Below are 56595 nucleotides of genomic sequence, written 5' to 3' on the forward strand. Positions count from 1 at the left end.
CAGCCGGCGGGAATCGGATACGGCTTGCCGCCCGCGGCGCGCACGCTGTCGAGCGCCTCTTCCCAGCTCCTGCGAATGCCGATGTCGAAGCCGTCGGGCACGAGCCGCACGTCGGCGCCCATGATGCGCGACATCTGGATATTGCCGACGCGGTCATACACGGCGTCGTAGTAGTTGACCCAGTTCTCCTGCACGAGCACGCACTTCATGCCGAGATGCGCGGCGACGGCAGCGACCTGGCGCGTCTGGTTCGACTGGATGCCGCCGATCGACACGAGCGTATCGCAGCCTTGCGCAAGCGCGTCGGGGATCAGGTATTCGAGCTTGCGCGTCTTGTTGCCGCCGAACGCAAGGCCGCTGTTGCAGTCCTCGCGTTTCGCGTAAAGCTCGACCTTGCCGCCGAGATGCTCCGAGAGCCGCTTGAGCGGCTGGATCGGCGTCGGCCCGAAGGTCAGAGGGTAGCGGGGGAAGCGTTGCAGGTTCATGGTCGAAGGTCCGTTGGTCTGGGAAGGGCGCGCATCGGCGTCCGATGCTTGCACGCAAACGAAGCGGCAAACGATGCCGCGCGTTGACAGACATGATAGAAAAGACCCGGCGAAATGAGCTTGCTAAATAAAGCGGTCAGCGATAATTTTGCAATGCAGCGATGAATATCGACATTTTTTTATTTTCCATAACGCCCTATGTGCGCAACGAAATTACGCAGACCGAGTACAGGTGCGAGTCGAACCGAACCGGCGCCGCTTTCGCAGCACGATCGTATCGACCGCGCGATCCTCAAGCAGCTCCAGCAGGACGCATCGATTTCGAACGTCGCGCTCGCGGCGAAGGTGAAGCTGAGCGCGCCTGCCTGCTTGCGGCGCGTCGAACGGCTCAAGGAGATGGGGCTGATCCGCGCGACGGTCGCGCTGCTCGATCCGAAAGCGGTCGGCGCGGGCATGCTGGTGGTGATCGGCGTCGTGCTCGACCGCTCGACGCCCGAGACGTTCGCCGCGTTCGAAAAGGCCGCGCAAAAGGTGTCGGGCTGCATGGAATGCCACGTCGTCACGGGCGAGTTCGACTATTTCATGCTCGTGCGAACGCGCGATAGCGAGAGCTTCAACCGGCTGCACGCGGAGCAATTGCTGTACCTGCCCGGCGTGCGGCAAATTCGCAGCTTCATGGTGCTCAAGGAAATCCTCTCCACGACTAGGTTTCCGCTTTGATCCGCAGAAAGTGCCGTGGCGTCAGGGTTTGAACGGCATGCCCACGGCGCGCGCGTGCTTATACAATAGCCGCGCGGACCAGGCCAGATAAGGCAAGGCCAGGCCATGTCTGGCCAGAAGCGACGATCGGACATCGGACATCGGGCGATGAGCGACGACAGCAACCTCGCCGGCAATGCTGCCGGAACGGGCGCGGAACAACACACGCCGCACGCGACGCAGTGCGCCGAGGCGAGCGGCATGGATGCGCGCGCCACGAATCTCAGCACCGAATGGCTGCACCTGTGGGCTGAGTCCACCACCGACTACGCGATCTTTGCACTCTCGCCGGATGGCACGATCATCAGCTGGAACCGCGGCGGCGAGAGCATTCACGGCTACAAGGCGGACGAAATTCTCGGCCAGCATGTACGCGCGCTGTACATCGAAGAAGACCGTCGCGCCGGCGTGCCGGAGACGGACCTGCGGCGAGCGCGGGACGAGGGCCGCCATGAATTCGACGGCTGGCGCGTGCGCAAGGACGGCAGCCTTTTCTGGGCGAACGTCATCATGACGGCGCTGTATTCGCCCGACGGCGAACTGCTCGGCTACGGCCGCGTCGTGCGCGATATCAGCGACAAGAAGAACGCACAGGATGCCGCGATGGAAAGCGACCGGCGCTTTCGCCTGCTCGTGCAGGGCGTGAACGACTACGCGATCTTCATGCTATCGCCGGAAGGCTACGTGACCAACTGGAATCCGGGCGCGCGGCGCATCAAGGGCTACACCGACGAGCAGATCATCGGCTCGCATTTCTCGTGCTTCTACACGCCGGAAGATGCCGCTGCGGGCCTGCCGCAACGCGGGCTCGCGACGGCCGCGCGCGAAGGACGCTTCGAGGCGGAAGGCTGGCGCGTGCGGCGCGACGGCAGCCGCTTTTGGGCGCACGTCGTGATCGATGCAATCCGCGACGATCACGGCGCACTGGTCGGCTTCGCGAAGATCACGCGCGACGTCACCGAGCGCCGCCAGGCAGAGGAACTCCTCGACCAGACACGCCGCGCGCTGTTCCAGTCGCAGAAGATGGAAGCGCTCGGCCAGTTGACGGGCGGCGTCGCGCACGACTTCAACAACGTGCTGCAAGTGCTGCGCGGCAACCTCGAACTGCTCGGCGCGCGACAGGACGATGCGTGGAGCAGGGCGCGCATCGGCCGCGCGATCGAGGCCGTCGAGCGCGGATCGAAGCTCGCGTCGCAACTGCTTGCATTCGGGCGCCGCCAGACGCTGCTGCCCGTCGTCGCGAATCTGCGCGACATGCTGCGCGGCATGGAAGACCTGTTGCGCCGCGCGCTCGGCGAACGCGTGCACGTGAAGATCCACAACACGCCTTCGGACGGCGAGCTGTGGAACGTGCTCGTCGATACGCATCAGCTCGAAAACGTCGTGCTCAATCTGGCGATCAACTCGCGCGATGCAATGCCCGCAGGCGGCGTGCTTACGCTCGAACTCTCGAATGCCGTGCTCGACAGGTACGCCACGGCCGCATCGCATATCGAGCCCGGCGAGTACGTGAAGCTGAGCGTCGCCGATACGGGCACGGGCATGAGCGCCGAAGTCGTCGAGCGTGCGTTCGATCCGTTCTATACGACGAAGCCCGCGGGACAGGGCACGGGCCTTGGCCTGAGCATGGCATACGGCTTCGTGCTCCAAAGCGGCGGGCATATCGAACTGTCGAGCACGCCGGACGTGGGCACGACGGTGACGATCTATCTGCCGCGCTCGCTCGAAGCGGTTGTCACGCGGCCCGTCGAGTCAGCAGGGGCGCAGACGGAGGAGGACTTGCGCGGACACGAAACGGTGCTCGTCGTCGAGGACGACCGGCGCGTGCAGCTGACCGTGGTCGACATGCTGTCGCAGCTCGGCTATAGCGTGCTGACGGCCAACGACGCATCGGAAGCGCTGACCGTATTGCGCAGCGGCGCGAAAGTCGACGTGCTGTTCAGCGACATCGTGATGCCGGGGCCGCTGTTGAGCCCGGAGATGGCACGCCAGGCACTGCTGATGCGGCCCGCGTTGAAGGTGCTCTTCACGTCGGGCCATACGCGCGACACGACGGGGCTCGACACGCAGATCCGTCACGGCGCCGATCTGCTGCGAAAGCCGTACAGCCGTTTGCAACTGGCGCGCAAGCTGCGCGACATGCTCGACGGCACGGCGCTCGCGACGCGTGCCGACGAGCCGGCCACGACTCGCGTGTTGAGCATACTCGTGGTGGAAGACGAGCCGGATGCGCGTGAGGCGCTATGTGAGTTGCTCGGCATGCTGGGTCACCGATACGAGGCAGTGAGCGACGCGAAAGAGGCGCTGGCGTGGCTGCAACGTCAGCCGTTCGATGTGCTGTTCACCGATCTCACGTTGCCCGGCATGTCGGGTGTCGATCTCGCGCGCGAGGCGATCGGCATGAAGTCGGCGGAGAGAGTGGTATTCGCTTCGGGCGCCGAAGCGCCATTGCACGACGCGTCGCTGACGTTCGAATGGGTGTCGTTGCGCAAGCCCTATTCGTTCGATCAACTGAAGGACGCGCTCGATTCGCGCGAGTAGTGCGCGGCGTTTATCGCTTGCCATTCGACGGCTTCGGCGTCTTGCCGTCGTCTGCTTCTTTCTTGCCGCTCTCTCGCGCTGCTTCCCGATGTGCGACGGTTCCCGCTTCGTGCAACGCCGCGACGATCGCCGCGTACGCGCGATCACGCGTCGCTTCATCCGGCGCGCGCAACGCAAACGACGGGTGATAGGTCGGCACGACATGCCGGCCGCCGTGCTCGAGCACCTTGCCGACGACTGCCTGAAGCCGCGCGTCGCGATCATCGAGGATTGCCTTCAACGCGGTTGCGCCGAGCGCGACGATCACACGCGGCCCGACTGAACTCAGCTCGCGCTCCAGCCAGTAGTGACATGCATCGATCTCGCGCTGCGCGGGCGTCTTGTGCATCCTGCGCTTGCCGCGCGGCTCCCACTTGAAATGCTTGACGGCATTCGTCACGTAGACATCGTGGCGGGCCACGCCCGCTTCTTCGAGCGCATTGTCGAGCAACTGGCCGGCGGGGCCGACGAACGGCTTGCCCTGCTGGTCCTCCTTGTCGCCCGGCTGCTCGCCGACGAGCATGATCGGCGCGCGCTTCGGACCCATGCCGCCGACGGCTTGCGTCGCCTTCGACCACAACGCGCAACGCCGGCAATCGTCGAGGCGCCCCGGCTGCTGATCGGGTTCGACGTCCGCATCGTTGCGCGCCGCGCGTTTCGATGGAGCCGTTTCGTCGGAAGGCGGAGTGGTTTTGCGAGTGCTCATGACGTCGTTCGAAGGTGTGCGTGCTGCATGTATGGTCGAGGAGAGCAATTGACGTACCTCAGCGGGTCAAATGCCGGGCCGAATGCCGGGTCGCGTTTCGATCCTCATTGCGACACTGAGCCGATCAAAGCGGCGGAATGCTTTTTGCGGCACGACAGGGCGAGGCAGTACCCGGATCATGACCACTCTGGAGGCCGATATGAGCACACTGAATCCCGACGATGAAGGACGTCCCGTGGTGCGGCAGACGGGGCACGACAACGCATCGCTTGGTCCGAGCGATTCTTCCGATAGCGGCAGCGACGTGACGGGCGCGAAGCGTCACGACTTCGACAAGGAAAACGAACTCGACAATCACGCGCTCGAAACAGGCGAAACCGAACTTTCGAGCGATTCGGACCGCTCAGGCACGGGCGAACGCGCATCCGCGGATGGCGATTCGACGCTCGAACAGAACGAAGACATCGATGTCGATCGGGTGATCAGCGCGACGGGAGAAGAAGAGCCAGAAGAAGGCGTCAAGGATGAACTGGCCGAAGGCTCCGTCGAAGACGCGCAGACCGATGACGAGCAGGATGAACGGGACGAGCGAAAGACGTGATGCGTGACGGTGCGCAGGGCAGTGCGCGCGGGCGCATGCCTTGCTCATTCAATGCGTAGCGGGACGGCAAATAAGCTGCCGTCCTTGATCGAATGAAGTCTGGAAGAAGGGAGGCATCATGTCGCTTATCGTTGCCGCACGATTCACCACTTTTCCGGCAGCCGAAGATGCAGCAGAACGGCTCTTTGCGGCCGGTTTCGTCGAAGAAGACGTGTCGCTGTTTTTCGTCAATCCGCGCGGGCAGCACGCGCGCTATCCGATCGGCGGAGACCAGAACAAGGACGCCGCTTCCGTCGATGTGCCGAAAGGCGCGGGCATGGGCGTGACGGTGGGCGCGGTCATCGGCGCGATCGTCGGTGTCGGCATTTTTACGGCGTTTTCGGCGCCCGTGCTGGTGTCCGCGATCGCGGCCGGGGTCGGCGCATATATCGGCTCGCTGATCGGCGCGATGTACAGGACGCGCGACAACGACACGAATATGCGGCCCGAGCGTGTCCACTACGAGCAGCGCGACTCAGGCGTGCTGCTTGCCGTCCACGTGACGCCGGACACGCAGCAGCAGGCGGCCCAAGTGTTGCGCGACGCGGGGGGCGCGTCGATCGAGCGCGCGACGGGACGCTGGCAGCAGGGACGCTGGGCGGATTTCGATCCGACGCGGCCGCCGCAGCCCGTGCAAGCCGACCGATCTGCCGGGGACAGGCCGCGCGAACGGCATGCGTGACAGGCAGACAATCGAAACGTCAAATACGGCGATATAGACAAAACGAACGCAGCGCGCGGCATCGATGCCGTGCGCTGCGTTCTTTCATTGGGCTTTCGCCGCGTTCGTTGCCCCTGTTAGGTGTTCAGGGCAAGCGCGATGCGTTACAGGTCAATGAGGAGTCAATGAGCCGGATTGTTGACGCGTTTAGCGATGCAATGCCGGGCTATTCTCCTCGTCGGCTCGCGCGATCAGCGGCCTTCGTCCTCGTCTTCTTCATCATCCAGGTCGTCCTCGATTTCGTCTTCGTCTTCGAGCAGGATCCGGCCCATGCCGACGCCCACATCCTTGTCTGCGTAAGGTTGGCGCGGGGCGTTTTCGTCCGGGGCGTAATTCTTTCTGACCATTGGCAGCTCCATGAAGAAAGTTGAACGGACCGGCAGAGGATCGGGCAGCGCGCCCGCATCTCCCGGCTGGCTATACATGATGCTCTCGTGCGATCCGCGCGACCAGTGGTAAGTGATCCGATGCAACACGCGCGAGCATGCTGCGATGCACATGGACGTCGAGCAGGCGGCTTGCGGGATGCATCCAGATACGATCGAGCGCAAATACGGGGAAGCGCGACGGAAACGTGCGCGGCGCGGGTGCGGCGCGAAAATGCGTGACGAGCATGCGCAGCGCGTGACCCCAGACGAACCATTCGTTGATGTCGCCCATCAGGATCACGGGCATGCGCGGCGTGTCGAACGCGGCGATCAGCGCGCGGATCTGTGCACGGCGTTCGCGCGCCGACAGCCCAAGGTGCGTCGCGACGACCCGCAGCGCGCCCGCCACGCCGCTCGCGTGTTCGGTATCGACATCGACATCGAGCGCACCGCGCGCTTCGCGCCGGCCGAACGACAGATCGAGCGCGCGTGTCGCGCGGATGGGGAGGCGGCTCAGGATCGCGTTGCCATAGCGGCGCTCGGGCGTATCGAGCGTCGGACCTGCGATGGCCTCCATACCCGTCGTTTCGCGCAAGATCGGCAGCGCATTTGGCGCGAAGCTGCCGCCCAGCGGGACTTCCTGCAATGCAACGACGTCCGCGTCGAGTTCGCCGATCACGGCGGCGATCCGTTCGGCCGAACGCACGCCGTCCGTGCCGATTGCGCCGTGGATGTTGTACGTGGCAAGACGCAGCGCCTGCGCGTCGACATGGGTTTTTGCGGAGGGCGCCAAGGCGCGCTGGGTCAGTTGCGTGTCGTTCATGTGCGGCGCGCAAAGAGACGTTGCAGAGCAATCGACAGCCCGATCAGCGCCGCGCCGATCAACGCGACGAGCCCGAGCCCGGCCGCGGTCGGATGCCGGACGGCGGCGACCAGTTGATGCGCGAAGGTCGTCGCGAGCACGATGCCGGGTGCCATGCCGAGCGCCGTGCCCGCGAGAAAATCGCGCAGGCCGATATGCGACGCGCCCGCCGCGAGATTGATCACGGTGAACGGTGCGATGGGAACGACGCGCAGCACGATCATAGCGATGAGCCCTCTTTTGCCGAGCTTTTCGCTGATGCGGTTGAGGCGGCTGCCCGCGAGCCTTCGCACGGCATCGTGACCGAGCGACGCGCCCGCGTAATACGTGATGAACGCCGAGATCATGGTGCCCGTGAACGCGTAGGCGCTGCCCGCGAGCGCGCCGAACACGAAGCCGCTGACGGCGATCAGCAGCGTGACGGGCACCGACACGCTCGCGGCGATCGCGTACACCGCGACGATCGCGAGCGGGCCGAGACGCGACGCATGCAATTGCTGCGCGCCGTGCACGAGCGCGGAAAAGCTGATCGCGTCGCGAAGCGGCGTGAAGCGCCACAGCGCGGCGAGCACGACGACGATCAACGCAAGCGCGCCCAACGCGAGCAGCTTGCCCGTCAGCGGACGGCTGCGCTCTTCGGGCAGAAAGTGCTGCACGAGCTCATGCGGCGCGACGGGCGCTTCCGCATCGAGCACGGACACGCGGGCTGCCAGATCTTCGAGATCGCCGGACACGACGGGATCGAGCGGCATCAGCGTGCGCTTGCCGTGGCGCAGTGTGGCGATGGCCTCGTTGAGCCGTTGCGTGTCGAGCGCGCGTTGCACGTCGTCGGGCGAAACGTCGAGATGCTCGGCAAGCAGGCGGTCGCGCACCGATGCGATGGCTGCCTGCACGCGCGGCTCGCCACGCGCATCGAGCGCGATGTTGCATTCGGTATCGAGCACCATCGAGCGATTGTTGAGGTTCGCGCTGCCGATGATCAGCAGCTCGTCGTCGACGATCATCAGTTTGCTGTGCACGTTGATGATCTGTCCGCCAATGCCGCCGATGGTCGGCGCGTACATCGCGTAACGTCCGTGGCCGTCGGAACGCTTCAGCGATTCGTGCAGCTTCGCACGCAGCACGCCCATCGTCGCTTCCTGAAGCCAGCCGCTTTGCCGCTCGGGCCCGACCACGGCGACATCGGGGCCGCCGCTGTCGGCAAGACGCTCAGCGAGGCTCGCGCCGACACGGCTCGCAGTGAAGTACTGGTTCTCGATGTAGATGCTGTGCTTCGCGGCTGCGATCGCATCGAGATACAGCTGCTGGATCTGCGCGACGACGGGACGTCCTTCGTACGCGGGCTCCGTCAACGAGATGCCGAGCTCGACGTCTTCGATATCGGGGACCACATCGGCGGGCCAGATGCCCGCGCGATCTCGCGGGTCATGTGCTTCATGCGCTTCATGCGCTGCCTGTACTTCATGCACTTCGTGCGTCGGCGTGTGCGAGAAGTCGAGCGGCTTGCCCGTCGCGCGCTGCCACCGTTCGCGCACGAGCACGCCGATCGCGCGCGCGGCATCGCCGTCGAACATCGCCTGCACGTCGTGCATCGGCTGATAGGGCGCATCGTCGGCGTTGCGGCGCAGCGGCGCGTCGGGGTCGTGCGCAGGCGTGTCCCAGCGCGAACGCGTGAGGTCGATGCCGCCTGCGAACGCGAGCGCGTCGTCGATGACGACGATCTTCTGGTGATGTGACGCGCCCAGCGGATGCCGTCCGTCCTGGCGAAAGCGGATGCGCCGATGCGTGCGCCAGCCCATCTTGTACACAGGGAGCCATTCGCGTTCGAACGCGTAGAGCATCGCGAAGTCCCACGCGAGAATATGGATGCGCAAATGGCGGTTCTTTTCCGCGAGCGCACAGAGGAAGTCCGCGAACCCTGCGGGCAGATCATCCTGCGGTTCGCCAGGGACGAGCTTCAGGCGGCTGTCGATATCCCAACCGACGATGTAGATCGATTGGGTCGCGCGCATCATCGCGGCCCGCAGCGTTGAGAAGTATTCGGCGGCGTCGATCAGGATGCGGAAGTGGTCGGCTTTTTCACGCTGCTGGCAGTTGCGCGTGGGACGGAGCAGCGCGCTTGCGCCGTGTCGAGAGGGCAATCGCGATGTGACGTTGAGGGCCTGATTCATCGGTGCGCTGTGCGTTCTGTTAAAACCCTCGCTTTGTATGCGGGTCATGAAACGTCATCGGATCGAGCAAATCTCATTCCTCCGTCACGTTGCACTGCGACGACGTGCGTGAGGCGCACATGACAGGAACACCGCTTGCCGCAATCAACGAGGCACTTCGCAGCAACCAACGAAAGGAGGTCGCAAGTGAATCAGAAGTCGACACAGAACCAGCCAGCGAATCCCCGTCAACCGAATCGCGATGGCGGTCAGCAGCAGCAAAATCAGAAGCCGCCTCCCCATCAGGGCGGGCAGCGTCAACCGTGACGCAATAGCGTGCGAACAGCGGCGCCACGAGCAAGCCGCAAGCAAGCGATGAGCAAGCCGACGAGCAACCTGGCGCCGCATGCAAAGCTTTCAGCCGAGCATGTAGATCTTCCAGTAGCAGCGCAAGCAGCAGAAGGAGTACCAACATGGACCCCACTCAAAAAACCCAAAATGCGAAACGGGACGATCAATCGAAGACAGGCACGACGACTGAGCCCGGCGAGCCGACGGAAACGATGAAATCCACGACGCCGCAGCGTTCCAATCCTCATCCGAAGCAAACGGCCGAGGTGCCGCTCGGCACGGAAGATCATCCGGAGCCGCCGGGCGGCGGCGGACGTCCCTCGCATCGCGCAGCGTCGACGAACAGGCGCGACGAGTAACTTCACTACATCGCTCCACCTTCATCTATTGCATTACGCTTCGCATCATGATGCGGAGCGCAATGCGCACGCGTGCCTATTCCGACTCCGCAAGCCTGATCGCGTCCGCGATGTCCAACGGCTTGCGCATCGCTTCGCCCAACGCTCCGATCTGCCGATCGCGATTGCAGCCCACCGCGGCAACGAGCTTTCCTTTTTCGACGAGCAACGCGATGAATTCGAACGTATCGGGCGTTCCCGTGAAGATCGTGTCGTCCCAGTGCCGCGCGTGGCCGAGATAGTTGAAGTTCTTGCCGAAGTGATAAGTCCAGAAGAACGGCACGAGCGGCTCGCCCAAGGGCAGACCGAGCATCGCGCGCGCGGCGCGGCGCGCATGTTGTTGCGCGACGCGCCAGTGTTCGATGCGCACGCGTTCGCCGACAGGCGCCCGCAATTCGAAGCGCGCGACGTCGCCTGCTGCGTAGAGACCGTCCGCCACGCGCATCGACGCATCGGCATCGAGGCTTCCGTCGTCATTGCGCGTCACGCCTTCGATGAAACCCGTCGCGGGCGTGACGCCCATGCCGACGACGATGAAATCGCACGACAGCGTATCGCGGTTATCGAGCGTCACGCGCAAGACGCCATCGTCGGCGTCGCTGCGCTCGACGGTTTGCGCGCGGCGTCCCATGCGCAAGCGCACGCCATGTGCGTCGTGCAGCCGCATGAAAAGCCTGCCGAGATCGGGACCGAACTGCTTCTCGAAGGGCACGTTGCCGGGTGAAACGATCGTCACGCGCAGCTTGCGCTCGCGCAGCGCCGACGCCACTTCGAGTCCGATGAAGCTCGCGCCCAATATGACGGCATGCTCGCTTTGTGCAGCCGTTTCGACGAGTCTGCGTGCATCGTCGCGATTGCGCAGCAGACGGATACGCTCCGCTACGCCTTCGTCTCCGATGCCTTGCAACGAGGGACGCTTCGGCACGCCGCCTGTTGCGACGAGTGCCGCGTCGTAGCGAATCGACGGCGCGCTGCCGATATCGATGCGCCGCGCGCGCGCATCGAGTGCCGTGACGTTGGCCTGAACGACGTCGATCGAATGCGTCGCGAAGAAATCGTCGGGCAGGAGGGACGGAATGTCGTCGGGCAGCATCTCGCCGGACGGCACGAATTTGCTCAGCACCGTGCGATCGTAGGGCGTGCGCGGCTCGCGATCGATCAGCACGATGCGTCCCGCGAAGCCGAATTCGCGCAGCGCAGCGCATGCAGCAGCGCCCGCCGCGCCCGCGCCGATAATCGCGAAGGTGCGTGTGTCGGCAGAGACGGATGCGGAGCCAGTGGCCGCGCGTTCGTTGGACCGAGTCTCAGGCGTGCTGCTCACGAGCACATCGTCGCGTGTGAGCTGCACGGGATAGCGCGTCAGCGGCAGCAGCGCAGGCGGCTCGATGATCGCGCCGCTTGCGATGTCGAACGTCGCCTTGTGCCACGGACACACCAGCCGGCCATCGCACAGTGCGCCCTCTTCGAGCGGCGCGCCTGCATGCGGACATTTCGCGCCGTAAGCATGGACGGCTTTGCCTGAGCGGATCAGCAGAATGGGCGTGCCATTTGCATCGACGCGCTTCATGCCGTCAGCGAGATCCGAGAGCCGGGCCACCTTCTGCATGTCGCTGGTGTGGGTCATCGTTTTCCTCATTCGAATCCGCGGCGCAGCGATGCGGTGCGTCGATCCACTTGCTTCACGCAAGCGCCATGCCGTACAAGGTTCGAATGCGCAGCACGCATGCGTGTGCGAGCGCAGCACGACGCGATGCGATCGCGCGGATGCGATTGCGCGGATGTGATCGCGAGCCTCACGTACGCGCAATATGGGCATATCGCTTGCATGCAGGTTCGCACGCGCCGGCTTCTGTCGGGTGAGCGCCAACACCACCGCGATGCCGTCGCCAGGTTTTGCCACGGAGGAACAGATGAAGGACATCGGCCATGATCCGTTGCGGCGCGCCGCGCCCGCTGCGTGGTACATCAACAGCGAACTGCGCCTGAACGACGACGAAGCGGATGCCGAGTCCGGGCCGCCGATGCGATATGCGCTCGTGCCCGCGCTGGAGCGCTATCTCGCGACCGTGCGCTACGCCGATGAGGATTCCGCGAGCCGCGCCGCGACGCTCGATGCGCTGCGCGCTCGCGGCATGGACTGGCTGCCCCTTCCGGGAGGCGGCGAAACGGCGACGCGCTGGCGCGGCCTCGCGGCCGTCGCCGCGTGCGACCTGTCGCTCGTGAAGCTCTATGAAGGCCACACCGATGCGCTCGCGATTCTCGCGGAGCTGCAACGCGCCGACCTCGCCGATGACGGCAACTGGGCCGTATGGGCCGCCGAGCCGCCCAACCGCAAGCTGATCGCGCGCGATGCAGGCGGCGACGCGTTGACGCTCGAAGGCATCAAGCCGTGGTGCTCGGGCGCGCAGCACGTCACACATGCGCTGGTGACGGCGTGGCGCAGTGGCGAGCCGGTGTTGGCCGCCGTCGAACTGTCGCAACCCGCGATCTCCGTCAATGTCAGCGACTGGCAAGCCGTCGGCATGCGCGCAACGGGTACGGGCGCGGTGCGCTTCGACGGCGCGCGCGCCATCAAGGTCGGCGAGGCGGGCGCGTATCTCGCGCGTCCCGGTTTCTGGCACGGCGGCGCGGGCATCGCCGCGTGCTGGTATGGCTGTGCAGCGGCGCTTGCATCGGTGCTGCGCGACAGCGTCAGGCGCCATGCCGATCCGCATGCGTGCGCGCACCTGGGCGCCGCCGATGCCGAACTGTCCGCCGTCGCCGCGCTGTTGCGCGAGTCGGCGGCGTGGATCGACGAACATCCGCGCGATGACGCGCAGCACTGTGCGTTGCGCGTGCGTGTCGCCGTCGAACAGGCGGCCGGACAGGTGATGGAGCACGTGTCGCGCGCACTCGGCGCGGTGCCGTTCTGCACGAACGGATGGTTCGCGCACGCGATCGCCGATCTGCCCGTTTTCCTGCGGCAAAGCCACGCGGAACGCGATGAATGCGCATTGGGGAAGACGCTGCTCGATGAGCATGACGCGGGCGAGCACTGGAAGCTCACTCACGAATGAAGGCGCACATTTCCCACGACACAGACGATACGAAGAACGGCACAAGGACGACACAGGACTCCGCATGTCATTGCCCGCCGCCTATTTCGACGAGCTGTATCGACAGGACGACGATCCCTGGCGCTATCGCAGCAGCTGGTACGAACGCCGCAAGCGTCTGCTGACAGCCGCCGCGCTGCCGCGCGAGCGTTACCGGCGCGGCTTCGAGCCCGCGTGTTCGAATGCGGAGATGTCGCGGTTGCTCGCGCAGCGCTGCGAGCGTCTGTGTGTTTGCGACATCAGCGCACACGCAGTGAGTCTTGCGCGCGAACGTCTCGCCGATACGCGCAACGTGACGATCGAATTGCGCGCGATGCCGCAAGACTGGCCCGACGAGCGCTTCGATCTGATCGTGATCAGTGAACTCGGCTACTACCTGTCGCGCGCGGACACCGTGAAGCTCGCGCAACGCGCGTACGCGTCGTTGACGGATGACGGCACGCTCGTCGCGTGCCATTGGCGTCATCCGTTCGAAGACAGGCAGCAATCGGCCGACGACGTTCACGCGGCTTTCGGCGCGCTGCTCGCGTTGACGCATCTCGTCGAGCATGCGGAGCACGATCTGCTGATCGACGTATGGTCGAAGGACTGTCGCTCGGTCGCGCAATGCGAGGGGCTTGCATGATCGGCATCGTGATCCCCGCGCACAACGAGGAAGAACTGCTCGCCGATTGCCTGCAAGCCGCGCGCGTGGCGGCCGCGCATCCGGCGTTGCGCGGCGAGACGGTTCGGATCGTCGTCGCGCTCGATAGCTGCACGGACGGCTCGGCGGCGATTGCGCGCTGCTTCGACACGCATGCGTTGACGCTCGATGTGCGCAACGTCGGCAAAGCGAGGGCGGCAGGCGCGACGGCGCTGCTCGTACTCGGCGTGCGCTGGCTCGCGTTCACCGATGCGGACAGCCGTGTCGAGCCCGACTGGCTCGTCGCTCAGCTGGCGCTCGGCGCGGAAGCGGTGTGCGGTCCCGTCACGATCGACGACTGGCGCGCGCACGATGCAATGACGCGCGCGGCGTTCTATCGCGCGTACGTGAACGCCGATGGTCATCGGCATGTTCATGGCGCGAATCTGGGCGTGTCGGCGCTCGCCTATTGCCGCGTGGGCGGATTTCCGCCGCTTGCGTGCAGCGAGGATGTGGCACTCGTCGGACTGCTTGTCGCGACGGGCGCGCGCATCGCGTGGAGCGCGGCGCCGCGCGTGGTAACCAGCGCGCGGATTGCGTCGAGAGTGAAAGGCGGGTTCGGCGATACGCTGACTGCGCTTGCCGCGCCGTGAGCGTGCGCGTTGCGTTGCCTGGCTCCGGCGTTATCGACGGGAGCCGACCGGCGCAGCCGCCGTATAGCGCGCGAGAAACATATCCGCCGACGTTTCCGCAATCGCCTTCTGCTCGGCGGCCGTCAGCGGCGGCTGTCCCATCGTCACCTGAGGCCAGAACGCGAAGCCCTTCACGAGGCTTTGAAGCTGCTGCGCGGCGAACGCGGGATCGTGCACCGCGAGGCGGCCATCGGCGGCCGCTGCGCGTATCCAGACGGTCAGTCCTTCTTCGCGCTCGCCGATGCGCGCGACCATGTCCCGCGCGCGCTCCGGCGAATGAATGCCCGCCGCGATCGCGACGCGCGCAAGCGACATGAATGCCTCGTCGCTCAGCAGCCGCATCTTCTGCGCAAGCAATTCGAGCAGCTGCGGACGCAGCGGCGCGTCCGCGCGATAGCCGGGCGATTCGCCCGCCGCGCTCGCGTCCCATAGCTGTTGAAGAATCGCCGCGAAGAGCGCTTCCTTGCTCGGGAAATGGTTGTAGACCGTGCGCTTCGACACGCTCGCGCGTGCCGCAATGCGGTCCATGCTGGTGGCCTCGAAACCCGATGCGCGAAATTCGTCGATGGCCGCTTCGATCACGGCCGCGCGCTTGCGATCGGTCAGACGTTGTGGGGTGGCGCTGTCGTCCATCGTTCGATTTTACACCGATGGGTTTACTTTTTGAGATAATAAACTACACTGTGCAGTCTAACTTTGACTCCATGACGCTTCGAATGAACTCGATCATCGGCAACCTCAGTCAGATTCTGGGTTTCGCGGCGGCAGAGCGCGGACGCGCGCTGTCCAGCACGTCGCCGCAGCACGACGGGCAACGCTTTCGCAACGTGAAGCCGAAGCCCGCGCAAGGGCTGCGCAAGAGGCTGCGCATCATGTGGAACGTGCTGCTCAACAAGCCCGATGGCACGATGCCTTCGGGCCCGCTGCCCGTCGATCCGCTGACGCGCGCGGACCTCGACGCCGCGCCCGACAGGAGCCTGTTCCGGCTCGGCCATTCGACGCTGCTGCTCAAGCTGCGCGGCCAGTTCTGGCTGACCGACCCCGTCTTCGCGGAGCGCGCGTCGCCGTTCAGGCGGATGGGACCGAAACGCTTTCATGCGCCGCCCATCGCGCGCGACGCGCTGCCGCCGTTGCGCGGCGTGATTCTTTCGCACGATCACTATGACCATCTCGATCGCGAGACGGTGCTCGCGCTCGCCGAAACGACGGGCGTGTTCCTGACGCCGCTCGGCGTCGGCGACCGGCTGATCGAGTGGGGCATCGATGCGTCGAAGGTGCGTCAGTTCGACTGGTGGCAAGGCGTCGAGATCGACGGCGTGCAGTTCACGGCGACACCCGCACAACATTTCTCCGGGCGCAGCCTGTTCGACGGCAACAGCACGCTGTGGGCGTCGTGGGTGATCGTCGACGGCGACCTGCGCGTATTCTTCAGCGGCGACATCGGCTACTTCGACGGTTTCAAGACGATCGGTGAGCGGCTCGGCCCGTTCGACGTGACCTTGCTCGAAACGGGCGCGTACGACGCGCAATGGCCGTACGTGCACATGCAGCCCGACGATACCGTGCAGGCGCATATCGATCTGCGCGGCCGCTGGCTCGTCCCGATTCACAACGGCACGTTCGATCTGGCGATGCATCGCTGGCAGGAGCCGTTCGAGCGTGTCGTCGGACTCGCCGCTGCGCGCGGCATTGCGCTCGCGACGCCGCGTATGGGCGAGCGGCTCCATCTGGCGTCGCCGCATCGTGGCGAGCGCTGGTGGCGCGAAGTCGTGGAAGTCGTTGACGTGGCCGGTGCGCGCGAGCCAGCGCGCCGCCGCGTAGCGTGCAGGCCCGCGGGGCAGAGCAATACATGACGTTTGGCCGCGACGCATAACGGCCGCAACGCACAACGGCCGTAGAGTGAGGCGCCTTTTCTGCAAAGAGAGGCGCCTCTTCTTTTTTTGTCCGGCCTTTTGTCCGGCGAGTATCCCTTCCGTTTGCACGCAGGCTCATGCAGCATCCGACGAAGCGCGCTAAGGTATGCGTCAGTCTCTTCGAGCGCGCCATTGCGATGGTCGCGCAAGCCTTCCATATCTACGGAGCGTCATCAGATGAGCGAAACCACGCAGTTCTGGATGGTAGAAGGCGCGCCGACACCCGTCGGCCCGTTTTCACACGCGACGGAATCGGGCGGCTGGGTGTTCGTCACGGGCCAGATGCCCACGTCACCCGACGACGATGCGTCGCCCCTGCCCGAAGGCGTCGCCGCGCAGACCCAACGCGTGATGGACAACCTCGTGCTCGTGCTCAAGGGCATCGGGCTGGGGCTGGAGAACGTGGTATCGGCGCGTATCTTCCTGACCGAGTTCAAGCGCGACTACGCAACGATGAACGCCGTCTACGCCGCCCATTTTGCGTCGGGACGTCTGCCTGCGCGGACCTGCGTCGGCGTGACGGGACTCGCGCGCGATGCGCTCGTCGAAATCGATTTCATCGCGCGCCGTCCAGGTTGACGCCGGGCTAACGCGCGCAGCGCTTCGCTACAGCCAAGACAGCCGATGTCCCACTACGTCGAACAGTCCGCGCGGCGCGATTTCCTGCTGCGCGCGCTAACGCTGCCGCTCGCGATGTCCATGCCGTCATCTGCCCACGCGCAGCAAGCGCCGCTGCCGCGCATCGAACGCCGCGCGATTGCGTCGACGGGCGAAGCGTTGCCCGTCGTCGGCTGCGGCACGTGGCGCACCTTCGATGTCGGCGACGACGCGAACGGCCAGGCGCGGCTCGCGCAAGTGCTGAACGTGCTGTTCGCAGCGGGCGGCTCGGTCATCGATTCGTCGCCGATGTACGGCTCGTCGGAAGCCGTCGCGGGCACGCTGCTCACGCGGCTCGACGCGCATCGCAAGGCGTTCGTCGCGACGAAGGTGTGGACGCAGGGCCGCGAGGCGGGCATCGCGCAAATGGAGGAGTCGATGCGCCGCTTGCAGCAGCCGCGCATCGACCTGATGCAGGTGCACAACCTCGTCGACTGGCGCACGCAGATGGCGACGCTGCGTGACTGGAAAGCGCGCGGACGCATTCGTTATATCGGCATCACGCACTACACGTCGAGTGCTTTCGACGAAGTCGCGAGCGTGATGCGCAGCGAGAAGCCCGACTTCGTGCAGATCAACTACGCCGCCGACGACCGCGATGCCGAAGCGCGCATCCTGCCGCTCGCGCATGATCTGGGCATCGCCGTCGTGATCAATCAGCCGTTCGGCGGGGGTGGGCTGCTGTCGCGCGTGATGAAGCAACGGGTGCCCGCGTGGGCCGCCGATATCGGCTGCACGACATGGGCGCAGATCCTGCTGAAGTTCGTGCTCGCGCAGCCGGCCGTGACCGTCGTGATTCCGGGCACGGGCCGGCCCGAATACATGACCGACAACGTTCACGCGGGCGTCGGACCGTATCCGGACAAGGCGATGTGCAAGCAGATCGTCGAAGCCGTCGGCGCGTGATACCTCGCGAGACGGTCACGACGCAGACGAAGACGCGGATGCCTTCAGCAACACCGGGTCGCTGCGATAGACATCGGGGAACATCTGCTTCAGCTGGTCGATCTTCGGCATATCGTTGATCGCGATGTACGGATAGTCCGGATGCCGTACCAGGAAATTCTGGTGATACGCCTCGGCGGGATAGAAGCCCTTGAATTCCTCGACTCGCGTGACGATCGGCGCGGAGAACACTTTTGCGCTGTTCAGCTGCGCGATATAGGCCTGCGCGATCGCGCGCTGCTGCGCATTTTGCGGAAACACGGCCGACCGGTACTGCGTGCCGTGATCGGGGCCCTGGTAGTTCAGCTCGGTCGGATTGTGGACGACCGAAAAGAAGATCTGCAGCAGTCGCCCATAGGTGATCTGCGTCGGGTCATACGTGATGCTCACGGATTCCGCATGCCCCGTGTCGCCGCCGCTGACAGTCTCGTACTGCGCGGTGCCCGCCGCGCCACCCGAATAGCCCGACGCAACCTGATTCACGCCCTTCACGTGCTCGTACACGCCCTGAACGCCCCAGAAGCAGCCGCCCGCGAACACGGCTGTCTCTGTGTGCGCGCCGGCCGCTTTTTCGTCCTGCGCGGGCGGCGGAATCCTGACCGCCTGTTCCGCCGATGCGACATGCTGCCAGGCGACCGCGCTCGCGCCGAGTGCGATCAGCGCGATCATTCGGCCCGTCGATGTACGGGTCCAGCCCAATGCGCGAGTGATGAATTTCATGGTCATGATAAATGGTCCTCGAATACGCGTTGCTCGCGATTTGTCCATAGATACGCCGCGTGATCAGCCGAACGTGAACGCATAGGCTTCGACACCCGGATCGAGAAACTCGATCGCGAACGTGTGGTCGGCCACGTCGCCCGATTGGCGCACGAGCTGATACAGCCGCTGTTCCGTGACGACGCCCGTGCCGTCGGCTTTTATGTCGGTGCCGCGCGCGTCGCCGGGAGCGGCGCCGTCGATCGTCACGCGAAAGCGCACCGGCTTGCCATCCGCGCCGGGGCCGAGCACCAGATGCAGGTCGCGCGCATGGAAGCGGTAGACGATGCGGCCGTCCGGCGCGGCGAGCGTCGCGTGCTCGGCGCCCACTTTCCAGGTGCCCGCGAGTCCCCAGTCATTGACGCCGAGCTTCGACGGCGCGGCGTACGCATGCGCGCGGTCTGCCGTCGCGCCGCCCGGCGACACGAAGTTTTCGGCACGCTCGTAGCCGATGTACGTTTCCGGCGACTGCATGTCGTGGCCGTCGGCGGCCGCCTCGACACCATTGGCACGCTGCGGGAGACCCGTCGTCACTTTCATCGCATCGGGATGGCCGGCTTCCGCGAGCAGTTGCTGGATCACCTTCTCCGACTGCTCGTATTCGCCCTCGCCGAAATGATGATGGCGAATGCGTCCCTGCGCATCGACGAAATAGTGTGCCGGCCAGTACTGGTTGCCGAACGCGCGCCAGATCGCGTAGTTGTTGTCGATCGCGATCGGGTAATCGACGCCGAGATCGTGCGACGCCTTCTTCACGTTGTCGATATTGCGCTCGAACGCGAACTCCGGCGCGTGCACGCCGATCACGACGAGCCCCATGTCGCGGTACTTCTGCGACCACGCCTTCACATACGGCAGCGTGCGCAGGCAGTTGATGCACGAATACGTCCAGAAGTCGACCAGCACGACCTTGCCGCGCAGCTGCTCATTGGTGAGCGGCGGCGAGTTCAGCCATTGCACGGCGCCCGTCAGCGCCGGCAGCGTGCCTTCGACGGGAAGCGGTGCCGCCGGCATGGACGCGCGCATCATCGCGCCTGTAGCGGCTTCGTTGGATTCGGCCGGCTTCGCGCTCGAGGCGTCGGCGGCGGGTTGCATTGCGATCGTCGCATTCGTCGCGGTCGTCTCACTCGTTGTGTTCGCGCCGCTCACGGCATTTGCGGCTTTCATCGCGTCGCCCGTGCCTTTGGACGGCGAGAGCCTGTCGATGAGATGCTGTTCGAGGCCGCCCGTCGCTACCGTCGACACGCGGGCGAGCACGCCCGTATCGAAGCCGAGCGCGATCGCGGCGACGCCCGCCAGCATCGTCGCGCCGATGCCGCGCCGCACCCATTCGCCCGCGCCGAGCGAGCGCTTCATCGCCGTGAAGACGCGTCCGCCGATCAGCAGTGCGATGGCGAGCGACGTCGCCGCGCCCGCAGCATAGGCGAGCAGCAGCAGCGTGGTGCCGACGCTCGCACCGCGCAACGCTGCGCCCGTCAGCACGAGACCGAGGATGGGACCGGCGCACGGCGCCCACAGCAGGCCCGTCGCGATGCCGAGCAGAAACGACGAGCCGATGCGCGGCTTGTCGCCGTCGGCCTGAGCGAGCACGGAGAGCCGGTTGCCCGCGCTGACGAGCGGGTGCATCAGACGGTCGGCGAGACGCGGCATCAGCAGCGCCAGGCCGAACACGCCGAGCAGCACGATCGCGGCCCAGCGTCCGTACTGGTTCGCTTGCGTGACCCAGCCGCCGCCGACGGCCGCGAGCGTCGCGACGAGCGCGAACGTAAGCGCCATGCCGCCGAGCAGCGGTAAGCCGCTGCGCGCGAACGGCTGGTCGGCGCGCGCAAACACGAAGGGCAGCACGGGCAAGATGCACGGACTCAGGATCGTGAGTGCGCCGCCGAGGTAAGCAAGAACGATGAGTAGCATGATTATTTGCCGATGGATCGTGCGAGATGAGGGCGTCGAAAAGTGCGTCGAATAGGGCGTTGAAAAACGGCTTGGAAAAAGGGGCGTCAGGCGGCTTGCGGTGTAAAGGTCATCGCGAGGCCGTTCATGCAGTAGCGCAGCCCTGTGGGCTTGGGGCCGTCGTCGAATACATGCCCCAGATGTCCGCCGCAGCGGCGGCAGTGCACTTCCGTGCGCACCATGCCGAACGAACCGTCTTCGCGCGTCGCGACGGCGTGATCGAGCGGCGCCCAGAAGCTCGGCCAGCCGGTATGGCTGTCGAACTTCGTGCGCGACGAAAACAGATCGAGCTTGCAACCAGCGCACGCGAACACGCCGCTGCGATGCTCGTTGTTCAACGGGCTGCTGTACGGGCGCTCGGTGCCTTCCTCGCGGAGCACGTGATACTGCGCGGGCGTGAGCATCTGCCGCCACTGTGCGTCGCTATGCGCGACTTCGAAGCGCCCGCTCGTGCCGCTCGCCGCGTCGCCGGCGTGTGCCGTGTCGGCGGCGAACGCGCGCCACTGCGTGAGCGCGGCCAGCGCGGCGAGCGCGCTGCCGCCCGATAACATGAACTGCCTGCGGCTTTTCATCGTGTGTTCCTTCGTGCAACTCGATTCAACGTGGCCGTAGCGTAAGTCCGCCGTGATATCGGGGTCCTCACGGAAACTTAAATTAATTGTGATAACTCGGCGCGCGAAAATTCTGCACAATACCTACAGCTGTAAACGTCGCAATTCCGCGTTTAATCCGGCCTTTCCCCCCCATTCAAGCAAGCCGATGGACCATCCGAAGCGCGTACTGATCGTCGAAGACGATGTCGATATAGCGAATGTGCTGAGCCTGCATCTGCGGGACGAGCGCTATGAAGTCGTCCATAGCGCCGACGGCAACGAAGGACTGCGGCTGCTGGAGCAGGGCAACTGGGACGCGCTGATCCTCGACCTGATGCTGCCGGGCGTCGACGGTCTGGAGATTTGCCGGCGCGCCCGCGCGATGGCGCGCTATACGCCCATCATCATCACGAGCGCGCGTTCGAGCGAGGTGCACCGGATACTCGGCCTCGAACTGGGCGCGGACGATTACCTCGCGAAGCCGTTCTCCGTGCTCGAACTGGTCGCGCGCGTGAAGGCGCTGCTGCGGCGCGCCGATGCGATGGCGAAGGACGCGCGGATAGACTCGGGCAGCCTCAACCTCGCGGGCCTGTTCGTCGATCCGCTTACGCGTGAGGCGAGCGTCGACGGCAAGCGGATCGAGCTGACGCCGCGCGAGTTCGATCTGCTGTATTTTTTCGCGAGCCGTCCCGGCAAGGTGTTTTCGCGGATGGACCTGCTCAATGCCGTGTGGGGCTATCAGCACGAAGGCTACGAGCACACGGTGAACACGCACATCAACCGGCTGCGCGCGAAGATCGAGTCCGATCCCGCCGAGCCGGCCCGCATCCTCACCGTATGGGGGCGCGGCTACAAGTTCGTCGCCGATCCCGCCGCGCGCGAAGGAGAAGCGCCGTGAACCTGTCGTTGACACAGCGGCTGTCGCTCGTGTTTTCCGTCTTGCTGCTCGCGTGCTGCGGCGCGTCGGCGTGGCTCCAGATCCGCTCCAGCGATCTGCACGAAAAGGAAGTGATACAGAGCCTGTCGCGCGATCTCGCGTCGAACATCGCGCGCAATCCGGCGCTCTCCGGCGACAGCGGCGGCGCGGCGCGCAAGGACGCGCTGCGGCAGATTTTCGGGCAGCTGATGGTAGTCAATCCGAGCGTCGAAGTGTATCTGCTGGATCAGGACGGCCATATCGAAGGCGACGACGCGCCCGCCGGTCATCTGAAGCGGATGCAGGTCGATGTCGCGCCCGTGCGCAAGTTCGTCGCGGGCGACCCGCTGCCGATACTCGGCGACGATCCGCGCAGCGTCGACGGCCGCAAGGTGTTCAGCGCGGCGCTGCTGCCGCATGCGGACAGCCGGCCGCCCGGCTACATCTACGTCGTGCTGCAAGGCGAAGCGCACGACGAGCTCGCGGCGCGCTTCAGGGCGAGCTCGGTGTTGCGCACGACGTTGTGGTCGATGGGCGTCGTCGCGCTGCTCGGCCTCGTCGCGGGCGTGGTGGCGTTCGGGCTGATCACGCGGCCGCTGCGACGTCTGACGGACGCGATGCGTAAGTTCGACGCGAACGGCGAGCCGGATGCACAGCCAACCGTTCCCGCGTCGGGTGGTGCGGCTGCGCGCGTCGCGCCGTCCCGCTCGCGCGACGAGATCGCCACGCTCGAATCGACGTTCGCGCAGATGGCCGAGCGCATCGGCCAGCAATGGCGCGCGCTGACGAAGCAGGACCAGGAGCGGCGCGAACTCGTTGCGAACATATCTCACGATCTGCGCACGCCGCTCACTTCGCTGCACGGCTACCTCGAAACGCTGTCGATGAAAGCGGATTCGCTGAGCGACACGGAGCGCAAACGTTATCTCGCGATCGCGCTCGCGCAGAGCGTGAAGGTCGGCAAGCTCGCGCAGTCGTTGTTCGAGCTTGCGCGCCTGGAGCACGGCAACGTGCAGCTTGCGCTGGAGGACTTCTCGCTCGTCGATCTGGTGCAGGACGTGTTCCAGAAATTCGAACTGTCGGCGGAGGCGCGGCGCATCCGTTTGCGCGCGGGCATCGCGCCGCGCCTGCCGAACGTGACAGCGGACCTCGGCATGATCGAGCGCGTGCTGACCAATCTGCTCGACAACGCGATCCGCCACACGCCCGACGACGGCGCCGTCGATGTCGATCTCGCGGTGCGCGACGGCAAGGTGTCGGTGACGGTGAGCGACACGGGGCCAGGCATTCCCGCCGACGTGCGCGCGGGTCTGTTCCAGCGACCGTTCACGTCGGGCGGCGCGCATCGCGGCGGGCTCGGCCTGCTGATCGTCCAGCGCATGCTGCAACTGAACGACAGCCAGATACGGCTCGTCGACCGCGAGGGGACAGGGACGGCGTTCTGCTTCGAGCTGCATCCTGTGGGCGCTGCGCAGAAGGGCGCACGCGTGGCCGTTCCCGCGCAGTAAGCGCCGTGCGAGCGCAACGCATGCATGGCGCGCGCTACGCGCATTCCGCGCAGGGCCAGGGAAAGCACGAAACGCGCGGCAAAAACAAACGCGGGTTTAAAACACTCGCGAAACATCGCGCCGTTAAAATTCTCCGGAATAGTGCTTGAAAAGATGGAGCGTTCTAATCGTTAACGACGGGTTAAAGATGCGCTCGCCTGCGCCGTTATCAGCGTGTACATGCCGACAGGTCTATTTTTGGCGCGTGCGATTCCAGCTAGACTGCTGTTCCTTCACCTGAAGATTTCGTCACGCGTCATTCGCAAGCGACGCGACACCGTGTCTCCTCGCACGCGCTCGCCGGTGCAATGCCGGCAACGGACGCATCGCGTGGGACCGCGTCGACGGAAGCCGGGTTGAAGCGTGGTTTGGAGTGCATCGAACACGGATCGCAAAAAAGGAAAACGAAATGCGGTGGTGCTACTCATGTGTCTCCCGGCGAAGCATGCGTTCCGGCATCGCATGCACCGACGCGCATCGAAGGCATTTCCTTGACTCCGTCATCCTTTTTGTTTGCGGCTTTCTGCTGATCGCGCACGCGAGCGCCGGCGAAAACGTGCTGCGCGTGCTGGCATGGCCGGGCTATGCGGATGCCGACGTCGTCAAGACATTCGAGGACCGCTATCACGCGAAAGTCGAAGTCACGCTCGTCGATTCCGACGAAGCGCTCTGGGACAAGATGCATCAGGGCTCGCACCCGCAATTCGACGTGCTCGCCGCGAATACGGCCGAAATCCAGCGCTATACGCACGAGAATCTGCTCGCGCCGCTGGACCTTGCGCGCTTGCCGAACACGAGCCGTCAGTTGCCGCGCTTTCGTGCGCTCTCTTCGATCGAAGGGCTCACGAATCAAGGCAACGTCTACGCGATTCCGTTCACCTATTCGACGATGGGCCTCATCTACGATCGCAAGCAGGTGAGCGTCGCGCCGCATTCGATGAACGAATTGTGGAATCCGCGCTATCGCGGCAAGGTGCTCGACTACAACAGCGCGCAGCACAATTTCTCGTTCACGGCGCTCGCGCTCGGCTATCCGAATCCGTTCCAGCTGAACGGCGCGCAGATTCAGACGATCACGCGCAAGCTGGTCGATCTTCGGCGCAACCTGCTCACCTACTACAACCTGCCCGAGGAAGCCGCCGCCTACTTCGTCCAGCACAAGGCCGCGCTGATGTTCGGCAACTACGGCACGCAGCAGGTCGAACTGCTGCGCCGCGCGGGCGCCGACGTCGGCTATGTGATTCCCGACGAAGGCGTGCTCGCATGGCTCGACTGCTGGTCGATGACGAACGCGGCCGCGAACCGGCCGCTCGCGCTCGCGTGGATCAACTACATGCTCGAACCCGGCGTGAGCCAGCTCCTGACGCAGCGCCAGGGACTCGCGAACACGCTCGCCGAGCCGCCCGAAAGCACGGGCAAGAGCCACATCATCTGGATCGAGCCCGTCGAGGACATCCAGAAGCGCGAGGCGCTGTGGAGCCGCATCGTATCGGGCGATCGCCCGGAGCGTTTCTGATCATGCGCCAGGGCCTCACGTTCAAGCTCTCGCTGCTGCTTGCGCTGATCGGCGTGCTCGCGTCGGGCACGACGGGCTTCTACGCGTATCAGGCGAACCGCACGATGCTCGTGCGCGAAGCCGAGCGCAGCCTGCTCACGTCGACGGAACTGCTCGGCCAGCGCTTCACGGTGGCTATCAGCGATATCGCCGCCGATGCGCTCGTGCTGTCGACGATGCCGTCCGCGGCGGCTGTCGCGATCAGCGACGACGGCACGTCGCCGGATAACCCGATGCGCGACCGGCTCGCGCAGGTGTTCACGAGCTTCATCGCGCAGCATTCCGAGTATCTGCAAGTGCGGCTCATCGCGCGCAATCACTACGGGCTGGAGCTGATCCGCATCGACCGCGAAGCGGGCGGCACCGTGCGCGTGCAGGAAAGCGCGCTACAGGAAAAAGGCCAGTTCGCGTATGTGTTCGATACGCTCGCGCTGACGCCGGGGCGCATCTACATTTCGCCGATCGACGTCAATCACGAGCACGGCGCGCATGCGGCGGAGGGCAAGCCGACGCTGCGGGTCGGCACGCCCGTCGCCGATCCGCACGGCGACGTGGTCGGCGCGGTCGTCATCGACGTCGATCTCGCGAGCCTGCTGCGGCTCTCGCAGGCCGATCTGCCCGCCGACTATCAGGTCTATCTCGCGAACGAATGGGGCGACTTTCTCGTGCATCCCGACCCGTCGCAGACCTTCGGCTTCGACAGGGGCCGCCGCGTCTTCATGCAGGACAGCTTTGCGGCGACGAAACCGCTTTTCGACCAGTCGACCCAGCCCGTGCTGATGAACGGGCTGTCGCAGCCGAAAGATGCGCATGGGCATGTCTACGCATTCGTGCGCCGGCCGTTCGGCGAATCGCAGGGCAACCGCTTCATCGTGCTCGGACTTGCGAAGCCGCTGCACGACGTGCTGACGGGCGCGAACATGCTCGGCGACAGCATCGTGCGCATGGTGCTGATCTTCAGCGCGTTCGCGATCCTGCTCGCGATTCTCTTTGCGCGCGCGCTGACGCGTCCGCTGCATCTGCTCGCCGATGCGGCGACCCACTTCTTTTCCGAGCACGCGATGGTAGCGCTGCCGCTCAGGCGCACCGACGAAATCGGCGTGCTCGCGCGCTGCTTCGACCGCATGCGGCGTGAAATCCACTTGCAGATGGACGAACTGCACAGCAAGCAGCACGAGCTCACGCATCTCGCGAGTCACGATGGACTCACGGGTCTGCCGAACCGGATGCTGTTCATGCAGAAGCTGGAGGCTGCGATCGACGAGGCGAGGGCGAATGGCGAGCGGCTCGCCGTGCTGTTCATCGATCTCAACCGCTTCAAGCAGATCAACGATCAGTATGGCCACTCGGTCGGCGACGACGTGCTCGCGATCGTCGCGCGGCGTTTGCAGCATGTGCTGTATAGCGGCGATATGGTCGCGCGGCTGGGCGGCGACGAGTTCATCGTGCTCGTGAAGGGCGAGCGCTCGGCCGATGCGGCGCCCGCGATCGCCGCGCGCATCGTGCGCACGCTCGACGACGAAGTGATGGTCGGCGACGGGCAGATGGCTGTGGGTGCGAGCATCGGCATCAGCCAGTTCCCGGCGGACGGCGATTCGGCCGAAGTGCTCCTGCTCAACGCGGATGCCGCGATGTATGCGGCGAAATCGGGCGGCTCGGGCGCATGGATCTCGTATCAGGAAGTGCTCTCGCTGCAACGCGCGAGAGCTGGGCACGACATGCATCCGGGCCACAGCGAATCCGCCAGGGCCGAGCGCGCCGCAGACGGCGCCGACGTGATCGCTTGAGCCTTTCGCACGACGGCACGACGCAAATCACGGGTCTCCGCGCCGCCTGGCGGCACGCTTCTTGCGGAACGCTTGCGTGTCGAAGCGAAAAGGAGAACCCGGATGACCTTGGTCATTTATCTGATCGGCTGGCTGATTTTTATCGGCGGCGTCTCGTGGGCTCTCATCACCATGCACGTCGCACAGCATTACGTTGCAATCGTCGCCGTTATCCTGCTGGGCATCGGTGTCGTCACGGGCGCAACTCGCGCGCGCGGACGCGACCGCTCTCCCTGATCTCAAAGATTTCCACAGCGTTTTTAAAGGCTTTTTGCAGGCTTTTCCATGAGCCGACGCGCGCGGCTCCTTTCATGTCATGGCGGTCACGACGGCCACCGCGCGGGCAGTTTTTGCACGCCGCCATGACATTTCCCGACATAGTTTTTGAACTGACTTGGCGGGCAGGTTCTTCTACAGTTTGATCCGTCGCCACGCTGCATCTGCGAAGTGGCCCGAACCGTGAAGGACACCGCCGTGAAAATCCGCTCGCAACTCTTCTCCTCGTTTTCTGGTCTGCTGAAGCACTCGTCGTCCGCGACGCCGGCGCGCGGCGTGTCGCGGCGCATCGCGTTCGCAGCGGCGGCCGCCGTGGTCGGCGCAAGCGCATCGCTCGTCAGCGTGCCGGCGTGGGCAGGATGGTACGGCCACGGCACGGCCTACACGTCGCACGGCACGTATAGCGGCGCGCATGCGGCGTCGTGCGGCGGCGGCACCTGCAACCATGCAGGGGGCGCGATGGGCCCGTACGGCGGCATCGCGAGCAACTCGGGCAGCGTCACGCGCACGGCGCCCGGCCAGTTCTCGAACACGGGCACGGCCTACGGTCCCAACGGACGCTCGGTCCAGCACTCCGGCGACACCAGTTGCGCGAGCGGCAGCTGCTCGCACACGGGCTCGATGACGGGCTCGGACGGCAGAACGGCCTCGACGTCCGGCGAGGTCACGCGCACGGCTGCCGGCCAGTACACGTCATCGGGCACGGTGACGGGCGGCAACGGCAACACGTACAACCACTCGGCGTCGACGAACTGCGCCGGCTGGACCTGCTCGCGCTCGGGCGCCGTGACAGGCAGCAACGGCGGAACGGTCACGCATTCGGGCAGCGCGACGAGCGTCGCACCCGGCGTCGTCGTCACGTCGGGCAGCGCGACGGGCACGCATGGCAACACGGTGACGACGAGCGGCACGGTCGTACATGGCGGCACCGTCACGACGGGCGGTACGACAGTGGTGACGGGCACCACGACAACAGTCGGCGCGGCTGTCGTCGTGCCGCCGCCCGTGGTCGTGCCGGCGCCCGTTGTAGTGCCGGCGCCGACGTCGACCGTGGTCGTCGCGGCTCCCGTTCCGGCTCCCGCGCCTGTCGTGGTCGCGCCGCCTCCGCCGGCTGTCGTTGTCGCGCCGGCGCCCGTCGTGGTTCCGCCGCCTGCGCCGCACGTCGTCGTGGCTGTGCCGCCGCCTGCGCCGCATGTCGTCTACGTCGCGCCGAAGCCGCGTCCCCTCGTGTTGATTCCTGGGCACTGGGTCGGCCGCGTGTGGGTGCCCGCGCACTGGGCATAACGAAGATCTGCTTCTGAACGGTTGCTTCGAACGACGAACGGCGCGACATGCGCCGTTCGTCGTTTTGCGTTTGTCCACTTGTGCCTGTCTCTTCTGACGAAGCTTCGCAGACATCCGCGATGCAACTTCAATGTCCTCTGCATGGCGCTTCGCGAGAGCCTCGGCTCGCTCCAGAGAAACCCTGATTGCTGCGCCGAAAGCGCCGCTGCTATCGTGCGCTGGTCATGTGTGGAAACGCTTCCACTCAATGCTTCCGCACGGCCCAGGCAATCGGTCCAAACGACGAATCCAACCCGTCCAGCGAGAGGAGTTTCCGTGGCATACGAAGCAGTGAAATCCGGCAACCGTGACCAGCGCGATACTCATCGGGACACGAACACACGCTCCCGCAGCGACTCTCTCAACGATCCCTTCACGCCACCGCCCGATTCCGTGCTGTGGCGCAAGGACTTCCTGCTCGGCGCGGCGACGGCTTCGTATCAGATCGAAGGCGCCGTCGACGAGGACGGCCGTCTGCCGTCGATCTGGGACACCTTTTCGGCGACGCCCGGCAAGGTGCTCGCGGGCGACACGGGCGCCGTGGCTTGCGATCACTATCATCGGTGGGAGAGCGATTTCGATCTGCTCACGCGGCTCAATTTCGAAGCGTACCGGTTGTCGATCGCATGGCCGCGCGTGATGGACGAAGCGGGCCGCCCCAACGCGAAGGGCATCGGCTTTTACAAGCGTCTGCTCGACAGGCTCAAGGACAAGGGCTTGCAGACCTTCGTCACGCTTTATCACTGGGATTTGCCGCAGCATCTGGAGGATCGCGGCGGCTGGCTCAACCGCGAGACCGTCTATCGCTTCGCCGATTACGCGGACCTGATGAGCCGCGAACTGGCGGGCCGCGTCGATGCATGGATGACGCTCAACGAGCCGTGGTGTTCGGCGTTTCTCGGCTATGGCAACGGTCATCACGCGCCGGGCCGCGCGAACGTGCGCTACGCGACGCAGGCGATGCATCATCTGCTTCTCGCGCATGGCCATGGCATGCAGGCGCTGCGCGCGAACGATCCCGCGTCGATGAAAGGCATCGTCGCGAACGTCGGGCGCGGCACGCCGGCGTCGCCGAACGAAGCGGACCGGCGCGCCGCGTATCTGTACGAAGTGCAGCACAACGCGTGGATTCTCGACCCGCTGCTCAAGGGCGAGTATCCGGCGGATCTGTGGGCGCTGTGGCCCGGCGCCGAGCCGCTCGTGCTCGAAGGCGATCTGCAAACCATCGCGACGCCGCTCGATTTCCTCGGCATCAACTATTATTTCCGCACCAACGTGAAGAGCGATGGCGCGCGCGGTTTCGTCGACGTGCCGCTGCCCGATGTCGAACGCACGCAGATGGGCTGGGAGGTGTGCCCCGACGGGCTGCGCGATCTGCTGACGGGCTTCGATCGCGCGTATCCGAACCTGCCGCCCATGTACATCACCGAGAACGGTATGGCTTCGGACGACAAGGTGCGCGACGGCCGCGTCGAGGACACGCAGCGCATCGCGTTCCTCAGGCGGCATCTGGCCGCCGTCGATCAGGCCGTCAAGCAGGGCGTCGATATTCGCGGCTACTTCGTGTGGTCGCTGCTGGACAACTTCGAGTGGGCGTTCGGTTACGAGCGGCGCTTCGGCGTCGTGCATGTCGATTACGCGACGCAGCAGCGCACGGTCAAGCGCAGCGGCGAGCTGATCGCGAAGTTCATCGAGGAGCGCAGCGAGAAGAACTGACGCAATAGAATCGACCCGAAGAATCGATTCAAAGAGACCCAAAGAATTGAGCGAAAAGAATGACACATGGCCGCGTCAAGCTGCCTGATTCGCAGTCGACCTGATAAATCGGGCCTCGAACCCGAAGGAGACGGAATGAAGAGCACGAAGCAGTGGGGGTTGAAAAGCGCTGTCGCGCTCGCACTGGCCATCGCGGGCGTCGTCGCACACGCCGAGCCGCTGAAGGCCAATGTGATCCACTGGTGGACGTCGGGCGGCGAGTCGGCGGCCATCCGGCAGTTCGCCGACGCGTACAACCAGGCGGGCGGCCAATGGGTCGACAACGCGGTGGCGGGCGCGGACCAGGCACGCGCGACGGCGATCAACCGCATTGTCGGCGGCGATCCGCCCACGGCTGCGCAGTTCAACACGTCGAAGCAGTTTCATGACCTGATCGATCAGGGCCTGCTCAACAACGTCGACGCCGTCGCCGCGAAAGAGAACTGGGCGGCCATCTTTCCACAATCGATACTCGACAGCATCAAGGTCAACGGCCATTACTACGCGGCCCCCGTCGACATCCACATGCCCGCGTGGTTCTTCTATTCGAAGCCGGTGTTCGCGAAGGCGGGCATTGCCGGCGACCCGAAGAGCTTCGACGAATTTCTCTCCGATCTGGACAGGCTGAAGAAGGCGGGCGTGATACCGCTCGCGCTCGGCGGCCAGCCGTGGCAGGAGAAGATCACGTTCGACGCCGTGTTCGCCGATGTCGGCGGGCCCGATCTCTATCTGAAGGTGTATCGCGACCGCGATGCGAACGCCGTCAACTCCGATGCATTCAAGAAGGTGCTCGCGTCGTTCAAGAAGCTGCACGACTATGTCGACCCCGGCTCGCCGGGCCGCAACTGGAACGACGCGACGGCGCTCGTGATCTCGGGCAAGGCAGGCGTGCAGATCATGGGCGACTGGGCGAAGGGCGAGTTCTCGGCGGCGAAGCAGTCGCCGGGCAAGGACTTCGGCTGCTTTCCGGGCTTCGGTCCGCACTCGCCGTATCTGGTCGCGGGCGACGTGTTCGTGTTCCCGAAGACGGACAACGCGAATTCGATCAAGGCGCAGAACCTGCTCGCGACCGTAATGACGTCGCCACAGGCGCAGGTCGCCTTCAGCGCGAAGAAGGGCTCGATTCCGATCCGGCCGGACGTCGACGTGAACCAGCTCGACATGTGCGCGAAGGAGGGCATCGCGATCATGAAGGACAAGTCGCGTCAGCTGCCGAATCCGGAGATGCTCGTGTCGCCCGACTTGCAGGGCGCGTTGACGGACGTCATCACGAACTTCTGGAACAGGAACCAGTCGGTCGACGATGCGCAAAAGGCCTTTGCGAGCGCACTAAAAGGCTGACGCGCGATGGGGACGCTCAAGTCGCACGCGTTGCCCGAGATGGCCACCAAGGGCTCGGAAGGCTCGAAGGCCACCAAGGCCTCGCCCGTCGCGAGAACGCGCGTGCGGCCATTGCGCAGGCGCTGGCAGCTTGCCGCATGGATTGCGCTGATCCCGATGATGCTGACGGTCGTCTTCGCGTATCTCGGCACGATGCTGTGGACGGCGCGCGTGTCGCTCAGCAACTCGCGCACGTTTCCGTCAAGTGACTTCGCCGGCTTCACGCAATACGCGCGGCTATTTCATAACGACCGCTGGCTGGTGTCGCTGCAGCACATCGCGATCTATGGCGTGTGCTTCATCGTCGCCTGCCTCGTGATCGGCACGCTGCTCGCGATCTTCATCGATCAGCGCGTGATGGCGGAAGGCGTGCTGCGTACGGTGTTCCTGTATCCGTACGCGATGTCGTTCGTCGCGACGGGCCTCGTGTGGCAATGGATACTCAATCCCGAACTCGGCGCGCAGTCGCTGCTGCACAAGTTGGGCTTCTCGTATGCGCGCTTCGACTGGATCGTCGATCAGGACTGGGTGATCTACACGATCGTGATCGCGACCGTGTGGCAGGCGTCGGGGCTCGTGATGGCCGTGATGCTGGCGGGCCTGCGCGGCATCGACGACGAGTTGTGGAAAGCCGCGCGCGTCGACGGCATTCCGCGCTGGCGCGTCTACGTGAGCATCGTGATACCGATGCTCGGCCCGTCGATATCGACGGCCTTCGTGCTGCTGTTCGTCGCCGTGGTGAAGCTGTTCGACGCCGTCGTCGCGATGACGCAAGGCGGTCCCGGCACCGCGAGCGAAGTGCCCGCGAAGTTCATCATGGACTATCTGTTCGGGCGCGCGAACATCGGCCTGGCGTCGGCGGCTTCGATCGTGCTGCTTGCGACGGTGCTCGCGATTCTTGCGCCGTTCCTGTACGCGCGCAGCCGCGCTGCATTGCGCAAGGAGCTGTGATGAGCGCGACGCTTCCATCTTCTTTCGATTCACAGCGACGCCGTCATGCGCGCAGAAAGCGTTTTTCTCCAGCACGTCTGGGTGTGTATGGCTTTCTGATCGTCGCCGCGCTCTTCTTCCTGTTGCCGCTTTACGTGATGCTCGTGACGTCGGTAAAGCCGATGAGCGAGATACGTCTGGGCAATCTGCTCGCGCTGCCGATGCACTTCACGCTGCAGCCGTGGGGCGACGCGTGGCAGTCGGCGTGCACGGGCCTCGATTGCGACGGCATCCGCGTGGGCTTCTGGAACTCGGTGCGCATTGTCGTGCCGAGCACGGTGTTCTCGATCGTGATCGGCGCGATCAACGGTTACGCGTTGTCGTTCTGGCGGCCGCGCGGCGCGGGGCTCTTCTTCGGCGTGCTGCTGCTCGGCGCCTTCATTCCGTATCAGGTGATGATCTATCCGATGGTGCGCGTGCTCGCAAGCGTGCATCTGTTCAGCTCGTTGCCCGGCATCGTGATCATCCATACGATCTTCGGCATGCCCGTGATGACGCTGCTGTTCCGCAACTACTACGCGGGCATTCCGCTGGAACTGTTCAAGGCCGCGCGCATCGACGGCGGCGGCTTCTGGTGCATCTTCTTTCAGCTGATGCTGCCGATGTCGCTGCCCATCGTCGTCGTCGCGATGATCCTGCAGGTGACGAACATCTGGAACGACTACCTGCTCGGCCTCGTGTTCGCGGGCACGAAGAACTTGCCGATGACGGTGCAACTCAACAACATCATCAACACGACGACGGGCGAGAAGATCTACAACGTCAACATGGCGGCGACCATTCTGACGTCGATCGTGCCGCTTGCCGTGTATTTCGTGTCGGGCCGCTGGTTCGTGCGCGGCATCGCGACGGGCGCAGTGAAGGGCTAGAGCGGAGATCGAGGCTGATATGGCAACCGGGATGGCAACCGATTTGGCAACTGAAATGGCAACCGCGGCGAACATGGCCAACGTCGCGGTCCGCGACCTGAAGATCCAGCTTGGCTCGAACACGGTGATCGACGCGCTCGATCTCGACGTGCGCGCGGGCGAATTCGTCGTGCTGCTCGGACCGTCGGGCTGCGGCAAGTCGACGTTGCTGCACAGCATCGCGGGCCTGATCGACGTGACGGAAGGCAGCATCGAGATCGGCGGCGAGGACATGACGTGGGCCGATCCGAAAGACCGGCGCGTCGCGCTCGTGTTTCAGTCGTATGCGCTCTATCCGACGATGAGCGTCGAGCGCAATCTGTCGTTCGCGCTGCGCGTCAACGGCACGCCGAAGGCGGAAATCGAGCGGCGCGTGGCGCGCGCGTCCGACATGCTGCAACTGGGTCCGCTGCTCAAGCGCAAGCCCTCGCAACTGTCGGGCGGGCAGCGGCAGCGCGTCGCGATCGGACGCGCGATCGTGCGCGAAGCCGATGTGTTCCTGTTCGATGAGCCGCTGTCGAATCTCGACGCGAAGCTGCGCACGGAACTGCGCCGCGAGTTGAAGCAGCTGCATCAGCGCCTGGGCGCGACGATGATCTACGTGACGCACGATCAGGTCGAAGCGATGACGCTCGCCACGCGCATGGCCGTGATGAAGAGCGGCGTGATCCAGCAGTTCGGCACGCCAGCCGAAGTGTACGCGCGGCCCGCGAATCTCTTCGTCGCGACCTTCCTCGGCTCGCCGTCGATGAACCTGCTCAACGGCACGCTCGCCGTGCGAGACGGTGGCGCGCGCTTCGCGGGCGCGAAGCTCGACGTCGACGCGTCGCGCTACGTGTTCGCCGCGCAGCCCTCGCATGGCCAGTCATGTGTACTCGGCGTGCGGCCCGAGGACGTGCGCGTGCGGATCGGTGCGGATTCGGATCAACGCGGACAAGTGTCGCTTATCGAACCAATGGGCAACCACCGCGTTATCTGGCTCGATTATCATGGCATGCAGATCGCGTCGATTGATCAGGAGAAAACGCCCGTTGCCGTGGGCGATTCCATCGCGTTTGCGATCGACGACGCGCATATATCGCTGTTCGACGAGGCTGGCGGCGCGCGCCTCTGAGCAGCACGCGCAACAACACAAGCGGACGGAGACACCGTGGCGACTCTCAAGGATGTCGCGGAGCTGGCAGGCGTGGGGCTGTCGACGGCCTCGCGCGCCATTTCCGGCAAAGGACCTGTATCGGCCGAAGCGGCTGCGCGCGTGAAGGCCGCGATCGCCGAGCTCAACTTCCGGCCTTCGTCGATCGGCCGCGCGATGGCCACGCAGCAGCTCGGCATCATCGGCCTGTTCGTGCCGACGTTCTTCGGCTCGTACTACGGCACGATCCTCAAGCAGACCGATCTCGAACTGCGCGCGGTGCATCGTCATGTGGTCGTGGCGACGGGCTGCGGGCAATCGTCGCCGCGCGAGCAGGCGCTCGAAGCCGTGCGCTTTCTGATCGGGCGCGATTGCGACGGCGTCGTCGTGATCAGCCACGACCTGCATGACGAAGACCTCGACGAGCTGCACCGGATGCATCCGAAGATGGTCTTTCTCAACCGTTCGTTCCAGCAGCTGCCCGACGCGTCGTTCTGCGCGGACCATCGGCGCGGCGGCGAACTGGCCGCGGCGACGCTGCTCGAACACGGGCACCGGCAAATCGCCGTGATTTCAGGGCCTTTTACGGCATCGGACAATGTCGAGCGGCTTGACGGCTTCTTCGATGAACTCGCACGTCACGGCATCGCGCGCGATACGGTGCCGTTGATCGAATCCGACTTCTCGCCAGAAGGCGGCTATGCGGCGACGTGCCAGCTGCTCGATTCGAAAGTGCCGTTCACGGGGCTTTTCTGCGCGAACGACATGATGGCCGTCAGCGCGCTCGCGCGTTTTCATCAGGTGGGCATCTCGGTGCCCGGCGATGTCTCCGTGATCGGCTACGACGACGACTACTCGGCCGTCTACGCCGCGCCCGCGTTGACGTCGGTGCACATTCCGACCGCGCAGCTCACGCAGAACGCGGTACGCTGGCTGATCAACCAGTGCTATGGCACGACGTCCGATATCTTCCGCGAGTTCCCCGTCACGGTGACGATGCGCGCGTCGGTGGGGCGGCCGAAAGCGGCGATAGCGTAATCTCATGCGGCTTTCGGCGACGGCCGTGCATGTGAGAAGGCCCCGTCGTTTCCTGGTGCGCGCGAGGCTGCATTAGCATGGAGGGCTCACCAGGAGCCCGCGATGCAGCCACCCACTCTCGACAATCCGTTTCTCGAATCGCTGTCGGTCGAACTGACCGAATGGAAAAACGGCTACGCCGAACTGACGATGCCGATCCGGCCTGCGACGCTCAATCGCCAGCGCGTGCTGCAGGGCGGGGCGATCGCCACGCTGCTCGATGCGGCGGCGGGCTACTCGGGCCTCTATAGCGAAGGCGATCCGATCCATGCGTTCACGCTGTCGCTGACCATCAGCTACCTCGACAAGGGCCTCGGCGAAAACGTGATCGGCAAGGGCTTTCTCGAACGCCGCGGCCGCTCGGTGTTCTTTGCGCGCGCCGAAGCGTGGGTCGATCACAAGGTGCTGATCGCGAGCGCGCAAGGCGTGTTCAAGTACGCATGACGTCGCGCCGCTCCTTCGATGACCATGCAACCTTGCCGCTCGATGCGTTGTGACCGGTAACTTTTTCGGGCTTCGCGCGGCAGGCGGCCGTGTGGCCCGCAGGTAAGGATTCGCGCAATCGGCTAAGATCGACGTTCCCAGCAGCCCGATCCGGGCCGCGTGCAGCGCTCGCGGCCCGGCGTCTTTCCACTTTCAGGAATACAGCATGGTCACATCCAGCAGCTACACCGATACCCGTCTGTTGATCAACAACGAGTGGTGCGACGCCGCCAGCGGCAAGACCCTCGACGTCACCAATCCCGCGACGGGCAAGCCGATCGGCAAGGTCGCGCACGCGGGCAAGGCCGATCTGGACCGCGCGCTGGAAGCGGCGCAAAAGGGTTTCGAAGCGTGGCGCAAGGTGCCCGCCAACGAGCGCGCCGCGACGATGCGCAAGGCGGCCGCGTTCGTGCGCGAGCGCGCCGAAAGCATCGCGCGCCTGATGACGCAGGAGCAGGGCAAGCCGTTCGCCGAAGCGCGCATCGAAGTGCTGTCGGCCGCCGACATCATCGAGTGGTTCGCCGACGAAGGCCGCCGCGTTTATGGCCGCATCGTGCCTTCGCGCAACCTGAACGCGCAGTCGCTCGTGATCAAGGAGCCGATCGGTCCTGTCGCCGCGTTCACGCCGTGGAATTTTCCCGTCAACCAGATCGTGCGCAAGCTGAGCGCCGCGCTCGCAAGCGGCTGCTCATTCCTCGTGAAAGCGCCTGAAGAAACGCCCGCATCGCCCGCGGGCCTGCTGCAGGCATTCGTCGATGCGGGCGTGCCTCCCGGCACCGTCGGCCTCGTGTTCGGCGACCCGGCCGAAATTTCGAGCTATCTGATTCCGCATCCCGTGATCCGCAAGGTCACGTTCACGGGCTCGACGCCTGTCGGCAAGCAACTGGCCGCGATGGCCGGCCAGCATATGAAGCGCGCGACGATGGAGCTCGGCGGCCACGCACCCGTGATCGTCGCGGAAGATGCCGACGTCGCGCTCGCCGTCAAGGCAGCGGGCGCCGCGAAGTTTCGCAACGCGGGTCAGGTCTGCATTTCGCCGACGCGCTTTCTCGTGCACAACAGCATCCGTGAAGAATTCGCGGCCGCGCTCATCAAGCACGCCGAGGGCCTGAAGATCGGCGACGGTCTCGCCGAAGGCACGCAACTCGGGCCGCTCGCGAACGCACGCCGTCTGACGGCGATGGCGAGCATCGTCGAGAACGCGCGCGCAACGGGCGCGACGATCGCGACGGGCGGCGAGCGCGTCGGCTCGGAAGGCAACTTCTTCGCGCCGACGGTGCTGACCAACGTGTCGCTCGAAGCCGATGTGTTCAACAACGAGCCGTTCGGTCCCATCGCTGCCATTCGCGGCTTCGACAAGCTCGAAGAGGCGATCGCCGAAGCGAACCGTCTGCCGTATGGCCTCGCAGGCTATGCGTACACGAAGTCGTTCCGCAATGTGCATCTGCTGTCGCAGAACCTCGAAGTCGGCATGCTGTGGATCAACCAGCCCGCCACGCCGACGCCGGAAATGCCGTTCGGCGGCGTGAAGGATTCGGGCTACGGTTCGGAAGGCGGACCGGAGGCAATGGAAGCCTATCTTGTGACGAAGGCCGTGACGGTGATGGCCGTCTAGCGTCTATACAAACGTCCTGTGCCGCCCGCTGCAACGGCGGGCGGTTTATCGTCAGTCATCGAATTCCCATCGGCTATCCGCGAACGCGCGACAGCGGTTCGTCGGATGAATCGAAAGCCGTTGGTAAAACTCCCGATTGGTCGCGTCGCGCTGCGCTTCTAGCATGGCGATCGATGCAGCGTGCCCGCGACGTGTGCTGAGCGATGTCCGGACACGCGGCATCGAAGGGTTGGCGGTTCGTTCGAATCGAATTGCTCATACGGTTGCCGTCTTTTCAAACGCGGCAAGCCGGCCCCGTTCTCGTCGTATTGCTCACTGATTGCTGAATGGTTCGCTGCAGGCGAGGCGCATGCAGCAGCCCTCGACATCGCCCGCATCGCCTGCACCGCGCGCGTGACAACAAAAACGAAAACGCACGACGCAGCCGACATCGGGCGCTCGCGCGTGCGCAATTGTCGCGCGAATCTCGAGTCCGTCTTTGCGCCTGAGTGCCGTTCAACGCGAATCACTGCACGAGTCACTGCACGAGTCACTGGAGAGCTTCGATGATCTTTCACGCGTCCATTCCCACGCACAACCCTGAGCGCGTCGCGCGCACGCTCGCCGAATTGTGGGGCGGTTTCGCCGCGCCGTTTTCGCCTTTCGAAGGCGCCTGGATGGCGGTCGCGGGCGACGATCGCGGCACCATCATCGAGACTTATCCGAGCGATCTCACACTCACGCCCGGCGACACGCAGGAGCCGCTCGCTTCGAAAACGGCCGCGCGTGCGCAATACAGCGGCTTCCATATGGCCGTCGCGACGCCGCTCTCCGAGCAGGAAGTGATTGCGATCGGCGAGCGCGAAGGCTGGCGCGCGGTGCGCTGCACGCGCGGCAACAATTTCTTCGACGTGATCGAGCTGTGGATCGAGAACGGCACGCTGATCGAACTGCTGACGCCCGAGATGCAGGCGCAGTATCGCAGCTTCGCGACGCCCGAGAACTTCCGCGCGCTCGCCGCACAAGCCCAGGCACAGGCTTGATTTTTTTGCTTGCGTGCTTCTGATGCCGCGGTGCAGTGGCTACACTGCGGTGAACGCCATCACCGGGGTGTGCGATGACTGAAGCTACGAATAGCTACGCAGGGAAAGCTCCCGCGTCGGTTGCGACGTTCAGGAGCGCGCATGGATTTTCGGTGACGGTCGCGCGATTGCGCGGCCTGCTCGCCGACAAGGGCATGACGATCTTCGTCGATATCGACCAGGCGGATGCCGCCGCACAGGTCGGTATGACGTTGCGCCCGACGCGCCTGATCGTGTTCGGCAACCCGAAGGGCGGCACACCCGTGATGGAGGCGAATCCGTGCGCGGCGCTGCTGTTGCCGTTGAAGGTGCTCGTGTGGGAAGACGATGCGCGCGCCACCTGGCTTGCCATCGACGACGTGACGGATGCGCTCGTCGACGGTTACGGGCTCGACGCGTCGCTCGTCGCGCCGCTTGCGAAGGCGAAGGAGCTGATCGAGATGGCGGCCGCGCGTGAGCCGGCGTGAGCCGTGGCGGAAGCTATCTTGACCATGTTTTGCAAGCAGGCTGTGGCGCTGTGCTAAGTATTCCGCTTTGTCCAGTTGTATGGGAAAAAGCGTGGGTAAAGAAATCAGGCTGGCCGGTCGCTCCCTGATGTTGCGCCTCCCGTTCTTGGGAGACGTCGACACGCAGCGCGCCGCCAATGCTGCAAGAGCGCTTCTGTCTGGCGCGCTTCGATGAACGTGGGACCAGGGACTGTGCCGATGAGCTACAACAGCCTTCATGTCCCGCTGAATATCGGAACCTGGCAATGCGTGCTCGTGCTCGCCAGGGAGTTCTATAGCCTTTCTGGCGGATACGTGGACCGCTTCACCGACTGGGACGCGCGCCGTGAGCGGGAGCGCGAAATCGAAGATGACAGGCGCACCTTCGACCGGTATTTCCATCCCAAATACGATTTCCGGCGAACGATTGCTCCGGATATCGACGCGATCCGATCATTCCTGAGCGATTATCTGAACGTCGTTCATTGGGACCTGCCAATCGATAACGCGGGGATCGAGCACGCGCTTAGGCAGGCAGTGCGCGACGGACTGCTTGTACCGGTCATTAACCGTGACTGGCGCTCGCTTCCGATGACGTTCCGGCCTACGCCCGCGCCGCTGCGCTGGCCACCAACGTCAGGCGGTGGCGGATTCGGCAGCGGTGGCGGCACGGTGTGGGCCGCCTTCAGGAATGCCGGGCCGGGTCCGTTGGTATGGGATGGCGAGCCGGTCCTGAGAGGGCCATACGATCCGTCTACCGTAGAGGCGCAGCTGAAGGCCGCGCGCGCCTTGTTGAGCGCTGCGAGCAGGAGCGACAACGGGGGCGATGACGGCGGCAGTTTGCTCGGCGTGGCCGAGGCCGTGCCCGGAGGCGGTTCAGACCAGGACGACGACGGCAACGGTACAGCCGACATGGCTGAACGTTTGACGGATGGCTCTGATCCTGGTGACGATACATCAACACCGTTCAGCGATGCGCAGCCGTTCGACTATGAGCCGAACACACCGTCCGATGGCGACGTCGAAGAACTGGCGGGCAGCGAAGGCACGCCCCGAAATAACCAGGCGCAGAACAAGCAGACCAATGATGTCGCGCGGATTTTGGGCCTCACTCCCAGTCAATCCCGGCGGCTTCACGACGAGATTTCTGGCGAAGGTCTTGGCTTCCATGAAATCATGGAACGCGCAAAGGATATGTTCGATCTGTGGTAACGCACCAGCAAACGAACGGAATGATTCGATGATCGATACTCGAAGAGAAATAGAGCAGCGGCTGTCAGTGCTACGCGGGCTGGTTCTAAGTGGCGTGAATCATGCCGCCGACATGCTTACACTCAGCTTTGGCGCTCTGCGGCCAGTCACCAACTTTAGAGGAAAGCTCAAACACGTCGGTGAATGGGCGCTGCATGTGCAATGCACGTGGCGGCTCGAAGAAGCCGGTCGAGTTGTAGCAATGGAGGATGATCTTCGCGGGCCGGATGAAAAGGCGCACGCGAGCGCTCATCGTCTGCGGGAGATACTGGTTGAGCATGGCACCGTGACTGTCGAGGCGGTCTCAGTGAGCGACGCGGCCGGCGTCGTGCTTTCTATGTCGCGTGGCTTTCGCCTCACCGTGACCCCGGATGTTGTGCAGGACGATGAAGACTGGCGATTCTTCGCGCCCGGTGTCGATGCCGCGCACCTCGTGATAGTGGGCGGTAAGATCGCGCCCGAGTCCTTCGACTGAAGAGCGATGCGATCGACGGCAAAGAATGTGCGCGTCGCCGGGAAGCTTGCCTACTTCGTGCAACGGTACGGCCGCAAGGATCACCTTGACGCGCCCCCGCCCTGGGTCTTGCGGTCCCACGTCTTCAGACACACGCCGAGAAATTCCGCAAAGCCATCGGCGGACGGCGACAGCGAACGGTCGATGGGGCGATAGATGCACACTTCGCGGATCGTCTCCGGTTCGACGACGCGCCGCATCGCGAGGCCGAACGTCTGCGCGAGCGGCTTCACGTAAGCCGGCGCGAGCGTGACGGCAAGTCCCTGCGCGGCGAGACCGAAGGCCGTCGTGACGTTGTCGACGACTTCGACGGGCGCGATCCGCGCATCCGATGGCTGGTCGGCCAGCATCTGCGCGACGCTCGCTTCGTGATCGCGGCCCGTCGCGACGATGGGCGTCCCGCGCAGATCGTGCCAGCGCAAGCGGCGCCGATGCGCAAGCGGATGATCGCCCGAGCACCACAACACCCACGGACTGCGGAAAATCGCTTCGCGCTGCACGCGGTCGCCCGTCGCGCGATCGGGGCCGACGGCCAGATCGACGTCGCCGCTCGCGACGCGCTCCACCAGTTGCTCGACATCCGTATCGACCACGCGCACGACGACCTTCGGCTTTTGCGCCGCGTAGCCCGCGATCGCATAGGGCAGCGCCGTACTCGCGAGCACGAGCGGCGCGCCGACGCGCACGATGCCCGCCGCGCGGTTGCGGATATCGCTCGCCGTCTGCTCGGCTGCGCGCAGATGACGCAGCACCGATTCCGCCGAAGACAGAAAGTCGCGGCCCGCCGTCGACAGGCTCACGCGCCGCGTCGTGCGGTCGAACAGACGAAAGCCGAGCTCGCGCTCCAGTTCGGCCAGCAACTGGCTGACGGCGGACGATGTGAGCCCCAGCCGTTCCGCCGCCGCGGCAATGCCGTTCTGATCGACAATCGCGAGAAACGCCTCGAATTGGCGTATGGTGACGCGTGTGAGGGCCATCGGGCGATTCTAAAGCGAAACTTACGAATCATCCAAAATCGATTGATTGTGATGAAGCGCGCTTTTAGCGACACTGTTGCGACGCGCCGGTTCGTGCGACCTCGGCTCATGCAACTTCGGTTATGCAACCTCGGTTATGCAACTTCTCGCACCATCGAGCCAACATCAACACAGATAGAGACAATGCCATGTTCGAACACATCCCTGCCTACCCCGGCGATCCCATCCTGAGCCTCAACGAAGACTTCCAGCGCGATCCGCGCACGAACAAGGTCAATCTGAGCATCGGCATCTACTTCGACGAAAGCGGCAAACTGCCCGTGATGTCGGCTGTGCGCGAGGCCGAGGCGACCATCGTCGCGCAGGGCACGCCGCGCTCGTATCTGCCGATGGCGGGTCTGCCCGCCTATCGCGACGCAGCGCAGGCGCTCGTGTTCGGCGCCGGTAGCGAAGCGCGCGCGGCGGGCTGCATCGCGACGGTCCAGACGGTCGGCGGATCGGGCGCGCTCAAAGTGGGCGCGGATTTCCTGAAGCGTCACTTCGCGGCCTCGCAGGTGTGGCTGTCCGATCCGAGCTGGGAGAATCACCGCGTCGTGTTCGAAGCGGCGGGGCATACCGTGAACACATACCCGTACTACGATGACGCGACGGGCGGTCTGCGCTTCGATGCGATGCGCGACACGATCGACGCGCTGCCCGAGCGCAGCATCGTGTTGCTGCACGCGTGCTGCCACAACCCGACGGGTGTCGACCTGACGGCGGAGCAATGGCGTGAGCTCGTGCCCGTGCTGCAGCGTCGCAAGCTGATCGCGTTCGTCGACATGGCCTATCAGGGCTTCGGCGACGGCCTCGAAGAAGATGCGGCATGCGTGCGGATGCTGGCATCGGCGGAAGTGCCGTTGATCGTCGCAAACTCGTTCTCGAAGAACTTCTCGCTGTATGGCGAGCGCTGCGGCGCGCTGAGCGTCGTCTGCAAGGATGCCGCCGAAGCGCAGCGCGTGCTCGGCCAGCTGACCTTCACGATCCGCGCGAACTACAGCAATCCGCCGATGCACGGCGCGCGGCTCGTCGCGGGCGTGCTCGGCGATCCGAAGCTGCGCGCGTCATGGGACGACGAACTGCGCGTGATGCGAGACCGCATTCATGAAATGCGTCATGCGATTCACGACGGCCTCGCTGGACGCGTCGATGAAGTGATGCGCGCGCGTTATGTCGCGCAGGTCGGCATGTTCACTTACACGGGCCTGAGCGCCGCGCAGGTCGAAACGTTGCGCAACGAGCACGGCATCTATCTGCTGCGCTCGGGCCGGATGTGCGTCGCGGGGCTGAATCGCAGCAACGTCGGCTATGTGGCGTCGGCGATCGCGGCCGTCGCGGGCCAGTAACGAGCCCGGCGAGGAGACATACATGGAGATTCTGGAGCGAGACAAAGAGGCTGCACCGGCGATGCATTCCGACGAATGGCAGGCGCGCGTTCAATTGGCCGCCTGCTATCGCGTCTTCGATATGCTGGGCTGGACCGAGCTGATCTACAACCACATCACGGTGCGCCTGCCCGAAAGCGTGGCGGGCGGCGCGAAGCAATTCCTGATCAACCCGTTCGGCCTGCATTACAGCGAAGTGACCGCGCGCAACCTGGTGAAGATCGACGCGCAAGGGCGCATCCTCGATGACTCAGCATACCCGGTGAACCCGGCGGGCTTCACCGTGCATGCGGCGCTGCACGAAGGCATCCCCGATGCGCATTGCGTGATGCATACGCATACGACGGCGGGCGTTGCCGTCGCGTGCTCGGAGGGCGGCTTGCAGCAGACGAACTTCTACAGCGCGCAGTTGCACGAGCGCATTGCGTATCACGACTTCGAAGGCATCACGATTCATGCCGAAGAAGGGCCGCGGCTCGTCGAGCATATCGGCGACCGGCAGGCGGTGATCCTGCGCAATCACGGGCTGCTGTCGTGGGGCAAGACGCTGCCGCAAGCGTTCGCGTATCTGTGGACGCTGAACCGCGCGTGCGAGATCCAGATTGCGACGTTAGCGATGGGTCCGGCGTGCGCGGTGCCTGAACCAATCGCCGCGCGGTGCTCGCGCGATGCGCTGCAATTCGACGTGCGTTACGGCGCGGGACAGGATGTGTTCGACGCGCTGGTGCGCAAGGTCGACAGGATCGACGCCAGCTACAAGCACTGAGGAAGAAGAACGATGAAGGTATGCATTTACGGCGCGGGTGCGATCGGCGGATGGATGGGCGTGAAGCTCGCGCAAGCGGGCTGCGACGTGAGCGTGGTTGCGCGCGGCGCGACGCTCGACGCGTTGCGTGAATACGGCTTGCGCCTCGTCGAAAACGGCGACACGCATGCGGTGAAAGTACATGCAAGCGAGCGGCCCGAAGCGCTCGGCGCGCAGGACCTGGTAATCGTCGCGGTGAAGGCGCCGGGCATGGCCGACGTCGCGCGCCATATCGGTCCGCTTCTCGGCACGAACACGATGGTGCTAACGGCGATGAACGGCGTGCCGTGGTGGTTCTGCGACGGGCTGCAAGGCGAATTCGCGGGCGCGCGTCTCGCATCCGTCGATCGCGACGGCTCGATTGCGGCCGCGATTCCCGCCGCGCGCACGTTGGGTTGCGTCGTGCACGCGAGTTGCCGCGTCGATGCACCTGGCGTCGTCGCGCATCACCAGGGGCGCGGATTGATCGTCGGCGAAGCGATGGGACACGCAAGCGAGCGCGTGACGTCGCTCGTCGAGCTGTTGCGCAAGGCGGGCTTCGATGCCACCGCATCCGGGCAAATCCAGCGCGACGTCTGGTACAAGCTGTGGGGCAACATGACGATGAACCCCGTGAGCGCGATCACGGGCGCGACCACCGACAAGATTCTCGGCGACCCGCTCGCGCGCGATTTCGTCACGCGCGTGATGCTGGAAGCGAAGGAGATCGGTGCACGCTTCGGCATACCCATCGACCAGGCGCCCGAAGATCGTCATGCCGTCACGCTGAAGCTCGGCGCGATGCGCACGTCGATGCTGCAGGACGTCGAAGCGGGCAAGGCCGTCGAACTCGATGCGCTCGTGGGCGCGGTCTGCGAACTCGGCGCGCTGACGGGCGTCGAAACGCCGTATGCGAACGCGCTGTTCGGGCTCGCGCGTCTGCATGCCCGCGCGCGTGGACTGTATCCGCAAGTGTGAGCACACGTTTTTCAACTTCGCAGCATCGAGCATGAAATTCACCGATCTTTCGTCACCGGCTTACTTCGACAATCCCTATCCGTTCTACGAGGACATCCGGCGCGCGGGCGCTTTCGTGCAGCTCGCGCCCAACGTGATGCTGACGGGCCGGCACGCCGTCATCGACGCGCTGTTGCCCGATCGCCGCATGGGCAAGACGTATATGCCGAGCGTGGTCGCGCGTTACGGCGAGGCCGCGCGCGGACAGCCGGTGTTTCAGGCGCTGGACCGCACGTTGCTGATGATGAATCCGCCCGTGCATACGCGTTTGCGCACGCTGCTGATGAAGGCGTTCAACGCGCGGCAGATCGAAACGCTGCGCCGGATCGTCGAAGAGACGACGGACAGTCTGATCGACGCGATGCAAGGCAAGCGTGAAGTCGATCTGATGCGCGAGTTCGCGTTGCCGCTGCCGTTGCAGATCGTCTGCCGGCTGCTCGATGTGCCCGTCGACGAAGGGCAACGGCTCGGCGACGCGGCGGGCCTGCTCGTCTCCACGTTCGACCTCGCGCCGCTTTCCGCCGATGCGCTCGCGCGCGCGAATCAGGCAGCGCTCGACCTCGAACAATACTTCGGCGCCGTGGTCGCGAAACGGCGCGCCGCGCCCGGCGGCGATATCGTTTCGTCGTTGATCCAGGCGGAAGAGGGCGGCGAGCGGCTGTCGGAGGAAGAGATCGTGTCGAACGCGATTCTGCTCTTCGTCGCGGGACACGAGACCACGTCGAACATGCTCGGCAATGCGCTGATCGCGCTGCACCGGCATCCGGCGCAACTGTCGCGTCTGCTTTCCGAGCCATCGCTGATATCGAAGGCCGTCGCCGAATGCGCGCGCTACGACACGGCCGTGCAGATGGTGGTGCGCACTGCGTTCGACGACATCGCAGTGGAGGGCGCGACGCTTGCGCGCGGCTCGATCGTGTTCATGCTGCTCGGCTCGGCGAATCGCGACCCCGAGCGCTTCGAGCGGCCCGATACGCTCGATATCGAACGCGAGCCGTCAGGCCATCTGCTGACATTCGGCGCGGGCATTCACTATTGCCTCGGCGCGCGCCTCGCGATGATGGAACTCGAAATCGCGCTGCACAAGCTGATGACGCGCTTGCCGCAGATGCGCGTCACGAATCTCGATGCGCTCGCATGGCACAGGCGGAACAATCTGCGCGGTGTCGAATCGTTGATGGCCGCGCTTTGATCGGGACGTGCGAGGCGTGCGGCAGATTCACACCATCTCGCGATGCCAGCGTTCCAGTTGCTCGATCGTCGTTCCTGCGCCGCCGCATACGATGACGAGCACACTATCGAAGCGCTGCAGCGCCGGCGTCGGCCGATAGGCGAGCGCGAGGCTCGCGCCACATGCGGGCTCGACCAGCACGCGGTGATCGTCGACGAAGCGGCGCGACGCGGTGACGGCTTCCGCATCCGACACGACGACACATTCGACAGGATGCGTCTGTGTCAGCGTAAAGGCCTGCTCGCAGACCTGCTTCGCGCCCAGCGACGTCGCGACGCTCGTGATGCCCGGCAGTTCGATCCGCTTGCCCGCGCGCACCGATTGCGCGAGCGACGATGCGCCTTCCGTTTCGACGGCAATGACGGGCACGTTGCCGAGGCCGTTGCGCCGCAAGCCCTCGATCACGCCCGCCATCAGGCCGCCGCCGCCCACGGACAGCACGACGGCATCGAATCTCGCGCCAGTGCGCGCGACTTCGTCGATCATCGACGCATGGCCTTGCCACAGCAGCGGATCGTCGAACGGGTGGATGAACGCGTCATCGGGGCCCGCCTCTTCGAGTGCGAACGCGTTGGCTTCCTGCCACGTCGCGCCGTGCACGATCACGTCCGCGCCCTGTATGCGGATCAATTCCTTCGCGCGCTCGCCTGTGCTTTGCGGCACGACGACCGTGACGGGGATCGACAGCGCACGTCCCGCATACGCGACCGCAATACCCGCATTGCCGCCCGACGACGACACGAATCGCCGCTTGCCGGCCTTAGCATGCTCTTCGCACGCGTAGCCGATGCCGCGAATCTTGAACGAGCCGGGCGGTTGCAGCGCGTCCATTTTGAGCAGCACGCGGCGGCCAAGCGCGCGGCTGAGCGGTTGCGATTCGAGTAGGGGAGTATCGATGTGCAGTGTCATGGTGAAGGTGCCTGCGGCGTCGCGATGAAGGGTGTGTCGCGGAGTCTTCAATGATAGCAACTGGTGGTGGATCGGGCTTCATGTCCGCGACGGCGCGAAGCCGCCGCGGACATCACCGCGGACATCAAGTCGGGCAGAACCATTACTTCCCCGCAATCAAACTCGGATCGCCGGAAAACCGCTCGATGTCGCGCACGGGCCCATCGTCGAGCAGCCCTTTCGTCAGCTCCAGCGCCTGGCGTTCGAAGAGACGGCGATACACGCCCTTGTCGAGCCGGATCAGCTGTTCATGGCTGCCTTCCTCGACGACGCGCCCCTTGTCGAGCACGAGCAGCCGGTCCAGCGCGCGCACCGTCGACAACCGGTGCGCAACCACCAGTGTCGTGCGTCCGACCATCAGCCGCTCCATCGCCTGCTGGATCAGCACTTCGCTTTCGCTGTCGAGGCTCGACGTCGCTTCGTCGAAGATGAGAACGGGCGCATCCGCGAGGAACGCGCGCGCGATCGCGACCCGCTGACGCTCGCCGCCCGACAGCTTCACGCCGCGCTCGCCGACGAGCGTGTCGTAACCGAGCGGCAGCGCACTGATGAACTCGTGCGCGCTCGCGAGCTTCGCGGCTTGCACGATCTCGTCGAGCGTCGCGCCGGGGCGCGCGTACGCGATGTTCTCCGCGAGCGACCGGTGAAACAGGATCGGCTCCTGCTGGACGATCGCAATGCGACGGCGCAACGACGCCTGCTGCACATCGGCGATGTTCTGTCCGTCGATCGTGATGCGGCCTTCGTCGATGTCGTACAGACGCTGGATCAGCTTGATGAACGTCGTCTTGCCCGAGCCCGAATGACCGACGAGCCCGATCCGCTCGCCCGGCGCGATGCGCAGCGAGAAGTCGCGATACAGTGGCGTGCGATGCGCGCCGTAGCGGAACGTCACGTTCTCGAAACGTATCTCGCCCTGGCGGATATCGATGGCGCGCGCACCCGGCTTGTCCTCGATGCCGAGCGGCTCGCGCTCGAGCGCGACGAGTTCTTCCATGTCATTGACCGAGCGCTGCAGGTTGCGCACGTGCATGCCGACATCGCGCAGATAGCCTTGCAGCACGAAGAAGGTGGTCAGCGCATACGTGATGTCGCCGACGCTCGCTTCGTCGCGCAGCCACAGCAGCAGCGCTGCGCCGAGTATCGCCGCCTGCATCAGCGCGAGCATCGCGCCCTGCACGCCGCCATTGGTCGTGCCGCGCTGCCACGTGCGGCGCGTGCGCTGACGCCATTTGCCGATCACACGATCGAGCCGCGACTCTTCGCGTTCTTCCGCGCCGAATGCCTTGACGACGGCATTGCAGCTGACGGCATCGGCGAGCGCACCGCCCAGGCGCGTGTCCCACAGGTTGCCCAGGCGCGCAGCAGGCGCGACATAGCCGAGCGACAGCGCGACCGTCATCGTCACATAGAGCAGCGAACCCAGCCCGACCACGACGCCCATCACGGGCCAGTGAATGCCGAGCAGCACGGTCGATCCCGCGAGCATCACCAGCGACGGCAGCAGCGCGATCAGCAGTGTGTCGTTCAGCAGATCGAGCGCCCAGATGCCGCGCGTGATCTTGCGCACGGTCGAACCCGCGAAGCTGTTCGCGTGCCAGTCGGTCGAAAAGCGCTGCACGCGATGAAACGCGTTCCCGCAGATCGCGCTCATCATCTTGAGCGTCATCACGATGATGCTGCGATAAACCAGTTGACGCAGCACCGTGCCGCCGATGCCGAGGCCGATCAGCGTGACGAACGCGATCAGCGCCGCATGCGAAGCCGCCGCCTTGCCGCTTGCGCCGCTCGCGCTGCCCGACGTGAGCGCATCGACAAGACGCCCCGCGAACATCGGCGTCAGCACGTCGGCGAACGCGGCCATCAGCGCGAACAGCGCAATGCCGACGATGCGCACCGGCTGCCTGCGCCAGTGATTGAAAGTGAAGCCGAGAACGCTTCTGAACGCTTGCGCGCCAAAGTCGAGTTTTTTGCTAGCCATGTGTCACAGCGTGCGGCGCGACGCGCGCATCGCTATCCAGTCAGGAGATTCGAGAGCAGACGGCCGATGCCCGCCAGTTGCGGCAGGGACGAATAAGACCGGTTGTCTGGTAAAAGCGCGGGCCTCTGCGTGCCTACGCTGACGGCGACCTGGCTCTATGAGCCAATGAAGCGTCGTGGAAACCCGCGAGAGACTGCGATGTGCATTGCGTGCATTGAACGCCTCCCTTGGGTGAATGAGTAGATTGAAGTACTGCGTCTGAGGTGCTCGATTGTAGCAGGAAAGCTTGTGCAAAGTGATCGCGGATTGCCTTGACCCGACGCTCAGTGATGGCTTTATGCGTGCTTCATCGAGCGTTTATCGACGGACACACGACCGGTTTTCAGGGCCCGAAGCCGGCGTGCCGGATACAATGCCGCAGCGCCGAAGCGTCCAGACTTTGCCCAAACCGCGACCCAACCTGATTCGACCTCAATACATGTCCAGTTCCACTCGGGCCTTTCTGCTCGGTCCGTTGCTCAAAGGGGTGTCCCGTTCGTTCTATCTGACGTTGCGCATTTTGCCCGCGGGCATGCGCGACCCGATCGGGCTTGCGTATCTGCTCGCGCGCGCCGCCGACACGATCGCCGATACCGCGCTGATCCCGCCCGCGCAACGGCTCGAACTGCTCCTTGCATTGTGCGAGCAGGTCAACGGCGCGACCGATGACGGCGAACTCGCGCGCCGCCTCGCAAGCGAAGTGGCGAACCAGCAGACGCAGTCGGACGAAAAGGTGCTGCTCGAATCGATCGGGCCCGCGCTCGCTGTGCTGTCGCAGCTCGACGAGGCCGACCGCGCCGCCGTGCGCGAGATCGTCACGACGCTGACAACGGGTATGGAATTCGATCTGCGCACGTTCCCCGACGAGCGTTCGGGCCAGATCGCCGCGCTGCGCGAGTGGGACGAGCTGGATCGCTATACGTACCTCGTCGCGGGATGTGTCGGCGAATTCTGGACGAAGATGACGTACGCGCATCTGCCCGGCACGCTGAAGACGGACCCCGCGACGATGCTCGATCGCGGCGTGCGCTTCGGCAAGGCGTTGCAGATGACGAACGTGCTGCGCGATTGCGGCAAGGATCTGCGTATCGGGCGCTGCTATCTGCCGTCCTCGATGCTCAAGCGGTTCGGGCTGAGTCCGCAGCAACTGCTGGAAGCGCAGGCATCGGCGCGCGCGCAGCCGTTGATGCATGAGCTCGTGCGCAAGTCGCTCGGTCATTTCCGCGCGGCGCTCGATTACACGCTTGCGATTCCGCGTTTCTCGCTGCGCCTGCGGCTCGCATGCGTGTGGCCGATCGTGATTGGACTCGAAACGCTGCTGCTGCTCGTCGACAATGCGCACTGGCTCGATCCGGCGAAGGTATCGAAGATCCGGCGCAACCAGGTGTACGGGATCATCGCGCGTTCGCTGCCCGTTTCGCTGTCGGATGCGCTGCTGCGCCGGTGGATCGAAGGTTTGATTGGCGCGATCGAAGCGCGCATCGACGTTCGCTGAGCCACGCTCATTGCCGCTTCGCCTGGCTGTACGGCAATCGAAAGCCTATGATGAACGTCACACGACTTGCAGCGAAGGGCGGCATCGGCCGCAATCGATCATGACCGATATCGTCGACTGGCATGCTCATGTGTATTTCGATCAGGCGACGCGCGATGTCGCGTGGGCTCTGCGCGAAGCCATCGAGGCCCGCTTCGGCGGCAGGCTCGAAATGGGGCGTTTTCACGAGCGCCTCGTCGGTCCGCATCCGATGTGGTCGTATCAGCTCAAGTTCGGCCGCGAGCTTTTCGCGGAACTGTTCGAGTGGCTCACGCTCAATCATGGCGCGCTCGATGTCTTCATTCATCCGAACACAGGCAACGCGCTGCGCGATCATCGCGACGCGGCCGCGTGGATCGGGCGCTCTCATCGGTTGAATCTCGCCGCGCTGGGCGGATAGCGCGCTGCGCCCGGCGCACGATTGCGCGTCGTTGCGCATCGTTTATGCACGCTCGCGCGCGGAGGTCTTGTCATGACGATCACGAACGCACTGTCGGGCACCAGCGTCGATGAAGTATCGGATGGCATCTACCGGATCAACACGCCCGTCGTGTTCGAAGACGGTCCGGGCGGCTTCTCGTTCAACCAGTATCTGATCGTCGACGACGAGCCGCTGCTCTTTCATACGGGCCCGCGCAAGATGTTCGCGCTGGTGCGCGAGGCGGTGGCGTCCGTGATTCCGCCCGAACGGCTGCGTCACATCGCTTTTTCGCACGTCGAAGCGGACGAGTGCGGATCGCTCAACGAATGGCTCGCGGTCGCGCCCGACGCGCAGCCGCTGTGCGGATCGATCGCCAAGCTGGTGTCCATCGACGATCTCGCCGACCGTCCGGCGCGCGGCCTCGAAGACGGCGAGGCTGTCGAGCTCGGCAAGCACAAGGTGCGCTGGCTCGCGACGCCGCATCTGCCGCACGCATGGGAATGCGGGATGTTGATCGAAGAGACGACGCGCGCGCTGCTGTGCAGCGATCTCTTCACGCAACCGGGCAGCGATCATCCCCCCATCACGGGTTCCGACATCCTCGGTCCGTGCGAAGCGTTCCGGCGCAGCATGGACTACTACTCGCACACGAAACACGCCGACGCGATGCTCGAACGGCTCGCCGCGCTAGAGCCACGCATGCTCGCGTGCATGCACGGCAGCGCTTGGGAGGGCGACTGCGCATCGCTGGTTCGCGCGCTGGCGCAGTCGTTGCACGAGTAAGGCGCTGCTGCTCGAACTGGCGGCAGCGAGGACGCGAACCAGCGCAGCCGTCGATGAACGCCGATGCGCGCCGATGCGCATATGAGCGCCGCAGTGCAGCAAGACTTTTTCGCGCGGGCGTGTCGATTCGCGTTGCCGCCATTCGTCGTCAGATCAAGCGGACAGTTTTTGCCGCTACGCCTCTATGCCGCTCACACAGCAAGGACGACGACGATGACCCTCAAGCTCTACGCACATCCGTTTTCTTCATACTGCCAGAAGGCGCTCACCGCGCTGTACGAGAACGGCACGCCGTTCGAGTACCGCCGCCTCGACGAACCCGGCGCGATGGACGAACTCGCCGCGCGCTGGCCGATCAGGCGCTTTCCGCTGCTCGTCGACGATGACCGCACGATTGTCGAGGCGACCGTGATCATCGAGCATCTCGGGCTGTTTCATCCCGGCCCCGTGCAACTGATACCGGACGATCCGCGCGCCGCGCTCGAAGTGCGCTTCATGGACCGCTTCTTCGACAATTACGTCTCGACACCACAGCAAAAGATCGTCTTCGACAGCTTGCGCAGCGAAGGCGAGCGCGACGCGCGCGGCGTCGCCGATGCGCGCGCGCAGCTCGAAACCGCGTATGCGTGGCTCGACAAAGCGATGCGAAATCGCGAGTGGGCCGCGGGCGAGCATTTCAGTCTCGCCGATTGCGCCGCCGCGCCGTTCCTGTTCTACGCCGACTGGACGCACCGTATCGACCCGAAGTTCGAGCACGTGATCGCGTACCGCCAGCGCCTGCTGAAACGCCCGTCGTTTGCGCGTGCCGTCGACGAAGCGCGGCCTTATCGGCACTTCTTTCCGCTCGGCGCGCCAGATCGCGACTGACTTCGATGCATCTTCAGCGGCTGCCCTGCGCATCGGGCAGCCTGTTTCCATGTTGCTTCAATGGAGGCCGACCATGTCTTCTGCATCTTCTCTCGTGCCCGCCGCCGAGCTGGTGAAGCGCAACGGCAGGCACTATCCGAACGAAAGCGTCGAGTATCGGCACGCGCGCGACGCGCTGCTCGCCGAGGAAATCGAACTGCGCCGCCATATCGAACGCGTCGCCGGGCAGCGTCGCACATTGCCGCCGGGCGGCGAAGTGACGGGCGATTACCGTTTCGTCGGCGAAGCAGGGCCTGTCGATTTCGCGGGACTCTTCGGCGACAAGGAAACGCTCGTCATCTACAGCTACATGTTCGGTCCGCAGCGCGAGCGGCCGTGTCCAATGTGCACGTCGCTGCTGGGCGCATGGGACGGCGAGGCGCGCGACATCGCGCAGCGCATCGCGCTGGCCGTCGTCGCGCGTTCGCCGATCGAGCGGCTCGTCGCGTTCAAGAAGGAGCGCGGCTGGCGCGATCTGAAGCTGTATTCGGACGTCAACGGCGAGTACAGCCGCGACTTCGGCGCGATCGGCAGCGATGGCGGCGACGAGCCGGCGTTCCAGGTGTTCACGCGCCGGGACGGCACGATCCGGCATTTCTACGCGGCCGAGATGGGCTTCCCGACGGCGGACCCGGGCCAGGACCCGCGCGGCGCGCCGGATCTGATGCCGATGTGGACGATATTCGACATGACGCCGGAAGGGCGCGATCCGAACTGGTATCCGAAGCTCGATTACGCGAGGTGAATGGCGGGCGATGCGGCGGTTGTGGTCGATCGAGCGCGAGCGCGGTCGCGCCGGCTGGGCGCGGGCCTGCGTTGGTCTGCAGTCTCGCGTGGAACGTCAGTCCGCGATACGGCGGTCGGCGAGCGCGCGTTCGCAGTCGCCGAGCACGGCGATCACGAGGCGCGCCTGCGAATCGAGCTCATCGGTATCGAGGATTTCTTCGACGGCGTCGCGCGCCCAGTCGGCTTCCACGAACGACGCGTGCCGCTGCGCGATGTCGAGAGCGATGGCCGACAGCTTCGCGATGCACAGCCAGTCCGCTGTTCGGTTATGCCTGTCGAGCCACTTGTGCGCGGCCTCCACGTGAAAAGCCGGCGAGGGCCAGGCTTCGTTCAGATACCAGGCACCGAGGCTCCCGCATGTGAGCCAGCAAAGCAGCTCGATGCGGTCGCGTTGGCTCAGAAGATGGCGTACATCACTCATGGCGACGCTCGCGAAGGTAACGGATATGACGTGAGTTCCGCGTAGCAAAGCTCGAACCCGTGTGTGTACGACAATATCACGAGGTTGTGCCGTGCACGACAGGGTTTAACCGGATGTGTGCCTTCTCGCGTGCGTCCGAACGTGTGCTGGCCGACGATCGCGGGCGCTTTGCGATGCCCTCCATGGCAAATGCGCGGACGCAATGCAGCGCGAAGCACGATGCGGCCGTCAGCGCGAACAGGCGTCGGGCGGATGGGCGGAATCGCCTGGCTCGCCCGGATCGTCGAGCGTGATCATCTGGCCGTGATGCAGGACCGTGAACGCGTCGTCGGGCAGGCCGGCTTCGTGGGTCGCTTCGACGAGTTTTTTCGGCGGCTCGTCCAGCGGCTCGTCGGTCAGCTCGAACGTGCCCCAGTGAATGCCGATGGCCTTTTTTGCATGCACGTCCCCGAAAACCTGCACGGCCTGCTGCGGATCGAGGTGCGGCGGACCCATGAACCAGCGCGGCGCATACGAGCCGATCGGAAGCAGCGCGAGGTCGAAACAGCCGAACGCCGCGCCGATCCGCTTCGCGTCATCGGAATAGCCGGTGTCTCCCGCGAAATACAGCGAGTACGGATGCGCGGCGCCGTCGGGCGTCTTCACGACCCAGCCGCCCCATAGTGTCTCGTTGCGATCGGTGAGCGTGCGCGCGGACCAGTGCGTCGCGGGCACGAACCAGAAGTGGAGGCCCGCCGCGTCTGTTTCATCGCCCCAGTCGAGCTCGCGCGCGTTCGTGATGCCCTTTTTCGCGAGCCAGTCCTTGATGCCGAGCGGCACGAGAAAGAGAGGCGGGCCGCCGGGCTGTCCGTTCAGTGCTTCGACGCTCGCCGTATCCAGATGGTCGTAGTGGCTGTGCGAGATCAGCACGGCGTCGATGTGCGGCAACTGGTCGAGCGTCAAGCCGGGCGGCACGCGCCGCTTCGGTCCGAGGAAAGTGAACGGCGACGCGCGCTCTGAGAACATGGGGTCGGTCAGGATGTTGGCGCCGCCGATCTGTAGCAGCGTGCTCGCGTGGCCGATCCACGTCATCGTGTTTTCGCTGCGGTTCGCCTTGATCCATTCGACGTCGGGATGATCGACGGGAAACGCGTAGCCGTTCGCGGGCGGCGGAGGCAAGCCATGGATCAGACGGTTCCAGCGCCACTTCCAGAACGAGCCGCGCACGAGCGGCCCGTCGTTGTTCTCGAAGCCGTGCTCCGTGCGCGGCGCGTGATGGATGTCCGCTGAGGCGAGGCGCTCCGGCGAAGGCTCGGGCTCCTGCGCGCCGGCGACGCAAGACGCCGTCGCCAGATGCACGGCGAGGGCGGCGCACAGCAACGGCAGGCGAAACGGGCGTGGCATCGTCAATGGCTAAATGGGCGCCAAACGGTCGAACGGCGCAAGCCGGGCAGTGGACGGTGCGTCAGTGTAGACGGACACTGTTTTCTTCGCCGAAGCGACGGCAACGTCTTTGGCGTGGACGGCTGCAATCCGCTTCATCGGCTCGCCATATCCGGCGAGCAAGGTTGAATTCCGGGCCGAAGCGCCGGCACTCGTCGGGTGCATCGAACGGCGCATGCACCGGAAAAATTGTGCCGGCAGCGGAATGCAGATATGAAGTGAAATGCCGCTCGTGATCGAAAAAGGGCGCGAAACGGCTCAAATCGTGCAATTTTCTTCCGAAAGCCCGTCCCGACTGGCCCGATTCAAACCGTCAAAATTGAAAATAAGGCAAAATTCGGGGCATTCGCGTCGGCCCTGGCACTGCCGGCGGCATTTCCCAACCTTTCTCGACCGAGAGCAAAGCGATGAGTAACAAGCAACCTACGATCATCTACACCCTGACCGACGAAGCCCCGCTGCTCGCGACGAGTGCCTTTCTGCCGATCATCCGTACGTTTACCGCGCCCGCTGGCGTCAATGTCGAGACCAGCGACATCTCCGTGGCAGGCCGCATCCTCGGCGAATTCCCGGAATTCCTG

Annotated in this window: 55 protein-coding genes (1 of these 55 only partly in view); 39 read left to right on the forward strand and 16 right to left on the reverse strand. The window is 64.8% G+C overall.

The genetic code is table 11. The features are described 5' to 3' along the window. The coding region (locus BMW76_RS33645) for a pyridoxal-phosphate dependent enzyme (protein WP_143062391.1) at positions 1–485 on the reverse strand (485 nt) is incomplete at its 3' end. A gap of 198 nt (positions 486–683) precedes the next feature. Between BMW76_RS33645 and BMW76_RS33650 the strand changes: the two genes are divergently transcribed. Then, on the forward strand, positions 684–1205 hold the full coding sequence (locus BMW76_RS33650; RefSeq protein WP_090873142.1) for an Lrp/AsnC family transcriptional regulator: 522 nt from the start codon (positions 684–686) through the stop codon (positions 1203–1205). Positions 1206–1352: 147 nt separating this feature from the next. Further along, positions 1353–3785: a hybrid sensor histidine kinase/response regulator gene (locus BMW76_RS33655; protein WP_090873221.1), complete on the forward strand. Its 2433-nt coding sequence runs from the start codon at positions 1353–1355 to the stop codon at positions 3783–3785. Positions 3786–3795: 10 nt separating this feature from the next. Here BMW76_RS33655 and BMW76_RS33660 read toward each other — a convergent pair whose 3' ends face one another. After that, positions 3796–4563 (reverse strand): UdgX family uracil-DNA binding protein, encoded by a 768-nt coding sequence (locus tag BMW76_RS33660; RefSeq protein WP_281248579.1) that lies wholly within the window; start codon positions 4561–4563, stop codon positions 3796–3798. Between the two features lie 145 nt (positions 4564–4708). Between BMW76_RS33660 and BMW76_RS33665 the strand changes: the two genes are divergently transcribed. Together BMW76_RS33665 and BMW76_RS33670 are read left to right on the forward strand one after the other, a co-directional pair. After that, complete coding sequence (locus tag BMW76_RS33665) at positions 4709–5131, forward strand: chemotaxis protein (protein WP_407669057.1); 423 nt, start codon at positions 4709–4711, stop codon at positions 5129–5131. Positions 5132–5249: 118 nt separating this feature from the next. Next, on the forward strand, positions 5250–5852 hold the full coding sequence (locus BMW76_RS33670; RefSeq protein ID WP_090873146.1) for a hypothetical protein: 603 nt from the start codon (positions 5250–5252) through the stop codon (positions 5850–5852). A 230-nt stretch (positions 5853–6082) separates the two neighbouring features. Here the strand turns inward: BMW76_RS33670 and BMW76_RS33675 are convergent, their stop codons facing one another. From BMW76_RS33675 to BMW76_RS41425, 4 genes are all read right to left on the reverse strand, one after another. After that, positions 6083–6316, reverse strand: coding sequence for a hypothetical protein (locus BMW76_RS33675; RefSeq protein ID WP_090873148.1), 234 nt, complete (start codon positions 6314–6316; stop codon positions 6083–6085). Beyond that, complete coding sequence (locus tag BMW76_RS33680) at positions 6309–7082, reverse strand: endonuclease/exonuclease/phosphatase family protein (protein WP_090873150.1); 774 nt, start codon at positions 7080–7082, stop codon at positions 6309–6311. Before BMW76_RS33680 ends, BMW76_RS33675 begins: the two co-directional genes overlap by 8 nt. Beyond that, positions 7079–9292 (reverse strand): VTT domain-containing protein, encoded by a 2214-nt coding sequence (locus BMW76_RS33685; protein ID WP_090873152.1) that lies wholly within the window; start codon positions 9290–9292, stop codon positions 7079–7081. The genes BMW76_RS33680 and BMW76_RS33685 overlap by 4 nt, the downstream gene beginning before the upstream one ends. Positions 9293–9365: 73 nt before the next feature. Then, the gene (locus BMW76_RS41425; RefSeq protein WP_177200570.1) at positions 9366–9746 is read right to left on the reverse strand and encodes a hypothetical protein; all 381 of its coding nucleotides are present in this window, start codon (positions 9744–9746) and stop codon (positions 9366–9368) included. On the opposite strand from BMW76_RS41425, the gene BMW76_RS33690 reads away from it, so the two are divergent. Continuing rightward, positions 9745–9981 (forward strand): hypothetical protein, encoded by a 237-nt coding sequence (locus BMW76_RS33690; RefSeq protein ID WP_090873154.1) that lies wholly within the window; start codon positions 9745–9747, stop codon positions 9979–9981. The two genes, BMW76_RS41425 and BMW76_RS33690, sit on opposite strands and share 2 nt — an antisense overlap. 76 nt (positions 9982–10057) lie before the next feature. Here BMW76_RS33690 and BMW76_RS33695 read toward each other — a convergent pair whose 3' ends face one another. Beyond that, positions 10058–11644, reverse strand: coding sequence for an FAD-dependent oxidoreductase (locus BMW76_RS33695; protein ID WP_090873156.1), 1587 nt, complete (start codon positions 11642–11644; stop codon positions 10058–10060). A gap of 286 nt (positions 11645–11930) precedes the next feature. Between BMW76_RS33695 and BMW76_RS33705 the strand changes: the two genes are divergently transcribed. The 3 genes from BMW76_RS33705 (at position 11931) to BMW76_RS33715 (ending at position 14390) form a co-directional block, all read left to right on the forward strand. Then, positions 11931–13076, forward strand: coding sequence for an acyl-CoA dehydrogenase family protein (locus BMW76_RS33705; RefSeq protein WP_090873222.1), 1146 nt, complete (start codon positions 11931–11933; stop codon positions 13074–13076). Positions 13077–13140: 64 nt separating this feature from the next. Then, on the forward strand, positions 13141–13740 hold the full coding sequence (locus tag BMW76_RS33710) for an SAM-dependent methyltransferase (protein ID WP_090873159.1): 600 nt from the start codon (positions 13141–13143) through the stop codon (positions 13738–13740). Beyond that, the gene (locus BMW76_RS33715) at positions 13737–14390 is read left to right on the forward strand and encodes a glycosyltransferase (RefSeq protein ID WP_090873161.1); all 654 of its coding nucleotides are present in this window, start codon (positions 13737–13739) and stop codon (positions 14388–14390) included. The genes BMW76_RS33710 and BMW76_RS33715 overlap by 4 nt, the downstream gene beginning before the upstream one ends. A 30-nt stretch (positions 14391–14420) precedes the next feature. Here the strand turns inward: BMW76_RS33715 and BMW76_RS33720 are convergent, their stop codons facing one another. Further along, positions 14421–15062, reverse strand: a complete 642-nt coding sequence (locus BMW76_RS33720; protein ID WP_090873163.1) for a TetR/AcrR family transcriptional regulator — start codon at positions 15060–15062, stop codon at positions 14421–14423. Between the two features lie 83 nt (positions 15063–15145). On the opposite strand from BMW76_RS33720, the gene BMW76_RS33725 reads away from it, so the two are divergent. From BMW76_RS33725 to BMW76_RS33735, 3 genes are all read left to right on the forward strand, one after another. After that, entirely contained in the window at positions 15146–16282 is a 1137-nt protein-coding gene (locus BMW76_RS33725) for an MBL fold metallo-hydrolase (RefSeq protein ID WP_090873165.1), read from the forward strand. A gap of 237 nt (positions 16283–16519) precedes the next feature. Next, complete coding sequence (locus BMW76_RS33730) at positions 16520–16921, forward strand: RidA family protein (RefSeq protein WP_090873167.1); 402 nt, start codon at positions 16520–16522, stop codon at positions 16919–16921. Positions 16922–16966: 45 nt separating this feature from the next. Beyond that, positions 16967–17905 (forward strand): aldo/keto reductase, encoded by a 939-nt coding sequence (locus BMW76_RS33735; RefSeq protein ID WP_407669058.1) that lies wholly within the window; start codon positions 16967–16969, stop codon positions 17903–17905. A 15-nt stretch (positions 17906–17920) separates the two neighbouring features. Here the strand turns inward: BMW76_RS33735 and msrA are convergent, their stop codons facing one another. The 3 genes from msrA to msrB form a co-directional block, all read right to left on the reverse strand. Further along, positions 17921–18670 carry a peptide-methionine (S)-S-oxide reductase MsrA gene (gene msrA / locus BMW76_RS33740; protein ID WP_090873170.1) on the reverse strand — a complete coding sequence of 250 codons (750 nt, stop codon included), beginning with the start codon at positions 18668–18670 and terminating at the stop codon, positions 17921–17923. Between the two features lie 57 nt (positions 18671–18727). Then, positions 18728–20614, reverse strand: coding sequence for a cytochrome c biogenesis protein DipZ (locus BMW76_RS33745; RefSeq protein WP_090873172.1), 1887 nt, complete (start codon positions 20612–20614; stop codon positions 18728–18730). 86 nt (positions 20615–20700) lie between these two features. Beyond that, on the reverse strand, positions 20701–21225 hold the full coding sequence (msrB, locus tag BMW76_RS33750) for a peptide-methionine (R)-S-oxide reductase MsrB (protein ID WP_090873174.1): 525 nt from the start codon (positions 21223–21225) through the stop codon (positions 20701–20703). Positions 21226–21412: 187 nt separating this feature from the next. Between msrB and BMW76_RS33755 the strand changes: the two genes are divergently transcribed. The 18 genes from BMW76_RS33755 to BMW76_RS33835 all read left to right on the forward strand — a co-directional run bounded on the left by BMW76_RS33755 (position 21413) and on the right by BMW76_RS33835 (position 41301). Next, positions 21413–22144 carry a response regulator transcription factor gene (locus BMW76_RS33755; protein ID WP_090873176.1) on the forward strand — a complete coding sequence of 244 codons (732 nt, stop codon included), beginning with the start codon at positions 21413–21415 and terminating at the stop codon, positions 22142–22144. Continuing rightward, entirely contained in the window at positions 22141–23670 is a 1530-nt protein-coding gene (locus BMW76_RS33760) for a sensor histidine kinase (protein ID WP_090873178.1), read from the forward strand. Before BMW76_RS33755 ends, BMW76_RS33760 begins: the two co-directional genes overlap by 4 nt. Positions 23671–24118: 448 nt before the next feature. Next, complete coding sequence (locus BMW76_RS33765) at positions 24119–25225, forward strand: ABC transporter substrate-binding protein (RefSeq protein WP_090873179.1); 1107 nt, start codon at positions 24119–24121, stop codon at positions 25223–25225. Next, a complete protein-coding gene (locus BMW76_RS33770) occupies positions 25225–27051 on the forward strand; it encodes a bifunctional diguanylate cyclase/phosphodiesterase (protein WP_090873224.1) in 1827 nt (608 codons plus the stop codon). Before BMW76_RS33765 ends, BMW76_RS33770 begins: the two co-directional genes overlap by 1 nt. Before the next feature lie 102 nt (positions 27052–27153). Beyond that, complete coding sequence (locus BMW76_RS41430) at positions 27154–27327, forward strand: hypothetical protein (RefSeq protein ID WP_177200571.1); 174 nt, start codon at positions 27154–27156, stop codon at positions 27325–27327. A gap of 237 nt (positions 27328–27564) precedes the next feature. Beyond that, entirely contained in the window at positions 27565–28650 is a 1086-nt protein-coding gene (locus tag BMW76_RS33775; RefSeq protein WP_090873225.1) for a hypothetical protein, read from the forward strand. A 315-nt stretch (positions 28651–28965) separates the two neighbouring features. After that, on the forward strand, positions 28966–30405 hold the full coding sequence (locus BMW76_RS33780) for a GH1 family beta-glucosidase (protein WP_407669059.1): 1440 nt from the start codon (positions 28966–28968) through the stop codon (positions 30403–30405). Positions 30406–30540: 135 nt separating this feature from the next. Continuing rightward, positions 30541–31785 carry an ABC transporter substrate-binding protein gene (locus BMW76_RS33785; protein WP_090873181.1) on the forward strand — a complete coding sequence of 415 codons (1245 nt, stop codon included), beginning with the start codon at positions 30541–30543 and terminating at the stop codon, positions 31783–31785. Between the two features lie 6 nt (positions 31786–31791). Continuing rightward, positions 31792–32775 carry a carbohydrate ABC transporter permease gene (locus tag BMW76_RS33790; protein ID WP_090873183.1) on the forward strand — a complete coding sequence of 328 codons (984 nt, stop codon included), beginning with the start codon at positions 31792–31794 and terminating at the stop codon, positions 32773–32775. After that, positions 32775–33683, forward strand: a complete 909-nt coding sequence (locus BMW76_RS33795) for a carbohydrate ABC transporter permease (RefSeq protein ID WP_090873185.1) — start codon at positions 32775–32777, stop codon at positions 33681–33683. Before BMW76_RS33790 ends, BMW76_RS33795 begins: the two co-directional genes overlap by 1 nt. A gap of 55 nt (positions 33684–33738) precedes the next feature. Continuing rightward, on the forward strand, positions 33739–34836 hold the full coding sequence (locus BMW76_RS33800; protein WP_090873187.1) for an ABC transporter ATP-binding protein: 1098 nt from the start codon (positions 33739–33741) through the stop codon (positions 34834–34836). A 36-nt stretch (positions 34837–34872) separates the two neighbouring features. After that, on the forward strand, positions 34873–35892 hold the full coding sequence (locus tag BMW76_RS33805) for a LacI family DNA-binding transcriptional regulator (RefSeq protein WP_090873189.1): 1020 nt from the start codon (positions 34873–34875) through the stop codon (positions 35890–35892). Between the two features lie 102 nt (positions 35893–35994). Next, positions 35995–36375: a PaaI family thioesterase gene (locus BMW76_RS33810; protein WP_090873191.1), complete on the forward strand. Its 381-nt coding sequence runs from the start codon at positions 35995–35997 to the stop codon at positions 36373–36375. A gap of 205 nt (positions 36376–36580) precedes the next feature. Beyond that, a complete protein-coding gene (locus tag BMW76_RS33815) occupies positions 36581–38029 on the forward strand; it encodes an NAD-dependent succinate-semialdehyde dehydrogenase (protein WP_090873193.1) in 1449 nt (482 codons plus the stop codon). Positions 38030–38574: 545 nt separating this feature from the next. Continuing rightward, positions 38575–39051 carry a hypothetical protein gene (locus BMW76_RS33820; protein ID WP_090873195.1) on the forward strand — a complete coding sequence of 159 codons (477 nt, stop codon included), beginning with the start codon at positions 38575–38577 and terminating at the stop codon, positions 39049–39051. Between the two features lie 74 nt (positions 39052–39125). Then, complete coding sequence (locus BMW76_RS33825) at positions 39126–39557, forward strand: DUF302 domain-containing protein (protein WP_090873197.1); 432 nt, start codon at positions 39126–39128, stop codon at positions 39555–39557. A gap of 237 nt (positions 39558–39794) precedes the next feature. Then, entirely contained in the window at positions 39795–40787 is a 993-nt protein-coding gene (locus BMW76_RS33830) for a hypothetical protein (RefSeq protein ID WP_090873199.1), read from the forward strand. Between the two features lie 28 nt (positions 40788–40815). After that, positions 40816–41301, forward strand: coding sequence for a hypothetical protein (locus BMW76_RS33835; RefSeq protein WP_090873203.1), 486 nt, complete (start codon positions 40816–40818; stop codon positions 41299–41301). Between the two features lie 80 nt (positions 41302–41381). Here BMW76_RS33835 and BMW76_RS33840 read toward each other — a convergent pair whose 3' ends face one another. Beyond that, the gene (locus BMW76_RS33840; protein ID WP_090873205.1) at positions 41382–42317 is read right to left on the reverse strand and encodes a LysR family transcriptional regulator; all 936 of its coding nucleotides are present in this window, start codon (positions 42315–42317) and stop codon (positions 41382–41384) included. A 188-nt stretch (positions 42318–42505) separates the two neighbouring features. On the opposite strand from BMW76_RS33840, the gene BMW76_RS33845 reads away from it, so the two are divergent. The 4 genes from BMW76_RS33845 to BMW76_RS33860 are packed head-to-tail and all read left to right on the forward strand — an operon-like array spanning position 42506 to position 46734. After that, complete coding sequence (locus tag BMW76_RS33845; protein WP_090873207.1) at positions 42506–43702, forward strand: amino acid aminotransferase; 1197 nt, start codon at positions 42506–42508, stop codon at positions 43700–43702. A 22-nt stretch (positions 43703–43724) separates the two neighbouring features. Next, positions 43725–44507, forward strand: a complete 783-nt coding sequence (locus tag BMW76_RS33850; protein ID WP_090873209.1) for a class II aldolase/adducin family protein — start codon at positions 43725–43727, stop codon at positions 44505–44507. Between the two features lie 12 nt (positions 44508–44519). Next, a complete protein-coding gene (locus tag BMW76_RS33855; RefSeq protein ID WP_090873211.1) occupies positions 44520–45503 on the forward strand; it encodes a 2-dehydropantoate 2-reductase in 984 nt (327 codons plus the stop codon). Positions 45504–45534: 31 nt separating this feature from the next. Next, positions 45535–46734 (forward strand): cytochrome P450, encoded by a 1200-nt coding sequence (locus tag BMW76_RS33860; RefSeq protein WP_090873227.1) that lies wholly within the window; start codon positions 45535–45537, stop codon positions 46732–46734. 27 nt (positions 46735–46761) lie between these two features. Here the strand turns inward: BMW76_RS33860 and BMW76_RS33865 are convergent, their stop codons facing one another. Both BMW76_RS33865 and BMW76_RS33870 read right to left on the reverse strand, forming a co-directional pair. Beyond that, on the reverse strand, positions 46762–47682 hold the full coding sequence (locus BMW76_RS33865) for a serine/threonine dehydratase family protein (RefSeq protein WP_090873212.1): 921 nt from the start codon (positions 47680–47682) through the stop codon (positions 46762–46764). A gap of 142 nt (positions 47683–47824) precedes the next feature. Next, entirely contained in the window at positions 47825–49702 is a 1878-nt protein-coding gene (locus tag BMW76_RS33870) for an ABC transporter ATP-binding protein (RefSeq protein WP_090873213.1), read from the reverse strand. 478 nt (positions 49703–50180) lie between these two features. Here BMW76_RS33870 and BMW76_RS33875 point away from each other — a divergent pair, with 478 nt between their 5' ends. The 5 genes from BMW76_RS33875 (at position 50181) to BMW76_RS33895 (ending at position 54130) form a co-directional block, all read left to right on the forward strand. Continuing rightward, on the forward strand, positions 50181–51236 hold the full coding sequence (locus BMW76_RS33875) for a phytoene/squalene synthase family protein (protein WP_090873214.1): 1056 nt from the start codon (positions 50181–50183) through the stop codon (positions 51234–51236). Between the two features lie 100 nt (positions 51237–51336). Further along, positions 51337–51675 carry a DOPA 4,5-dioxygenase family protein gene (locus BMW76_RS33880; RefSeq protein ID WP_090873228.1) on the forward strand — a complete coding sequence of 113 codons (339 nt, stop codon included), beginning with the start codon at positions 51337–51339 and terminating at the stop codon, positions 51673–51675. 72 nt (positions 51676–51747) lie between these two features. After that, a complete protein-coding gene (locus BMW76_RS33885) occupies positions 51748–52479 on the forward strand; it encodes an FprA family A-type flavoprotein (RefSeq protein ID WP_090873215.1) in 732 nt (243 codons plus the stop codon). 213 nt (positions 52480–52692) lie between these two features. Beyond that, on the forward strand, positions 52693–53346 hold the full coding sequence (locus tag BMW76_RS33890; protein ID WP_090873229.1) for a glutathione S-transferase family protein: 654 nt from the start codon (positions 52693–52695) through the stop codon (positions 53344–53346). 73 nt (positions 53347–53419) lie between these two features. Continuing rightward, on the forward strand, positions 53420–54130 hold the full coding sequence (locus tag BMW76_RS33895; RefSeq protein ID WP_090873216.1) for a DUF899 family protein: 711 nt from the start codon (positions 53420–53422) through the stop codon (positions 54128–54130). Between the two features lie 96 nt (positions 54131–54226). On the opposite strand, the gene BMW76_RS33900 is transcribed toward BMW76_RS33895, so the two are convergent. Continuing rightward, positions 54227–54592: a hypothetical protein gene (locus BMW76_RS33900; RefSeq protein ID WP_090873217.1), complete on the reverse strand. Its 366-nt coding sequence runs from the start codon at positions 54590–54592 to the stop codon at positions 54227–54229. Positions 54593–54820: 228 nt separating this feature from the next. Continuing rightward, entirely contained in the window at positions 54821–55975 is a 1155-nt protein-coding gene (locus BMW76_RS33905) for an MBL fold metallo-hydrolase (RefSeq protein WP_090873218.1), read from the reverse strand. A gap of 446 nt (positions 55976–56421) precedes the next feature. Here BMW76_RS33905 and BMW76_RS33910 point away from each other — a divergent pair, with 446 nt between their 5' ends. Next, positions 56422–56595 carry the start of an NADP-dependent isocitrate dehydrogenase gene (locus BMW76_RS33910; RefSeq protein WP_090873219.1) on the forward strand. Its footprint extends 2070 nt past the window's final position, so only the first 174 of its 2244 coding nucleotides appear in the window; it begins with the start codon at positions 56422–56424; its stop codon lies beyond the right edge, outside the window.

Source organism: Paraburkholderia diazotrophica (assembly GCF_900108945.1).
GTDB lineage: Bacteria > Pseudomonadota > Gammaproteobacteria > Burkholderiales > Burkholderiaceae > Paraburkholderia > Paraburkholderia diazotrophica.

What these genes read in the sequence shown, in the direction of transcription:
- BMW76_RS33650 (WP_090873142.1), top strand. Translation starts at nt 684, where the DNA reads ATGTGCGCAACGAAATTACGCAGACCGAGTACAGGTGCGAGTCGAACC.
- BMW76_RS33655 (WP_090873221.1), top strand. Translation starts at nt 1,353, where the DNA reads ATGAGCGACGACAGCAACCTCGCCGGCAATGCTGCCGGAACGGGCGCG.
- BMW76_RS33665 (WP_407669057.1), top strand. Translation starts at nt 4,709, where the DNA reads ATGACCACTCTGGAGGCCGATATGAGCACACTGAATCCCGACGATGAA.
- BMW76_RS33670 (WP_090873146.1), top strand. Translation starts at nt 5,250, where the DNA reads ATGTCGCTTATCGTTGCCGCACGATTCACCACTTTTCCGGCAGCCGAA.
- BMW76_RS33675 (WP_090873148.1), bottom strand. Translation starts at nt 6,316, where the DNA reads ATGTATAGCCAGCCGGGAGATGCGGGCGCGCTGCCCGATCCTCTGCCG.
- BMW76_RS33680 (WP_090873150.1), bottom strand. Translation starts at nt 7,082, where the DNA reads ATGAACGACACGCAACTGACCCAGCGCGCCTTGGCGCCCTCCGCAAAA.
- BMW76_RS33685 (WP_090873152.1), bottom strand. Translation starts at nt 9,292, where the DNA reads ATGAATCAGGCCCTCAACGTCACATCGCGATTGCCCTCTCGACACGGC.
- BMW76_RS33690 (WP_090873154.1), top strand. Translation starts at nt 9,745, where the DNA reads ATGGACCCCACTCAAAAAACCCAAAATGCGAAACGGGACGATCAATCG.
- BMW76_RS41425 (WP_177200570.1), bottom strand. Translation starts at nt 9,746, where the DNA reads ATGTTGGTACTCCTTCTGCTGCTTGCGCTGCTACTGGAAGATCTACAT.
- BMW76_RS33695 (WP_090873156.1), bottom strand. Translation starts at nt 11,644, where the DNA reads ATGACCCACACCAGCGACATGCAGAAGGTGGCCCGGCTCTCGGATCTC.
- BMW76_RS33705 (WP_090873222.1), top strand. Translation starts at nt 11,931, where the DNA reads ATGAAGGACATCGGCCATGATCCGTTGCGGCGCGCCGCGCCCGCTGCG.
- BMW76_RS33710 (WP_090873159.1), top strand. Translation starts at nt 13,141, where the DNA reads ATGTCATTGCCCGCCGCCTATTTCGACGAGCTGTATCGACAGGACGAC.
- BMW76_RS33715 (WP_090873161.1), top strand. Translation starts at nt 13,737, where the DNA reads ATGATCGGCATCGTGATCCCCGCGCACAACGAGGAAGAACTGCTCGCC.
- BMW76_RS33720 (WP_090873163.1), bottom strand. Translation starts at nt 15,062, where the DNA reads ATGGACGACAGCGCCACCCCACAACGTCTGACCGATCGCAAGCGCGCG.
- BMW76_RS33725 (WP_090873165.1), top strand. Translation starts at nt 15,146, where the DNA reads ATGAACTCGATCATCGGCAACCTCAGTCAGATTCTGGGTTTCGCGGCG.
- BMW76_RS33730 (WP_090873167.1), top strand. Translation starts at nt 16,520, where the DNA reads ATGAGCGAAACCACGCAGTTCTGGATGGTAGAAGGCGCGCCGACACCC.
- BMW76_RS33735 (WP_407669058.1), top strand. Translation starts at nt 16,967, where the DNA reads ATGTCCCACTACGTCGAACAGTCCGCGCGGCGCGATTTCCTGCTGCGC.
- msrA (WP_090873170.1), bottom strand. Translation starts at nt 18,670, where the DNA reads ATGACCATGAAATTCATCACTCGCGCATTGGGCTGGACCCGTACATCG.
- BMW76_RS33745 (WP_090873172.1), bottom strand. Translation starts at nt 20,614, where the DNA reads ATGCTACTCATCGTTCTTGCTTACCTCGGCGGCGCACTCACGATCCTG.
- msrB (WP_090873174.1), bottom strand. Translation starts at nt 21,225, where the DNA reads ATGAAAAGCCGCAGGCAGTTCATGTTATCGGGCGGCAGCGCGCTCGCC.
- BMW76_RS33755 (WP_090873176.1), top strand. Translation starts at nt 21,413, where the DNA reads ATGGACCATCCGAAGCGCGTACTGATCGTCGAAGACGATGTCGATATA.
- BMW76_RS33765 (WP_090873179.1), top strand. Translation starts at nt 24,119, where the DNA reads ATGCGGTGGTGCTACTCATGTGTCTCCCGGCGAAGCATGCGTTCCGGC.
- BMW76_RS41430 (WP_177200571.1), top strand. Translation starts at nt 27,154, where the DNA reads ATGACCTTGGTCATTTATCTGATCGGCTGGCTGATTTTTATCGGCGGC.
- BMW76_RS33785 (WP_090873181.1), top strand. Translation starts at nt 30,541, where the DNA reads ATGAAGAGCACGAAGCAGTGGGGGTTGAAAAGCGCTGTCGCGCTCGCA.
- BMW76_RS33790 (WP_090873183.1), top strand. Translation starts at nt 31,792, where the DNA reads ATGGGGACGCTCAAGTCGCACGCGTTGCCCGAGATGGCCACCAAGGGC.
- BMW76_RS33795 (WP_090873185.1), top strand. Translation starts at nt 32,775, where the DNA reads ATGAGCGCGACGCTTCCATCTTCTTTCGATTCACAGCGACGCCGTCAT.
- BMW76_RS33800 (WP_090873187.1), top strand. Translation starts at nt 33,739, where the DNA reads ATGGCAACCGCGGCGAACATGGCCAACGTCGCGGTCCGCGACCTGAAG.
- BMW76_RS33810 (WP_090873191.1), top strand. Translation starts at nt 35,995, where the DNA reads ATGCAGCCACCCACTCTCGACAATCCGTTTCTCGAATCGCTGTCGGTC.
- BMW76_RS33815 (WP_090873193.1), top strand. Translation starts at nt 36,581, where the DNA reads ATGGTCACATCCAGCAGCTACACCGATACCCGTCTGTTGATCAACAAC.
- BMW76_RS33820 (WP_090873195.1), top strand. Translation starts at nt 38,575, where the DNA reads ATGATCTTTCACGCGTCCATTCCCACGCACAACCCTGAGCGCGTCGCG.
- BMW76_RS33825 (WP_090873197.1), top strand. Translation starts at nt 39,126, where the DNA reads ATGACTGAAGCTACGAATAGCTACGCAGGGAAAGCTCCCGCGTCGGTT.
- BMW76_RS33830 (WP_090873199.1), top strand. Translation starts at nt 39,795, where the DNA reads ATGAGCTACAACAGCCTTCATGTCCCGCTGAATATCGGAACCTGGCAA.
- BMW76_RS33835 (WP_090873203.1), top strand. Translation starts at nt 40,816, where the DNA reads ATGATCGATACTCGAAGAGAAATAGAGCAGCGGCTGTCAGTGCTACGC.
- BMW76_RS33840 (WP_090873205.1), bottom strand. Translation starts at nt 42,317, where the DNA reads ATGGCCCTCACACGCGTCACCATACGCCAATTCGAGGCGTTTCTCGCG.
- BMW76_RS33845 (WP_090873207.1), top strand. Translation starts at nt 42,506, where the DNA reads ATGTTCGAACACATCCCTGCCTACCCCGGCGATCCCATCCTGAGCCTC.
- BMW76_RS33850 (WP_090873209.1), top strand. Translation starts at nt 43,725, where the DNA reads ATGGAGATTCTGGAGCGAGACAAAGAGGCTGCACCGGCGATGCATTCC.
- BMW76_RS33855 (WP_090873211.1), top strand. Translation starts at nt 44,520, where the DNA reads ATGAAGGTATGCATTTACGGCGCGGGTGCGATCGGCGGATGGATGGGC.
- BMW76_RS33860 (WP_090873227.1), top strand. Translation starts at nt 45,535, where the DNA reads ATGAAATTCACCGATCTTTCGTCACCGGCTTACTTCGACAATCCCTAT.
- BMW76_RS33865 (WP_090873212.1), bottom strand. Translation starts at nt 47,682, where the DNA reads ATGACACTGCACATCGATACTCCCCTACTCGAATCGCAACCGCTCAGC.
- BMW76_RS33870 (WP_090873213.1), bottom strand. Translation starts at nt 49,702, where the DNA reads ATGGCTAGCAAAAAACTCGACTTTGGCGCGCAAGCGTTCAGAAGCGTT.
- BMW76_RS33875 (WP_090873214.1), top strand. Translation starts at nt 50,181, where the DNA reads ATGTCCAGTTCCACTCGGGCCTTTCTGCTCGGTCCGTTGCTCAAAGGG.
- BMW76_RS33880 (WP_090873228.1), top strand. Translation starts at nt 51,337, where the DNA reads ATGACCGATATCGTCGACTGGCATGCTCATGTGTATTTCGATCAGGCG.
- BMW76_RS33885 (WP_090873215.1), top strand. Translation starts at nt 51,748, where the DNA reads ATGACGATCACGAACGCACTGTCGGGCACCAGCGTCGATGAAGTATCG.
- BMW76_RS33890 (WP_090873229.1), top strand. Translation starts at nt 52,693, where the DNA reads ATGACCCTCAAGCTCTACGCACATCCGTTTTCTTCATACTGCCAGAAG.
- BMW76_RS33895 (WP_090873216.1), top strand. Translation starts at nt 53,420, where the DNA reads ATGTCTTCTGCATCTTCTCTCGTGCCCGCCGCCGAGCTGGTGAAGCGC.
- BMW76_RS33900 (WP_090873217.1), bottom strand. Translation starts at nt 54,592, where the DNA reads ATGAGTGATGTACGCCATCTTCTGAGCCAACGCGACCGCATCGAGCTG.
- BMW76_RS33905 (WP_090873218.1), bottom strand. Translation starts at nt 55,975, where the DNA reads ATGCCACGCCCGTTTCGCCTGCCGTTGCTGTGCGCCGCCCTCGCCGTG.